This window comes from Vibrio casei, from assembly GCF_002218025.2.
GTDB classification, from domain to species: Bacteria; Pseudomonadota; Gammaproteobacteria; order Enterobacterales; family Vibrionaceae; genus Vibrio; species Vibrio casei.
Genome location: NZ_AP018680.1, coordinates 346,029 through 403,699, shown reverse-complemented (window position 1 = coordinate 403,699; position 57,671 = coordinate 346,029). Strand labels below are relative to the sequence as shown.

At 41.6% G+C, this 57,671-nt stretch carries 52 protein-coding genes, 9 tRNA genes and 1 pseudogene (2 of these 62 cut by a window edge); 21 read left to right on the top strand and 41 right to left on the bottom strand.

The annotated features are described in order from the left end of the window. The 3 genes from VCASEI_RS01925 to zur all read left to right on the top strand — a co-directional run. Positions 1-1,102: the 3' portion of a phage tail tape measure protein gene (locus tag VCASEI_RS01925; RefSeq protein WP_089110318.1), read on the top strand. The gene continues 800 nt to the left of window position 1, outside the view; only the last 1,102 of its 1,902 coding nucleotides appear in the window; the start codon falls outside the window, past its left edge; its stop codon occupies positions 1,100-1,102. Between the two features lie 202 nt (positions 1,103-1,304). After that, complete coding sequence (locus VCASEI_RS01920; RefSeq protein WP_089110319.1) at positions 1,305-2,348, top strand: DNA-methyltransferase; 1,044 nt, start codon at positions 1,305-1,307, stop codon at positions 2,346-2,348. 282 nt (positions 2,349-2,630) lie between these two features. Further along, positions 2,631-3,101, top strand: a complete 471-nt coding sequence (gene zur, locus VCASEI_RS01915; RefSeq protein WP_162621054.1) for a zinc uptake transcriptional repressor Zur — start codon at positions 2,631-2,633, stop codon at positions 3,099-3,101. A gap of 108 nt (positions 3,102-3,209) precedes the next feature. Here zur and pgi read toward each other — a convergent pair whose 3' ends face one another. The 4 genes from pgi to VCASEI_RS01895 all read right to left on the bottom strand — a co-directional run bounded on the left by pgi (position 3,210) and on the right by VCASEI_RS01895 (position 9,020). Then, on the bottom strand, positions 3,210-4,862 hold the full coding sequence (pgi, locus tag VCASEI_RS01910; protein WP_086962905.1) for a glucose-6-phosphate isomerase: 1,653 nt from the start codon (positions 4,860-4,862) through the stop codon (positions 3,210-3,212). 248 nt (positions 4,863-5,110) lie between these two features. Beyond that, positions 5,111-6,421: a BamA/TamA family outer membrane protein gene (locus VCASEI_RS01905; RefSeq protein ID WP_170924606.1), complete on the bottom strand. Its 1,311-nt coding sequence runs from the start codon at positions 6,419-6,421 to the stop codon at positions 5,111-5,113. A 34-nt stretch (positions 6,422-6,455) separates the two neighbouring features. After that, a complete protein-coding gene (gene alr, locus VCASEI_RS01900) occupies positions 6,456-7,541 on the bottom strand; it encodes an alanine racemase (RefSeq protein ID WP_086962907.1) in 1,086 nt (361 codons plus the stop codon). A gap of 84 nt (positions 7,542-7,625) precedes the next feature. Beyond that, entirely contained in the window at positions 7,626-9,020 is a 1,395-nt protein-coding gene (locus VCASEI_RS01895) for a replicative DNA helicase (protein ID WP_086962910.1), read from the bottom strand. A 158-nt stretch (positions 9,021-9,178) separates the two neighbouring features. Between VCASEI_RS01895 and VCASEI_RS01890 the strand changes: the two genes are divergently transcribed. After that, positions 9,179-10,273 carry a DUF481 domain-containing protein gene (locus tag VCASEI_RS01890; protein WP_238321382.1) on the top strand — a complete coding sequence of 365 codons (1,095 nt, stop codon included), beginning with the start codon at positions 9,179-9,181 and terminating at the stop codon, positions 10,271-10,273. Between the two features lie 125 nt (positions 10,274-10,398). Here the strand turns inward: VCASEI_RS01890 and rplI are convergent, their stop codons facing one another. From rplI to nsrR, 7 genes are all read right to left on the bottom strand, one after another. Continuing rightward, entirely contained in the window at positions 10,399-10,851 is a 453-nt protein-coding gene (rplI, locus tag VCASEI_RS01885; RefSeq protein ID WP_086962912.1) for a 50S ribosomal protein L9, read from the bottom strand. Between the two features lie 38 nt (positions 10,852-10,889). Beyond that, positions 10,890-11,117, bottom strand: a complete 228-nt coding sequence (gene rpsR / locus VCASEI_RS01880; RefSeq protein ID WP_000090472.1) for a 30S ribosomal protein S18 — start codon at positions 11,115-11,117, stop codon at positions 10,890-10,892. 16 nt (positions 11,118-11,133) lie between these two features. Continuing rightward, on the bottom strand, positions 11,134-11,436 hold the full coding sequence (gene priB / locus VCASEI_RS01875; RefSeq protein WP_086962913.1) for a primosomal replication protein N: 303 nt from the start codon (positions 11,434-11,436) through the stop codon (positions 11,134-11,136). Between the two features lie 8 nt (positions 11,437-11,444). Beyond that, positions 11,445-11,840 carry a 30S ribosomal protein S6 gene (gene rpsF / locus VCASEI_RS01870; protein WP_086962915.1) on the bottom strand — a complete coding sequence of 132 codons (396 nt, stop codon included), beginning with the start codon at positions 11,838-11,840 and terminating at the stop codon, positions 11,445-11,447. A 248-nt stretch (positions 11,841-12,088) separates the two neighbouring features. Continuing rightward, a complete protein-coding gene (rlmB, locus tag VCASEI_RS01865; protein WP_086962916.1) occupies positions 12,089-12,838 on the bottom strand; it encodes a 23S rRNA (guanosine(2251)-2'-O)-methyltransferase RlmB in 750 nt (249 codons plus the stop codon). A gap of 69 nt (positions 12,839-12,907) precedes the next feature. Next, positions 12,908-15,394: a ribonuclease R gene (gene rnr, locus VCASEI_RS01860; RefSeq protein ID WP_089110320.1), complete on the bottom strand. Its 2,487-nt coding sequence runs from the start codon at positions 15,392-15,394 to the stop codon at positions 12,908-12,910. A 119-nt stretch (positions 15,395-15,513) separates the two neighbouring features. Then, on the bottom strand, positions 15,514-15,939 hold the full coding sequence (gene nsrR, locus VCASEI_RS01855) for a nitric oxide-sensing transcriptional repressor NsrR (protein WP_086962920.1): 426 nt from the start codon (positions 15,937-15,939) through the stop codon (positions 15,514-15,516). Between the two features lie 112 nt (positions 15,940-16,051). On the opposite strand from nsrR, the gene hmpA reads away from it, so the two are divergent. Then, positions 16,052-17,215: an NO-inducible flavohemoprotein gene (gene hmpA, locus VCASEI_RS01850; RefSeq protein ID WP_089110321.1), complete on the top strand. Its 1,164-nt coding sequence runs from the start codon at positions 16,052-16,054 to the stop codon at positions 17,213-17,215. Between the two features lie 71 nt (positions 17,216-17,286). Here hmpA and VCASEI_RS01845 read toward each other — a convergent pair whose 3' ends face one another. The 10 genes from VCASEI_RS01845 to tsaE form a co-directional block, all read right to left on the bottom strand. Beyond that, positions 17,287-18,603 (bottom strand): adenylosuccinate synthase, encoded by a 1,317-nt coding sequence (locus VCASEI_RS01845; RefSeq protein ID WP_086962924.1) that lies wholly within the window; start codon positions 18,601-18,603, stop codon positions 17,287-17,289. A gap of 302 nt (positions 18,604-18,905) precedes the next feature. Continuing rightward, the gene (locus VCASEI_RS01840; RefSeq protein ID WP_238321381.1) at positions 18,906-19,091 is read right to left on the bottom strand and encodes a DUF2065 domain-containing protein; all 186 of its coding nucleotides are present in this window, start codon (positions 19,089-19,091) and stop codon (positions 18,906-18,908) included. Positions 19,092-19,185: 94 nt separating this feature from the next. Next, complete coding sequence (hflC, locus tag VCASEI_RS01835; RefSeq protein WP_086962926.1) at positions 19,186-20,169, bottom strand: protease modulator HflC; 984 nt, start codon at positions 20,167-20,169, stop codon at positions 19,186-19,188. A gap of 2 nt (positions 20,170-20,171) precedes the next feature. Further along, the gene (gene hflK, locus VCASEI_RS01830) at positions 20,172-21,362 is read right to left on the bottom strand and encodes an FtsH protease activity modulator HflK (RefSeq protein WP_086962928.1); all 1,191 of its coding nucleotides are present in this window, start codon (positions 21,360-21,362) and stop codon (positions 20,172-20,174) included. 28 nt (positions 21,363-21,390) lie between these two features. Next, on the bottom strand, positions 21,391-22,698 hold the full coding sequence (gene hflX, locus VCASEI_RS01825; protein ID WP_086962930.1) for a ribosome rescue GTPase HflX: 1,308 nt from the start codon (positions 22,696-22,698) through the stop codon (positions 21,391-21,393). 50 nt (positions 22,699-22,748) lie between these two features. Next, positions 22,749-23,027: an RNA chaperone Hfq gene (gene hfq / locus VCASEI_RS01820; RefSeq protein ID WP_086962932.1), complete on the bottom strand. Its 279-nt coding sequence runs from the start codon at positions 23,025-23,027 to the stop codon at positions 22,749-22,751. 353 nt (positions 23,028-23,380) lie between these two features. After that, positions 23,381-24,313 carry a tRNA (adenosine(37)-N6)-dimethylallyltransferase MiaA gene (miaA, locus tag VCASEI_RS01815; RefSeq protein ID WP_086962934.1) on the bottom strand — a complete coding sequence of 311 codons (933 nt, stop codon included), beginning with the start codon at positions 24,311-24,313 and terminating at the stop codon, positions 23,381-23,383. Continuing rightward, positions 24,310-26,280 carry a DNA mismatch repair endonuclease MutL gene (gene mutL / locus VCASEI_RS01810; RefSeq protein ID WP_086962936.1) on the bottom strand — a complete coding sequence of 657 codons (1,971 nt, stop codon included), beginning with the start codon at positions 26,278-26,280 and terminating at the stop codon, positions 24,310-24,312. The genes miaA and mutL overlap by 4 nt, the downstream gene beginning before the upstream one ends. Positions 26,281-26,306: 26 nt before the next feature. Next, positions 26,307-27,983: an N-acetylmuramoyl-L-alanine amidase gene (locus tag VCASEI_RS01805; protein ID WP_086962948.1), complete on the bottom strand. Its 1,677-nt coding sequence runs from the start codon at positions 27,981-27,983 to the stop codon at positions 26,307-26,309. Between the two features lie 50 nt (positions 27,984-28,033). Beyond that, positions 28,034-28,498: a tRNA (adenosine(37)-N6)-threonylcarbamoyltransferase complex ATPase subunit type 1 TsaE gene (gene tsaE, locus VCASEI_RS01800; protein ID WP_086962946.1), complete on the bottom strand. Its 465-nt coding sequence runs from the start codon at positions 28,496-28,498 to the stop codon at positions 28,034-28,036. A 295-nt stretch (positions 28,499-28,793) separates the two neighbouring features. Here tsaE and queG point away from each other — a divergent pair, with 295 nt between their 5' ends. Then, the gene (queG, locus tag VCASEI_RS01795; protein ID WP_086962938.1) at positions 28,794-29,912 is read left to right on the top strand and encodes a tRNA epoxyqueuosine(34) reductase QueG; all 1,119 of its coding nucleotides are present in this window, start codon (positions 28,794-28,796) and stop codon (positions 29,910-29,912) included. A 707-nt stretch (positions 29,913-30,619) separates the two neighbouring features. Here the strand turns inward: queG and VCASEI_RS01790 are convergent. The 10 genes from VCASEI_RS01790 to orn form a co-directional block, all read right to left on the bottom strand. Next, positions 30,620-30,695 (bottom strand) — tRNA-Gly (locus VCASEI_RS01790). Positions 30,696-30,823: 128 nt separating this feature from the next. Continuing rightward, positions 30,824-30,900 (bottom strand) — tRNA-Met (locus tag VCASEI_RS01785). Between the two features lie 65 nt (positions 30,901-30,965). Beyond that, positions 30,966-31,041: transfer RNA gene (locus VCASEI_RS01780), tRNA-Gly, on the bottom strand. A 130-nt stretch (positions 31,042-31,171) separates the two neighbouring features. Beyond that, positions 31,172-31,248 (bottom strand) — tRNA-Met (locus tag VCASEI_RS01775). 65 nt (positions 31,249-31,313) lie between these two features. Beyond that, positions 31,314-31,389, bottom strand: a tRNA-Gly gene (locus tag VCASEI_RS01770). Between the two features lie 128 nt (positions 31,390-31,517). Next, positions 31,518-31,594 (bottom strand) — tRNA-Met (locus VCASEI_RS01765). Positions 31,595-31,762: 168 nt separating this feature from the next. Beyond that, positions 31,763-31,838 (bottom strand) — tRNA-Gly (locus VCASEI_RS01760). Positions 31,839-31,965: 127 nt separating this feature from the next. After that, positions 31,966-32,042, bottom strand: a tRNA-Met gene (locus VCASEI_RS01755). Between the two features lie 65 nt (positions 32,043-32,107). Further along, positions 32,108-32,183 (bottom strand) — tRNA-Gly (locus tag VCASEI_RS01750). Positions 32,184-32,357: 174 nt separating this feature from the next. Continuing rightward, positions 32,358-32,915, bottom strand: a complete 558-nt coding sequence (gene orn / locus VCASEI_RS01745; protein ID WP_086959273.1) for an oligoribonuclease — start codon at positions 32,913-32,915, stop codon at positions 32,358-32,360. Between the two features lie 105 nt (positions 32,916-33,020). Here orn and rsgA point away from each other — a divergent pair, with 105 nt between their 5' ends. The 4 genes from rsgA to VCASEI_RS01725 all read left to right on the top strand — a co-directional run bounded on the left by rsgA (position 33,021) and on the right by VCASEI_RS01725 (position 36,902). Next, entirely contained in the window at positions 33,021-34,073 is a 1,053-nt protein-coding gene (rsgA, locus tag VCASEI_RS01740; protein WP_086959275.1) for a small ribosomal subunit biogenesis GTPase RsgA, read from the top strand. A gap of 121 nt (positions 34,074-34,194) precedes the next feature. Then, complete coding sequence (gene asd, locus VCASEI_RS01735) at positions 34,195-35,109, top strand: archaetidylserine decarboxylase (RefSeq protein WP_089110339.1); 915 nt, start codon at positions 34,195-34,197, stop codon at positions 35,107-35,109. A 157-nt stretch (positions 35,110-35,266) separates the two neighbouring features. After that, complete coding sequence (locus VCASEI_RS01730; RefSeq protein ID WP_086959277.1) at positions 35,267-35,980, top strand: glycerophosphodiester phosphodiesterase; 714 nt, start codon at positions 35,267-35,269, stop codon at positions 35,978-35,980. 31 nt (positions 35,981-36,011) lie between these two features. Further along, positions 36,012-36,902: a DMT family transporter gene (locus VCASEI_RS01725; RefSeq protein WP_086959279.1), complete on the top strand. Its 891-nt coding sequence runs from the start codon at positions 36,012-36,014 to the stop codon at positions 36,900-36,902. A gap of 22 nt (positions 36,903-36,924) precedes the next feature. On the opposite strand, the gene epmA is transcribed toward VCASEI_RS01725, so the two are convergent. Then, the gene (gene epmA / locus VCASEI_RS01720; RefSeq protein WP_086959281.1) at positions 36,925-37,893 is read right to left on the bottom strand and encodes an elongation factor P--(R)-beta-lysine ligase; all 969 of its coding nucleotides are present in this window, start codon (positions 37,891-37,893) and stop codon (positions 36,925-36,927) included. Positions 37,894-38,057: 164 nt separating this feature from the next. Further along, a complete protein-coding gene (locus tag VCASEI_RS01715) occupies positions 38,058-38,798 on the bottom strand; it encodes a hypothetical protein (protein WP_089110322.1) in 741 nt (246 codons plus the stop codon). A 357-nt stretch (positions 38,799-39,155) separates the two neighbouring features. On the opposite strand from VCASEI_RS01715, the gene frdA reads away from it, so the two are divergent. The 4 genes from frdA to frdD are packed head-to-tail and all read left to right on the top strand — an operon-like array spanning position 39,156 to position 42,494. Beyond that, a complete protein-coding gene (frdA, locus tag VCASEI_RS01710) occupies positions 39,156-40,988 on the top strand; it encodes a fumarate reductase (quinol) flavoprotein subunit (RefSeq protein ID WP_086959285.1) in 1,833 nt (610 codons plus the stop codon). 2 nt (positions 40,989-40,990) lie between these two features. Then, a complete protein-coding gene (locus VCASEI_RS01705; protein ID WP_086959287.1) occupies positions 40,991-41,737 on the top strand; it encodes a succinate dehydrogenase/fumarate reductase iron-sulfur subunit in 747 nt (248 codons plus the stop codon). A 1-nt stretch (position 41,738) separates the two neighbouring features. After that, positions 41,739-42,122, top strand: a complete 384-nt coding sequence (gene frdC / locus VCASEI_RS19555) for a fumarate reductase subunit FrdC (protein WP_086959289.1) — start codon at positions 41,739-41,741, stop codon at positions 42,120-42,122. A gap of 9 nt (positions 42,123-42,131) precedes the next feature. After that, the gene (gene frdD, locus VCASEI_RS19550) at positions 42,132-42,494 is read left to right on the top strand and encodes a fumarate reductase subunit FrdD (RefSeq protein ID WP_086959291.1); all 363 of its coding nucleotides are present in this window, start codon (positions 42,132-42,134) and stop codon (positions 42,492-42,494) included. A gap of 98 nt (positions 42,495-42,592) precedes the next feature. On the opposite strand, the gene VCASEI_RS01695 is transcribed toward frdD, so the two are convergent. The 3 genes and pseudogenes from VCASEI_RS01695 to VCASEI_RS01685 form a co-directional block, all read right to left on the bottom strand. Beyond that, a complete protein-coding gene (locus tag VCASEI_RS01695; protein WP_086959293.1) occupies positions 42,593-43,471 on the bottom strand; it encodes a metal ABC transporter substrate-binding protein in 879 nt (292 codons plus the stop codon). Beyond that, positions 43,471-44,310: pseudogene (locus VCASEI_RS01690) on the bottom strand (metal ABC transporter permease). Before VCASEI_RS01690 ends, VCASEI_RS01695 begins: the two are co-directional and overlap by 1 nt. Positions 44,311-44,354: 44 nt before the next feature. After that, positions 44,355-45,089 (bottom strand): metal ABC transporter ATP-binding protein, encoded by a 735-nt coding sequence (locus tag VCASEI_RS01685; RefSeq protein WP_086959295.1) that lies wholly within the window; start codon positions 45,087-45,089, stop codon positions 44,355-44,357. Between the two features lie 660 nt (positions 45,090-45,749). On the opposite strand from VCASEI_RS01685, the gene VCASEI_RS01675 reads away from it, so the two are divergent. Then, positions 45,750-46,031 carry a hypothetical protein gene (locus VCASEI_RS01675; RefSeq protein WP_086959299.1) on the top strand — a complete coding sequence of 94 codons (282 nt, stop codon included), beginning with the start codon at positions 45,750-45,752 and terminating at the stop codon, positions 46,029-46,031. Between the two features lie 115 nt (positions 46,032-46,146). Here the strand turns inward: VCASEI_RS01675 and efp are convergent, their stop codons facing one another. Continuing rightward, positions 46,147-46,713: an elongation factor P gene (efp, locus tag VCASEI_RS01670; RefSeq protein ID WP_086959301.1), complete on the bottom strand. Its 567-nt coding sequence runs from the start codon at positions 46,711-46,713 to the stop codon at positions 46,147-46,149. 33 nt (positions 46,714-46,746) lie between these two features. Between efp and epmB the strand changes: the two genes are divergently transcribed. Both epmB and VCASEI_RS01660 read left to right on the top strand, forming a co-directional pair. Continuing rightward, a complete protein-coding gene (epmB, locus tag VCASEI_RS01665; RefSeq protein ID WP_086959303.1) occupies positions 46,747-47,835 on the top strand; it encodes an EF-P beta-lysylation protein EpmB in 1,089 nt (362 codons plus the stop codon). Between the two features lie 5 nt (positions 47,836-47,840). Beyond that, entirely contained in the window at positions 47,841-48,782 is a 942-nt protein-coding gene (locus VCASEI_RS01660; RefSeq protein WP_089110323.1) for a LysR family transcriptional regulator, read from the top strand. A gap of 168 nt (positions 48,783-48,950) precedes the next feature. Here VCASEI_RS01660 and acuI read toward each other — a convergent pair whose 3' ends face one another. Beyond that, positions 48,951-49,931, bottom strand: coding sequence for an acrylyl-CoA reductase (NADPH) (gene acuI, locus VCASEI_RS01655; RefSeq protein WP_086959308.1), 981 nt, complete (start codon positions 49,929-49,931; stop codon positions 48,951-48,953). A 408-nt stretch (positions 49,932-50,339) separates the two neighbouring features. Here acuI and VCASEI_RS01650 point away from each other — a divergent pair, with 408 nt between their 5' ends. Next, positions 50,340-50,864: an MgtC/SapB family protein gene (locus VCASEI_RS01650; RefSeq protein WP_086959310.1), complete on the top strand. Its 525-nt coding sequence runs from the start codon at positions 50,340-50,342 to the stop codon at positions 50,862-50,864. A gap of 62 nt (positions 50,865-50,926) precedes the next feature. Here VCASEI_RS01650 and VCASEI_RS01645 read toward each other — a convergent pair whose 3' ends face one another. Further along, positions 50,927-52,405: an ATP-binding cassette domain-containing protein gene (locus VCASEI_RS01645; protein ID WP_086959312.1), complete on the bottom strand. Its 1,479-nt coding sequence runs from the start codon at positions 52,403-52,405 to the stop codon at positions 50,927-50,929. A gap of 298 nt (positions 52,406-52,703) precedes the next feature. Between VCASEI_RS01645 and VCASEI_RS01640 the strand changes: the two genes are divergently transcribed. Both VCASEI_RS01640 and VCASEI_RS01635 read left to right on the top strand, forming a co-directional pair. Further along, a complete protein-coding gene (locus tag VCASEI_RS01640; RefSeq protein WP_089110340.1) occupies positions 52,704-53,681 on the top strand; it encodes a DUF1852 domain-containing protein in 978 nt (325 codons plus the stop codon). A 52-nt stretch (positions 53,682-53,733) separates the two neighbouring features. Next, positions 53,734-54,768 carry a methionine synthase gene (locus tag VCASEI_RS01635; protein WP_089110324.1) on the top strand — a complete coding sequence of 345 codons (1,035 nt, stop codon included), beginning with the start codon at positions 53,734-53,736 and terminating at the stop codon, positions 54,766-54,768. A gap of 90 nt (positions 54,769-54,858) precedes the next feature. On the opposite strand, the gene groL is transcribed toward VCASEI_RS01635, so the two are convergent. Continuing rightward, positions 54,859-56,508 (bottom strand): chaperonin GroEL, encoded by a 1,650-nt coding sequence (gene groL, locus VCASEI_RS01630; RefSeq protein WP_086959316.1) that lies wholly within the window; start codon positions 56,506-56,508, stop codon positions 54,859-54,861. Positions 56,509-56,659: 151 nt separating this feature from the next. After that, on the bottom strand, positions 56,660-56,950 hold the full coding sequence (locus VCASEI_RS01625; RefSeq protein WP_086959318.1) for a co-chaperone GroES: 291 nt from the start codon (positions 56,948-56,950) through the stop codon (positions 56,660-56,662). Between the two features lie 564 nt (positions 56,951-57,514). On the opposite strand from VCASEI_RS01625, the gene VCASEI_RS01620 reads away from it, so the two are divergent. Next, positions 57,515-57,671 carry the 5' end (the start) of an MATE family efflux transporter gene (locus VCASEI_RS01620; protein WP_174208756.1) on the top strand. Its footprint extends 1,187 nt past the window's final position, so 157 of the gene's 1,344 nt are visible here — the first part of the coding sequence; the start codon lies at positions 57,515-57,517; the stop codon falls past the right edge of the window.

Here is a 57,671-nt window from a genome sequence, read left to right as displayed (position 1 = left end):
AGCTTCATTTCTAGAAAAGGCAAAGAGCCCTTTATTAAACGAACTTAAAAATGCTAAAACAACCCAAGAAGCCTATGACAAAGTATTGGATACCTTTACTAAGCTCAAAACCAATCAAGAACAAATGGCCTTTGCCGATGCGATGTTTGGTGGAGAAAGTAAGAAAATGCTCATCATGCTACGCCAGGGAACGGAAGGACTCACCGCTGCGAGAACGGAATTTAACGAAACCGGTGGAGGAGTAAAAACCGAGGACGCCCAAAAAGCCGAAGCGTATAACGATGCCTTGCAAAAGGTGCAAGAGAGTATTCGCTCAATCAAGTTTGCCGCCCTTGCACCGGTTATGCTGAAAATCACTAAGCTTTTTACTGAGTTTTCAAACAAATTTAAGAATGAGAAATTTCGTACCGACCTTATTGAAAAAATCACTAAAACCGTCAGCGACCTGTGTGATGCTTTCAAGCTGATTGCTAAGGTGGCGGTATTCGTTTCTCAGAATATCAAAGGCCTTATTGCAACACTTGCCATTTTTAAAGTCGCAATGATCACTTTAAATGCCGCCATTATGATGAACCCTATAGGATTGACGGTTGCCGCCGTAGCAGCCTTAGTTATTGGCATTACTTATTTAATTGATAAATTTGGAGTACTTGGAGGGTTATTAAAAGTGGTAGGCATTTTATTTGCCGGTCCATTATTGGGTATCAAAACGCTCATGATGGCCGTTAAAGCATTAATTAACGCATTGCCTGATAGTCTGGTACCTGATGGGTGGAAAGATGGAATTAACTCAGCATCGGACGAGTTGGACAAATTACTTGATAAGGTCAATCCCTTAGCTGATGCAAATAAAAAAATCGGTATTACAACGGATGAAACCCTCAATCGCACCACACGAGACAGAGCCACAGCACAAAGGGAGAACTTGGGCAGCGCACCTGCATTATCAGCTTATCAGCCTTTAAATAGTCATACAGTAAAGAGTCAATCCGAAGTGGCGGTAACCATAAAATCTGAAAAACCAATCACGGTTGATAAGGCGAGAAGTGACAAAAGCACCAATCTAAATCTAAATGTAGGCAACATGGCCATCAGTTATTAAACCAATAACCCCATAGTAAATCGCGCATTTAGAACTGTTTAAACATACAGTGTTTGTTTTTGTTGGTAGACTCATTGCTGTTTTATGCCTTGAGTACCTGAGACCCAAATTAACCTTTGGAGAGGAAGCATATTACTAAGCTCAGCCACAACATCGTGGCTGAGTTTTTTCAGCATTCAAGGCTCATTTATTGGAGAAAAGAATGCAAACTAACTCGCTGCGCAATGGTCAATTGAAACTGGTTCACTTTGACTGCCTACCCTACCTAAAAACTTTACCAAGTAATTGTATTGATCTGATACTTACCGACCCACCCTATTTTCAAGTTAAAAAGAATGCCTGGGATAACCAGTGGCCTGATGTTGGAACCTTTCTAGCCTGGCTAGATGAAATTCTCGTCGAACTTTGGCGCGTATTAAAACCTTCTGGAAGTTTATATCTGTTCTGTGGCTCAAAACTGGCCGCCGATACTGAACTGCTTATACGTTCTCGTTTTGAGGTTTTTAATCATATCGTGTGGGCCAAACCATCAGGCGTATGGAAGGGAACTCATAAACCGCATTTGCGATCGTTTTTCCCGTCAACCGAACGCATTATTTTTGCAGGTCACTATGGTTCAGAAGGATTTGCCAAAGGCGGTAATCAATACGCCACTAAATGCACCGAACTCAAGCAGAAGGTATTTAAGCCATTAATTGATTACTTTAAAAATGCAAAAGAAGCGCTGCAGGTATCTGCAAAAGAAATTAATAAAGTCACTGGTACTCAAATGTGTTCGCATTGGTTTTCGTACAGCCAATGGAAGTTACCAACCGAGGAGCAATACCAACAGCTACAGGCGCTATTCTCACAAAAAAGTAATGCCTTATCACGAACCCATTCAGAGCTTACAAACGAGTACCAGGCATTAAATCGTCAATACGCTAATTTGCTTAAAGACTATGATGACCTAAAAGCTGAATATGAAACATTGCGCCGACCATTTAGCGTCACCGATGAGGTGCCCTATACTGATGTCTGGACATTCGCACCAGTACAATATTATTCAGGTAAACACCCATGCGAAAAGCCGGCTGATTTACTGGAGCACATCATCACTACCAGTAGCCGTGAAGGCGCGGTTGTCCTCGATGCCTTTATGGGTTCGGGATCCACTGGAAAAGCGTGTTTGAAGCTCAATAGGAAGTTTGTTGGAATAGAAATGGAAGAAGAAACTTATTCTGAAACGGTGAAGCAATTAAGCTAACTAAAGTATGTGCATTACCCATGTAATGCACCCTTACAAAGATTCACCAGTACACCTATGGTACGCCTTAAAATAAACAATCTCTTTAACTTATTGAAAGTGAGTCCAATCAAGCATTGGCGCAATAGAAAAACGTTGCATTGGGTAATTATTCATAATGGTATATGGGATAAATATCTCTGACTTATTTGGTCAAATATTTTACCATAGGCAGCAAAGGCGTACACCAACGAAAAATAAATAGCGACAACTCGCCCTATCGTTGTTGTATTTAAAAGAAAAATTAAGGCTGAAATTTTGAATAAACGTTTGATCCAACAAGTCACGGACCTTTGCCAACAACGAGGGGTTCGCCTCACCTCGCAGCGTCAACAAGTGCTTGAATTAATTTGGCAACAAAAAGGCTCTTCGACGGCTTATGAGTTACTCGATAAACTCAAACAAACCGAACCTCAAGCAAAGCCACCGACAGTTTATCGCGCATTAGAGTTTTTGCTTGAGCAGGGATTTATTCATAGGGTGGAATCAACCAATAGTTTTGTATCATGCTGTTTTTTTGATGAGCATGATTGTCACGGTAGTAATAAACACTTTTCACACTTACTGATTTGTGACCAATGTGGTGATGTCAGTGAGCTTCAAGATGAAGCCTTGATTGAATTGCTGACCAAAAATATAGCTCAGCATGGATTTAAACTCACTAACCATGTCATCGAAACACATGGAATTTGCCAAAACTGTCAATCTAGCTAGCCCTCATTACCCTTCATGGCAAAATTTACACATAAAAAAAGAGAAGCCCAATTTGGACTTCTCTTTTTTAATATCGATTTGTAAATAGCTTACGTTTTAGTTAATCGCTTAGGCTTTAAAAGCTTTGAATGCGTTAATCAAGCCATTAGTTGAACTATCATGCGAGTCTACCGCATTGCTGTCCGCCAATTCAGGCAAGATTTGGTTAGCAAGTTGCTTACCAAGCTCCACACCCCACTGATCGAAACTAAAGATATTCCAAATCACGCCTTGAACAAAAATCTTATGCTCATACATCGCAATTAAGTTACCTAGTGTTTTAGGGGTAATTTGCTTCACTAGAATAGAGTTAGTTGGGCGATTGCCTTCAAACACTTTAAAGTTCACCAAATCTTTCACTTCTTCATCAGATTTACCTGCAGCTGCGAATTCCGCTTCAACTTGTGCTTTTGATTTACCAAATGCTAGAGCTTCGGTTTGAGCAAAGAAGTTAGACATCAATTTTTGATGATGATCGCTTACTTGGTTATGGCTGATCGCTGGCGCAATGAAATCACATGGGATCAACTTAGTGCCTTGGTGAATCAACTGGTAGAAAGCATGCTGACCGTTAGTACCCGGCTCGCCCCAAATGATTGGGCCAGTTTGGTAATCCACAGCATCACCATTACGGTCAACGTATTTACCGTTTGATTCCATGTTACCTTGCTGGAAGTAAGCAGCAAAACGGTGTAGGTACTGATCGTAAGGCAGAATAGATTCAGATTCTGCCCCATGGAAGTTGTTGTACCAAATACCAATCAACGCCAAGATCACAGGAATGTTGTTTTCAAATTCTGTATTGGCAAAGTGCTTATCCATCTCATGGGCACCGTCCAATAACTCAATAAAGTTATCAAAACCAACCGCAAGACAAATAGAAAGACCGATTGCCGACCATAACGAATAACGACCGCCAACCCAATCCCAGAATTCAAACATGTTGTCCGTATCAATACCGAACTCTTCTACTGATTTTGCGTTTGTAGAAAGCGCCGCGAAGTGTTTAGCAACATGTGCAGAATCTTGCGCAGTCGCGAGGAACCAATCACGCGCACTGTGTGCATTAGTCATGGTTTCTTGCGTGGTAAAGGTTTTTGATGCCACTAGGAACAAGGTCGTTTCTGGGTTCAAGTTCTTTAACGTTTCAGCGATATGAGTACCATCCACGTTAGACACAAAGTGCATGTTCAAACGCGTTTTATAAGCAGCTAATGCTTCAGAAACCATGTAAGGGCCAAGATCAGAACCACCGATACCGATATTCACTACATCCGTGATTTCTTTGCCGGTATAGCCTTTCCACTCACCCGATACGATACGGTTAGTAAAGCTTTCCATTTTCGCAAGCACAGCATTTACGCCAGGCATCACATCTTCGCCATCAACCATAACTGGTGTGTTGCTGCGATTACGTAAAGCGGTATGTAAAACTGCACGACCTTCAGTTTGGTTGATCTTATCGCCAGCAAACATTGCTTGAATAGCCGCTTTAAGTTCAGTTTGCTCAGCAAGGGCAAATAAATGAGTGAAGGTTTCTTTGTCCAACAAGTTTTTAGAGTAGTCGACTAAAATGTCGGAACCAAATGTTGCAGAAAATTGATTAAAACGATCGGCATCTTGAGAGAATAAAGCAGCCAGTTCCATATCTTGTGCTGATTCAAAATGCTCAGTTAGCGCTTTCCACGCTGCCGTTGTGGTTGGATTGATATTTTTCAACATTACTCATTCCTGATAAGTCTATTGGATTTACTCAGAACAAAAAACTGAAATAGGTTAATTGCCTGCCCCGATACAAAACAAGCTTAGCCGAATAAATAGGCTCAACTTAAAATTTCTTACACTGCTATTAAAGTCACTTGGGTATAATTATCGCAGCGATTTATGTGATCTATATTGCGTTATGTCAGTTTAAATAAAAGTGGTGACTAAAGAAATCAACAAATAACAACTTCAATGAAATAACCATTCTAAAACGGCTGGTTAACCATGACACGGAACATACTTTCTTCATCTCCCCATGCCATTTCAGCGCGAACCACCACACCTTCAACCTGAAAACGTACTGCGCCGCCGTAGCTCACTTGCATATTTTCATGGAGCTCTGATACATCATACTCATCGGCCACTCGACCAACATCGGTAAACAGTACCCATTGCCACCACGGCACTTTGTACCAATCAAATACAGGCCAGTTTTGTAATGGCTGCCAATCCGGCATTACTCGATACTCTAAACTATAGTTAATCGCCGCGCGGCCAGTGAATCGACCTGAAGAAAAACCACGTTGACGATATAGACCACCTAAGCGTACTCCGGCATATTCCGGTGGACGATGCTCACCATCAGAGCCTTGTTCCCAACTAGGTGTACCAGCAGTGTAAAAATCAAAAGCAATCACTTGTTTGTTAAATAGGTTACCGAGAGCACCGATATCAAAATACTGACTATTTTGAAATTCCCAAGTGCTCCATGATTCGTCATTACCTAAATCGGGTGCATAGGTGTAATTAAATACAGTACGAGAACCTTGAGTGGTGTTGCGAGTACTGTCTCTGTTATCCCAATCAAGACTAAAAATCGCCCCCCACGTAGAATCAGCTTCATCGTAGTCAATATCATCTAGCTTGCGGGTTTTATAAAAAGGCGAGACACCAAGTGTAGTCACACCACTATCCCAAGGCGTCATTCCGGTGAGTTTGCGATTAGGTAAATAACTGGCTTTTGCTGCGTCTTCTTTTCCCTGCCCCAAAGGCAAGACATAACGAAACTTAGCTTGAATTCGAGATTCCTGACCATCCGTTTCAATATAGTCGTAAAACTCAGAATCGTTATTAGTCGCATCCCCTAGGTAATAGCTATAGTCTTTAAACTGAGCAATATAGGCATCTGAATCCACCAACCAACGATCGCTTAATTGATAGTTATACCCACCTAAGTATGTAACATAACTGCCTTTATCTGAAACGAACGCCACTCCTAGCAATGCAGCTTGAGGCTGGCCGACACCTTTAAGTAACCCGGCAGCCCCAATAGAGTTACCAATTGAGTCGGAAATAAAACCAAATGGCACAACTTTAAAATCGGAATACCAAGAGTCGTCGTTAACTTTACTAGTGTAGGATTTAGTTTGAGATATCTCAGATTGTTCAACGTCGACGTTTTGCTCTGCTGGTTGAGACAATTGAATATTAGGTTCTGCATGACCATTACCGGAATATAGCGTCAATAATCCCCAATAAAACAGACTACTCAATAACTGTCGCACATTTCCCTGCATAAATGACATTCTCTTTTTCATCGTTCGATTATGGTTACTCAGAATAAAGTAGAGCAACACGCCCGGTTAATTTGGTCACTAACTCATAAGCAATCGTACCAATATGATGAGCCACTTCTTCTGCTGGCAGTCCATCCCCCCACAAAGTCGCCTCATCGCCCACGTTATCTTGACTATCAGCGCCCAACTCAACCGTCAACATATCCATAGATACCCGTCCAACTAACGGCACTCGACGTCCATTAACCAATACCGGAGTACCATTTGGCGCAGTGCGTGGATAACCATCACCATACCCCATCGCAATCACACCCACTTTAGTATCTTGTTGAGCCGTCCAAGTTGCGCCATAGCCAACACTATCTCCAGCTTTGACATCTCGCACAGCAATTAATTTAGAGGTTAAGGTCATCGCAGGTTTAAAGCCTAAAGACTCAGCGGTTTGATTTTCAAAAGGTGAAACGCCATACAGAATAATCCCCGGCCTTACCCACTCAAGATGGCTATTTGGCCAGGCTAAAATTCCTGATGAAGCGGCAATAGAACGTTCACATTCAGGTTCAGCCAATTGAGTAAATAGAGTTATTTGCTGCATGGTGACCGGATTATCAAGCTCATCTGCACAACCAAAGTGACTGATAAAGCGCAGCGGTTTCGCGACATTCGGGCAAGCATGGAGACGTTCAATAAATGCATTAAGATCTTCAGGACGAACACCGAGTCGATGCATGCCCGTATCAATTTTCAGCCATACATGAATAGGAGAAGCTAAGCTTGCCTGCTCTAATGCAACCAATTGCTCTTCACAATGTAGCGCAGTATGAAGATTATTGGCTTGCAAGATAGGGAGATCGGAATCGGCATAAAAGCCTTCTAGCAATAAAATCGACTGAGTGATCCCTGCTCGTCTCAACTCTAAAGCTTCTTCAATTCTCGCCACGCCAAAGTTATCAGATAATGACTCTAGCGCTAACGCGACAGGAACTGCACCATGGCCATACCCATTAGCTTTAACAATTGAGGTGATTTGGCTATTCGGTACCTTGAGCTTAATTTGCTCCAAGTTGTGACGCAATGCTGCTAAATCTATCTTGGCAGTCGCGGCCAGAGTTGGCTTCATTTCAGTGTGTCCTTGAGATGCGGGGAGGGGTAATCGGCAATAAAAAATCAAGCTGACTAATAAAAGCCAGCTTGATTCTGTTATTTATTCATCATCAAAAGCAGGGCCAGCGTAATTATCAAAGCGCGAGAACTGACCTTGGAAAGTGAGTCGTACTGAACCGATTGGGCCGTTACGCTGCTTACCAATAATAATTTCTGCAATGCCTTTTAATGCACTATCTGGATGGTAAACCTCATCACGATAGATAAACATAATCAAATCGGCATCCTGCTCAATCGCTCCAGATTCACGTAAGTCCGAGTTAATTGGCCGCTTATCAGCACGTTGCTCCAAAGAACGGTTAAGCTGAGATAGTGCAACGACTGGAACATTTAACTCTTTAGCCAGCGCTTTAAGAGATCGAGAAATCTCTGAAATTTCCAAAGTACGGTTATCTTGCAAACCCGGTACACGCATTAACTGAAGGTAATCGACCATGATCATCGATAATCCACCGGTTTCACGAGCTACTCGACGTGCTCGTGAACGTAAATCGGTTGGCGTTAGACCTGAGCTATCATCGATATACATATTCTTCTTCTGCATTAGAATACCCATGGTCGATGAAATACGTGCCCAATCTTCATCATCCAATTGACCGGTACGGATCTTAGTTTGATCAACTCGTGACAATGAAGCCAGCATACGCATCATTAACTGTTCGGCGGGCATCTCTAGTGAGAAAATCAACACCGGCTTTTCTTGATCCATCGCAGCATTTTCACAAAGGTTCATCGCAAAGGTCGTTTTACCCATCGAAGGACGAGCGGCGACAATGATTAAATCCGATCCTTGCAAACCGGCGGTTTTTTTATTCAGATCAGCAAAACCGGTATTCACCCCAGTGACACCATCTTGTGGTGATTTGTATAATTCTTCAATTCGCTCAAGGGTTTTTTCTAAAATATTATCGACACTTTGAGGGCCTTCACTTTCGGTGGTACGCTCTTCTGCAATCGCAAAGACTTTGCTTTCCGCCATATCAAGCAAATCAGCCGAGCTACGACCTTGAGGATCGTAACCAGCATCCGCGATCTCATTAGCAATACCAATAAGATTACGCACCAGAGCACGCTCGCACACAATATCAGCATAAGCGTTAATATTAGCCGCACTCGGTGTATTTTTAGCAAGATCGGCAAGATAAGCAAAACCACCTACAGATTCTAGCTCTTCTCGCTGTTCGAGATGCTCAGATAGTGTGATAAGATCCAGTGGTTGGTTATTTTCTAAAATAACTTTAATGGCAGCAAAAATAAGGCGATGCGGCCGACTATAAAAATCTTTATCCACCACTTTACCTGAGATTGAATCCCAGCGTTCGTTATCAAGCAATAACCCCCCTAAAACTGATTGCTCAGCTTCAAGTGAATGTGGTGGGACTTTTAGAGCATCGACTTGAGCATCTACGATTTTTCGAGTTTTATTTTCAGCCATGGGACCACTTAATTACAAAATCTAGTTCACTATTATAACGGAGTGTGTAGATTTGTAATCCCACTATCGAATAAAATGAAAAATTAACTCTATAATGACTAGCATCGTCAAAATATACCTATCATGAATACTATCTTTCAACCGAGGTAACGACACTTGTGTTAAAACGTTTATTACCGCTGCTATTATTACTATCTAGCCCAATGCTCTATAGTGCAGAAAACTCGACAATATCAACGGATGATAAGCAAGAGAACACTTCGGAAGATGAAAGTGCAAGCAAACCTACACCATCGTGGGATGAATCCGCTTCAACAGAAATTCAGCAAGAAATACTATCACCAGCAGAACAAGATATCATTGTCGAACCGGCTGCATCTAATGAAGCAACCTCTCTAGAAAACTCCACTAAAGATCAATCGACGGATCCCAACACCGCGCCTGAAGTTGAAATTTTAAATGATAATGAATCAGAAACAACTCAAGACAATGATTCAGGTGTTGATGAAGAAGCGATCGCAAAATTATTAAATGAAAGCGATGATAAAGACAGTAATGAAGAAAAAGAAGAAGCACAGGAAGAATCGCCTTGGAAACCCGAAATTGAATTTGGCTATCAATCACGTAAAGGTAATGATGATAATCAATCGTTAAATGTGCGAATTGCTATTGGATATATCAAAGGAAAAATGCGTAATTATGGCGAAGTAAAAATTTACCGGGAAGATGAAGATGGCGAAGAAGAAGAAAGAGAACAAAGTTACGAGCTACAAAGTGACTACAAACTCGGCCCAAAAACCTATTTATATGGAAGCTTTAAAGGTATTGATTCTAAATACAGCTCTTATTTTCGAGACTATACCGTTTCGACCGGTTTTGGTTTCCAACTTAGTAACACAGAAAAATTCAAGTTAGAGGCGGAAATTGGTCCCGGTTATCGTATTCAAGAACCCAACACCGATGAGATAGACAGTGACGATCCAATTTTTCCTGAAAATGTACAAGAAGCAATTCTACGCGGTAACTTAACCTCGGTCTGGAAACCTTTTAAAACATTATCATTTGAAATGCAAGCAACCGTCGTGAGTGGCTCAAGCAATACTCGCCTTGATACAGAAATCAGCGCAATTAATAATATTACGGAAGATATTGCGTTAAAAATATCCCATCATAGAGAAAACTTAACTCGAGTACCAAATGATCTCGAAAACACGGATAGTACATTTAAAATGAATCTACTTTTCAGGTTTTAATGTCATTGAGTCTGGGAGGATACAAGGTCGAATGGACCTTAAATACCATATTAAGCATTCTCTTAAAGTATCAGACATAAAAAAACCGACACGAAGTCGGTTTTTTTATTGTACTTTGATACTGATTACTCAGCAGCAACCACTTGAAGTTTAACGTCAGCGAACACTTCAGAATGAAGTTGGATGCTGATTTCAAACTCACCAGTGTTACGTAGTGCACCTTCAGGAAGGCGAACTTCGCTCTTAACCACTTCAACGCCAGCTGCAGTAATTGCATCAGCGATGTCACGAGTACCGATAGAACCAAATAGTTTACCTTCGTCACCCGCTTTAGAAGCAAGAACAACTGCTTCTAGTGCGTTAATTTTCTCAGCGCGAGCTTGAGCAGCCGTTAGTTGCTCAGCAACTTTAGCTTCTAACTCAGCACGACGTGCTTCGAAAACTTCAACGTTAGCTTTAGTTGCCATAACTGCTTTACCCTTAGGGATAAGGAAGTTACGAGCATAGCCAGATTTAACGTTAACTTGGTCGCCAAGGTTTCCTAGGTTACCGATTTTATCAAGTAGAATAACTTGCATTATCTTAGTCCTCTTAAACTTAATTAAACTGCTGCCAATTACTGATGTTTGTCAGTATATGGAAGAAGTGCTAGGTAGCGAGAACGCTTGATAGCGCGAGCTAGTTGACGCTGATATTTAGCACTTGTGCCAGTGATACGGCTAGGTACAATTTTACCAGCTTCAGTGATGTAGTTTTTAAGAGTTGCTACGTCTTTGTAATCAATCTCTTGTACGCCTTCTGCAGTGAAACGGCAGAATTTACGACGACGGAAGAAACGAGCCATGGGCTATCTCCTGATCTTAAATTTGAGTAATGTTGTCGGCATGTAACACTAATTTCCCTAAACCATTTCGGCCGGTATGATAAGCAACAAAACCACTTACCTTAATGTGACTACCTAAAACTAAATGTTGAGTTAATTCTTGCGACCTTGAACCACTTACGACAACCTGCATACGACAATAAACTTGTCTCGGTAAATTCGCTTCTTGTACTGTCGAACGATGCTCAATACTAAAATGGCAATGAGCAATGCCCGCAGGACTAAGGCTTCTAATCGGAGCTTTTGCGACAATGCCACTTAACTCCAACCGATTGGTCATACAATCAATTACTCAGCTGCTGCGTCTTCTGACTTAGCTTCAGAACGCTCTTCAGAACGCTCTTCACGACGAGGAGCACGTTCTTCACGTACTTTCAGCATGATAGATTGTTCAGTCACTGCAGATTTAGTGCGCATGATCATGTTACGTAAAACTGCATCGTTAAAACGGAAAGCAGTTTCTAACTCATCAATGACAGATTGCTCAGCTTCAACGTTCATAAGAACGTAGTGTGCTTTATGCAGTTTATTGATTGGGTAAGCCATTTGACGACGACCCCAATCTTCTAAACGGTGCATAGTGCCGCCCGCTTCAGTGATAGTGTTAGTGTAACGCTCGATCATGCCAGCAACTTGCTCGCTTTGATCAGGGTGCACCATGAATACGATTTCGTAATGACGCATAGGTTGCTCCTTACGGATTATTAGCTTCCACATGGGCTCGGCCATCCGGAGGAAGCAAGGAACGAAAATAAATTAAGACCGAGATTTCAGGACGGCGAATTGTATAAGACGTCACCAGAATAGGCAAGAGGTATTTTAACCACCTCCCACTATAAAATGAGCTAGTTACGAATAAAAAAACGAGCATCCTATTCGAATACTCGTTTTTCTCAAAAGATTAAACCCCATTGATTATAACAACAATCGACTTAACCTAAACGTTGACGCACGGCTTCAAATAAACAGACACCGGTTGCAACCGACACATTTAAACTTGAAACGCTCCCCGCCATTGGGATCTTAATTAAATCGTCACAAGTTTCACGCGTTAAGCGGCGCATACCATCACCTTCGGCCCCCATGACTATCGCAAGAGGTCCGGTTAATTTAGCTTGGTAGATATCATGAGTCGCTTCACCCGCGGTACCCACAAACCAGATACCCTGCTCTTGCAGCGCTCTCATAGTGCGGGCAAGGTTAGTAACTCGAACAAAAGGAACCGTTTCAGCAGCGCCACAAGCCACTTTGCTCACGGTGCCAGTTAAAGGCGCTGATTTATCTTTTGGTACAATAACCGCAGCAACACCAGCCGCATCCGCATTACGAAGGCAAGCACCTAAGTTATGAGGATCGGTTACCCCATCTAAAACCAATAACAAAGGCTGCTCACCTTTTGCTTGGCAAGCATTAATAATGTCATCTAAATGATGTTCATTTAATTGTTTAGCCGGCTTTACCTTGGCAATGATACCTTGATGGTTTGCACCTTGTGCTTTGTCATCTAACGCTTTACGTCCCATCTGTTGTACAGATACACCAAACTTTTGTAGTTGGTTAATCACTGGCATTAGGCGGTCATCTTCACGCCCTTTAAGCACAAATGCTTCAACTAAACGCGCCGGGTCTTTATCTAACACAGCGTTAATGGCATGTATGCCAAAAATAAATTCGTTACTCATTATCTACCTTGAGGGTGTGCAGCCACCCATTATTAATGCTGAACCTTATGTAATGAGGTCAACTAAAACTTAAGAACTTTGCTTCATTTTAGCGCGTTTAGAAGCCGATGGCTTGCTACGCTTAGGTTTTGTCCCAGGTTTACCCGCTGAAGCCCCTTTAGGCTTACGCGCTTTTTTCTTTTTCGGTTTTTCTGAGCTACCATCAGGTCGCTTCGTTGGCTCAACCAAAGGCTTCGCTTTCTGACCCGGCTGATTCGCTTTCACCGTTTGTTTTTTCTGAGTAGAAGCCTTTTTATCCGCATTCGTAGCCCGCTTCTTCGCGGTTTTACCTTTACCTCTAGGCTGACGCTCGGTGCCCACAACTTCAAAATCAATTTGACGGTCATCAAGATTAACGGCTAGCACTTTTACTTTTACCGTATCACCTAAGCGATAGATTAAACCTGAGCTTTCACCCACTAAGCGCTGCCCTAAAGGATCAAATTGATAATAGTCATTCGCCAATGACGAAATATGAACCAAACCATCAATATGCAACTCACTTAATCGCACAAAAAAACCAAACCCGGTGACATTGGCTATCACACCGTCTAGCTCTTCGCCGACATGATCTTGCATATATTCGCATTTCAGCCAATCAGAGACATCTCGTGTGGCATCATCCGCACGACGCTCAGTCATCGAACATTGCTCACCGTAAAAATCCATCTCATCAAAGGTGTAATGATAGCCACCCGTTGGAGTAGAGCGGTCCGTATTTATTCCTTCATTTTTAGCAATCAAATACTTAATTGCACGATGAAGTAATAAATCAGGGTAACGACGAATAGGAGAGGTAAAATGCGCATAACGTTGCAATGCCAGACCAAAGTGTCCCGCATTATCCGCATTATAAACCGCTTGCTTCATTGACCGAAGTAGCATGGTTTGGATTAACTCTTTATCTGGGCGCTCACCAATCGCTTTAATCAAATCAGCATAATCAGTAGGCGTTGGCGTAAAACCGCCAGTCAAATTTAACCCCAACTCACCGAGAAAATCTCGAAATCCCGTTAAACGTTCTTCCCCAGGGGTATCATGCACACGATACAAAGCAGGTTCTTTAGCTTTTTCGACAAAAGAAGCTGATGCAATATTGGCAAGAATCATACACTCTTCAATAATTTTATGTGCATCGTTTCGAACAACGGGTTCAATGCGTTCTATTTTACGAAGCTCATTAAAGATAAATTTCGTTTCTGTACTCTCAAATTCAATCGCACCTCGATTTTCTCGTGCCACCTTAAGAACTTGATACATATTATGCAGCTCTTGTAAATCGGGCACTAGAGCATGATAACGTTCACGTAATTCTTCATTACCCTCTAAAATATCACTCACTTTGTTATAGGTCAGTCGAGCGTGAGAGTTCATTACGGCTTCATAATGCTTATAACTTGATAACTTACCCGATGCTGAAATTGTCATCTCACACACCATACACAAGCGATCCACTTGAGGGTTTAAAGAACACAGGCCATTCGATAACACTTCAGGCAACATCGGTACTACTTGCGATGGGAAGTACACCGAGTTACCACGGTTAATCGCTTCTTTATCTAGCGCGGTATTCGGGCGAACATAATAACTCACATCGGCAATGGCTACCCATAAACGCCAACCACCACCTTTTTTCGCTTGGCAGTAAACCGCATCATCAAAATCACGGGCATCTTCACCATCAATAGTGACCAGTGGTAAATCACGTAAATCCACTCGGCCTTCTTTGGCTTCTTCTGGTACTTCTTCACCGAGGTGCTCAACCTGCGTTTCAACGGCAACTGGCCATTGATCTGGAATTTGGTGTGTATGGATCGCGATTTGAATTTCCATCCCCGGCGCCATATTCTCACCAAGAACTTCAACGATTTTTCCCATCATGCCACGAGAACGCGTCGCGCGAGAGGTCAATTCAACGACTACAACATTCCCCATACGAGCACCTTCTCGGAACTCATCAGGAATTAAAATATCTTGGCTAATACGAGAATCATCAGGCACAACAAAAGCATGACCATCTTCTAAAAAGAATCGTCCTACTAGGTTGGTTTTGCGCGCTTCAAGTATTCGAACTAAGCGGCCTTCTTTTCTGCCACGCTTATCTTCGCCATTTGGCTGAACCAACACATAGTCACCGTGAATAACTGTACGCATTTGGTGATGAGGCAGTAAAACATCATTATCTTTACCAACACTACCTTCAGGACGAACCCAACCAAAACCATCACGATGGCCGATAACCGTACCTTTAATTAAATCAATTTTTTCAGGTAAGGCATAGCATTGACGACGGGTAAAGATCAGCTCACCATCTCGCTCCATCGCACGCAAACGGCGGCGTAAACCTTCGTATTCATCTTCGCCTTTTAGATTAAGAGCTTCAAACAAATCATTACGATTCATTGGTACATTAGCCGCCTTTAAAAATTCAAGAATGAACTCACGGCTTGGAATTGGATTTTCGTAATTTTGTGATTCTCGATCTGCGAATGGATCAATATGAGTATTTTCGGACATGACAAACCTGCTTATATGCGCAAAGTGTAATTAAGAGTATATCTGAGTGCGACGCTAACCTACAGAAATCGTTTAGATCACCAAATAAATTAAAGCGTAAAAAGATGACAAAACAACAGTTAAACGGGTGTTAAAAGTAATAAAAGCTCATCATTATTAGCCAATAAATCTTTAATTGTACACTCATCAAGCTGCTGCAAAAATGCCTCTTTGGCTTTAGAGAGTTGAATTTTCAAACGACAAGCAGAGGTAATATGGCAAGCACTTTCCGAACAATTTACGATTTTCAATGGCTCTAAGTCACGAACGACCGCACCAATAACAATGTTTTCAGCAGGCATCCCTAAGCTAATCCCACCATTCTTTCCTCGCACAGCCGTAATATAACCGAGCTGAGCCAGTTTATTGATGATTTTAATGAGATGATTTTTAGGAATTCGAAAACGATCACTCACCGCCTGAATACTGGTTCGCTCCCCAGCAGGTAATGCAGCCAAAAAAATCAGTGAACGTAATCCGTAATCTGTAAATGAAGTGAGCTGCATTATTTCTCCTAAAATGTGCTAGACAAGTATAAATATTACGTTGCTTAAAAGATACATTTTAGATATAACTTAAAACATACATTAAAAATGCAACTTTAAAAAGGTATTCATTATGCTTAGCCAATCTACTATTGATATCGTGAAATCGACCGCTCCACTAATTGCAGAAGCAGGGCCATCTCTGACCGCCCATTTCTATGAGCGTATGTTTAAACATCATCCTGAACTGAAAGATGTTTTTAACATCACTCACCAAGAAACTGGTAGCCAAAGAGAAGCATTATTTAATGCTGTTTATGGCTACGCATCAAATATCGATAATATTGAAGTATTATTGCCTGTTGTAGAAAAAATTGCCCAGAAACACACAAGCTTTAATATCACAGCCGATCAATACCAAATTGTAGGCACCCACTTGCTGGCCACTATTGATGAGTTAATGAATCCAGGGCAAGCGGTATTAGATGCTTGGGCCGAAGCTTATGGATTGCTGGCACATATCTTTATTAATCGCGAAGAAGAAATTTATCAACAAAAAGAACAAGAAATTGGTGGATGGCGTGGTACTCGTGAATTTAAAGTGATCGAGAAAACACAAGAGAGCAATGTGATCACTAGTTTTGTTCTTACACCTGTTGATGGACAACCAGTTATCGGTTATCGACCAGGACAATACATTGGTGTGTACTTAAATTCAGACAAACTTGAATTCCAAGAAATTCGCCAGTACAGCTTATCAGATGCACCAAATGGAAATACTTACCGAATTTCAGTAAAACGTGAAGATAAAGGTATCGCATCGAATTACTTACATACACATGTAAATCTTGGTGATAGTGTTCAGTTAGCTGCTCCAGCTGGCGATTTCTTTATAACCACGGAGTCTAATACTCCAATTGCTTTCATTTCAGCGGGAGTAGGTTTAACGCCTATGCTCTCTATGCTTGAAAGCATTAAAGAAACTCATCAAGCGCCTATCCACTGGTTGCATGCTACTGATAATAGTGAGCGCCATGGTTTTAAAGCTCGTTTGAATGAACTGACCGATTCAATCACTCATCTCAACCAATACTCTTGGTATAAAGATGGGGAAGCTGATTTCAATGGTTTAATGGATTTATCACAAATTCAAAATGAGCTTAATTGGCAAGAAACTGATTTCTACTTATGTGGACCAGTCGTTTTCATGCAATATGTTGCTAAACAACTCGTAACATTAAAAGTGCCTGAAGAGAACATCCATTACGAATGCTTTGGTCCCCATAAAGTTTTATAGAATAAGGCGATAACAAACACAAAAAAGCCGACAATTATGTCGGCTTTTTTAACTATCAATTTAACCGCTGATTAAGCGTTAAATGGGTGAACCTTAATGATAGTTTCATTACGATCTGGACCTGTTGAAATAATATCAACCGGTACACCCGTTAATTCTTCAATACGTTTGATGTAATCAAGAGCGGCTTTTGGAAGCGCATCAACTGACTTAGCACCGAAAGTATTTTCAGACCAACCTGGCATGGTTTCGTAAATTGGTGTCGCTTTCTCGAACTGATCCGCCGCCATTGGAGAAACTTCAGCAACCGTACCATCATCCATTTGATAACCGGTACAGATTTTCAATTCTTCTAAGCCATCAAGTACATCAAGCTTAGTTAAACAAAAACCAGATAGAGAGTTAATTTGAATTGCGCGGCGCATAGCGACAGCATCAAACCAACCAGTACGACGTAAACGACCAGTTGTCGCACCGAATTCATGGCCAACAGTACCTAAGTGCTTACCAATTGGGTCTTGCTTCTCTAAGCCATCGTATAACTCAGTCGGAAATGGACCTGAACCAACACGAGTACAATAAGCTTTTGCGATACCAAGAATATAACCAATATGGCGAGGACCAAAACCAGAACCAGCAGCAACACCACCAGCAGTCGTGTTTGAAGACGTTACATAAGGGTAAGTACCATGGTCTATATCAAGTAAGGTACCTTGCGCACCTTCAAACATGATCTTATCACCACGTTGACGTGCAGCATCAAGCTCATCCGTTACATCAATGACTAATGAAGTCAGTAGATCAGCGTAGCCTTTAGCTTGCTCAAGCACTTCTTCGTAGTTTACTTCTTCTACTTTGTAGTAGTTCACTAGTTGGAAGTTATGGTATTCCATTACTTCTTTCAGCTTTTGTGCAAAAGATTCCATGTCGAATAAATCACCCACACGTAAACCACGGCGAGAGACTTTATCTTCATAAGCTGGGCCGATACCACGACCCGTTGTACCAATTGCTTTTTTACCACGAGCGAGTTCACGGGCTTGGTCTAAAGCAATATGATAAGGAAGAATGAGAGGACAAGCTTCAGAAATGTACAGGCGTTCACGAACTGGAATGCCACGCTCTTCAAGCGGTTTCATTTCTTTTAATAAAGCGTCAGGTGAAAGTACTACGCCATTACCGATAATGCATTTTACATTATCACGTAGAATACCTGATGGAATTAGGTGAAGAACGGTTTTTTCACCATCAATGACTAGAGTGTGACCTGCATTGTGGCCACCTTGATAGCGAACCACATATTTTGCATCTTCAGTTAAAAGGTCAACTATTTTACCTTTACCTTCGTCACCCCATTGGGTGCCCAGAACGACAACGTTATTTCCCATTTTTCTAAGTCTGCTTGCTAGTTAAAAAAGGATTCTAGCATACCCTTTAACCTTGTTGCAGCCATTTTCTGGATGAATTCTTATGCAGATTATATTTATACCAATCGTACTAATTACCTGATTCATTCTTGCTTGTTAAAAACCTCGATGACGTCGTTAAAAATTTTGTTTGTAGAATAACCACTTAACAAAAATTTTCTCCTTGTTCTCAACGTTTTTTTCTACAAAACTTCTGACCAGTTAATTACCGTGATTGATATTACTAGGCAAATTTCATTATCTAACAACAGCGCATTGTTAGATTAATTAAGTGAGATAAAAACCAATATCGCTCCAACAATAATCAACCCCCTGCCCATTTTTTTTAATTGTGAATCCGGTTGTTGCCCTATTTGGACAATCATATTACGCCATGCTTTGGGAAACAGAGCTGGCCCCATTCCTTCAAAAATAAGCAATAAACCTACCGCGATAATTAACGATGTCACAATGATCACTCTCCAAATACATTAATAGGAAAACGCTAGATAAAAAGAAAGGCCCATAATAGGACCTTTCTAAAAGCGTTCATTCACTAATGAATCAATTTGTTGGCTTTTTCCCACGACTATCATTCATATATTTGAAGAAGTCACTATTTGGATCTAGCACTAACAAATCACTCTTATTACTAAAGGATTTCTCATATGCTTTCAAAGAACGTAAGAAGCTATAAAACTCAGGTTCTTGTTTATAAGCTTTAGAGTAAATAGCCGCGGCTTTAGCATCGGCATCACCACGAGTAACTCGTGCTGTTTTGTCTGCTTCTGCGATTACAGTTGCCACTTCAAGTTCTGCCTGTGCACGAATAACTTCAGCTTTTTCACGGCCTTGAGAGCGGTGCTTACGAGCCACAGATTCACGTTCAGCGCGCATACGACGATAGATAGATTCACTAATTTCATCAGGTAAGTTGATTTTCTTCATACGGAAGTCCACCACTTCAACACCTAAGTCTTTCATTGCACTATCACGAGTATTATCAAGAACATTTTCCATGATCTGATCACGCTCACCATCGACTTCTAACGCTTCTTTCGCTGAAACAGGAATAGCATCAGTATCTTGAATTGTATCAACAGCAACAATATCACTACGAGGCCCTGATACTATTTCCTTGATCTCGCGAGAACCAATTTCAGAACGAAGAACATCGGTCACTTTACGTTCTAGTAAGGTTTCTGCCGTCAGGCTATTACCACCGCCAGTTGCAAGGTAGTATTGGCCGAAATCACTGATTTTCCATTTTACATAGGTATCAATGATCACGTCTTTTTTCTCTGAGGTCACAAAACGATCAGAACGACCATCCATAGTTTGAATACGAGCATCTAATGTTTTCACACTATCAAAGAAAGGCATTTTAATATGTAGCCCTGGTGGGTAAATTTTTGATACTTCATTAGTATCTTTCAATACTCGACCAAAACGGATAACAATACCGCGCTCCCCTTCAGGAATAACGAATACCGACATCAAAGTTACAACAATTAAAATGGCCACTAAAGGGATAATTAACTTACGCATGCTTAGAATCTCCCTTTACGTGTTGAGTTGGTGCTATCTGTTTGATTCGCCTCATCACCATTTTTTGATGATTCAAGCTCAATACCATCATACTCTGAAGATGATTTGTCACCTGAACGAGCCTTCGTAGACTGCGCTTGAGACTGAGATATCAACTTATCAATTGGCAAATAAAGCATATTGCCCGATGATTCCGAATCAATTAACACTTTCGAACTATGAGAATAAATCTTTTCCATTGCATCTAAATACAAACGATCACGAGTCACACCCGGGGCTGCTTGATACTCTGGAAGCAATTTCTCGAACTGTGCAACCTGACCAATCGCTTCATTAACCGTACGTTCTGTATAACCTTGAGCTTCTTTTTTCAAACGCTCTGCACGGCCCGTGGCTTTCGGTAAGATTTCATTCTTGTAAGCTTCTGCTTCACGGATAAAACGTTCTTCATCTTCTCGTGCTGCAATCGCATCATCAAAGGCATCTTTTACTTGCTCTGGTGGGCGTGAAGACTGGAAGTTCACATCAATAACGGTCAAACCCATATCGTATTTATCAATAATTTGGTTCAATGTTTTTTCCGTTTCTTGACGAATTTCTTGACGACCACTCGTCAAAATACTGTCCATCAATGAATCACCAATCACCGCACGAAGCGCCGAGTCAGTTGCTTGACGTAAGCTATCATCCGCGTTTGTTACTTGGTATAGGTATTTATAAGGATCGGATACTCGATACTGGACACCCATTTCAACCGTAACGACATTTTCATCTTTTGTCAGCATCAGACCTGATGCACGCAATGAACGAATTGCTTGAACGTTAACAGAGGTCACTTCATCCACAAAACGCGGACGCCAGTTAAGACCAGGATCAACCATGCGCTCATATTTACCCAAACGAAGTACAACACCTCGTTCAGCTTCGCCAATGGTATAGAATCCTGAGAATACCCAAATCAAAATCGCAATGACAACAATAACGCCAAAGCCCATTGCACTGCCACCACCGAAGATAGGGCTGCCATTTCCTTTTTTCCCAAATTTCCCGCCTAACTTTTGGCTAAGTTTATTAAAAACTTCATCCAAATCAGGTGGACCTTGTTCACGACCGCCGCGATTTTTGTTCTTACCCCAAGGGTCATTGTCGCGGCCGTTATTGTCGTTGTTATTTCCTGGCTCATTCCACGCCATTAGAAAGCTCCATCGTATAGATATGACGTTATACTGTAGCAGCCATGTTTGTGACGATAAAGTCACTCAAAACTGCCCCTTCTCTTTTCTCTAATCTTAACCAATCAACTTGTTGCATTCGAATATCGATCAATAAATTACCTTCATCGTCATATTTTTCCGCTTGAATAACATTCATTTGAAAAAAAACACTCCGAATTCGACCTTGATGCATAGGAGGTATACACAACTGATATTGAACTATTTGGCTTGCTAAGCGCTCAGTTAACGCAGTGAAAAGTAGATCAATGCCTAGTCCTTCCATTGCTGAAACCCAGACTAAACGAGGGATACCTTCATCATCTCGTTCTATTCTCGGTTTCTGACCATCCATACTATCAATCTTGTTCATCACCAAAAGTGATGGAACTTCATGGGCATCAATCTCTTCAAGCACTTCATTTACCGCATGGATATTCTCACGAAAACGGTCATCACTTGCATCCACAACATGTAACAAAATGTCAGCTTCTTGCGTTTCTTGCAATGTTGCTTTAAATGCAGCGACCAGATCATGAGGTAAATGACGAATAAATCCTACGGTATCGGCTAGGATTGATGTTCCGACATCATCGAGCTCTATCTTTCTTAAAGTAGGATCAAGCGTTGCGAATAACTGATCGGCAGCATAAACACCAGCATCCGTGATGCAGTTAAATAAGGTTGATTTTCCCGCATTGGTATAACCCACAAGAGAAATGGTCGGAATTTCCGCTCTTTGCCTTGCTTTACGGCCTTGCTCTCGCTGCTTAGCAACTTTTGCTAAGCGACGCAAAATGGCTTTAATTCGTTCACGCAATAAACGTCTATCCGTTTCCAACTGGGTTTCACCCGGTCCACGTAAACCAATACCACCTTTTTGACGCTCTAAGTGAGTCCAACCACGAATCAAGCGGGTTGATAAATGGCGTAACTGCGCCAGTTCAACTTGCAATTTACCTTCGTGCGTTCTCGCTCGTTGAGCAAATATATCTAAAATAAGACCGGTACGGTCAAGAACTCGACACTGACATAAATATTCTAAATTTCGCTCTTGTGCAGGTGACAAAGCGTGATTAAAAATCACAATCTCAGCCCCTAGCGCTTTTACTGTGTCTGCAATTTCTTGAGCTTTACCTGTCCCTACATAGTATTTCGTGTGCGGAGATTGGCGGCTGCCTGTTACAACTTGTAGCGATGTGACGCCAGCAGAAGACACCAGCATTTCGAATTCGCTGAGGTCTTCCCACTCACCTTCTTGTGTGAAGTTGACGTGAACAAGTACAGCCTGCTCACCGGCTTCATAACGGTCAAACAAGCAGTTTGCTCCTTAATGATTGTTGATGATTCTGCATTAACAAATAATTATTAATCTTCAGTATTCTCTTGTTGAGGACGTTCTGTACGCTCGCCTTGAGGGCGTGATTCCGCAGTATGATGACTCACTGCACGAGCAGGTACAACCGTAGAAATGGCATGCTTATACACCATTTGATTTACAGTGTTTTTTAATAAGATCACGAACTGATCAAACGATTCAATCTGACCTTGTAATTTAATACCATTGACAAGATAAATCGAAACGGGAATGCGCTCACGGCGTAACGCATTTAAGAACGGGTCTTGTAAAGATTGCCCCTTAGCCATTTTATATTCCTTATTTTGTTTGTTGTTTTATTTTTAGCTAACTTTGTCTCTCTACTTTGTTGCCAGAAGGTACTTACCGTAGAAAATCAAAAGTACTTACACAAAAACGCAGTGCTAATATTTTTAGAATTATCCCTAAAAATTCCGCATTAACGAATGAAATCATTCGACTGCTGAAGATTATTGTTACATCAGGGTTTCTACCTTGAAAACATGGCTCTGACATAACCTTTTATCACGCATTCATAGTATATACCTAAACCAGTTCAAGATGCTCGTCTCCATCAATATTTACTAAAGATTAAGTGTACAAGTTTTTGAACTGGTTCATAAAAGCTAGGTTTACTCTATTATCAAACATCAATAGCCTCAGATAAAAGTGCTAAAGAAGCATCAATATCTTCACTATCAAGCCATGTCAACTCATCCCAACTGCGTAGCCAAGTAACTTGCCTTTTCGCTAATTGACGAGTAGCACATACTCCTCGGAAAATCGCATCCTCGAGTGTGCCAGTACCATCTAAATATTCCCACATCTGACGATACCCTACACAACGAATGGCAGGTAGATCAAGGTGAAGATCATCTCGTTGATGTAAATCTTTCACTTCTTGCTCAAAACCCGCTTCGAGCATTTTATCAAAACGCAGTTCGATCCGACGGTGTAGCTCAGCTCTTTCTTTTGGCATCACAGCAAATTGCTTTACTCGATAAGGAATAGCTTCTCCTTTTTGTTCAGTCAATTCCGTTAAGCTTTTGCCTGAAATACGAAAAACTTCCAAGGCACGTGACAAACGCTGAGGATCATTGGGGTGAATCCTCTTAGCTGAGACAGGATCGACCTCGGCAAGTTCCTTATGTAAAGCCTCCCAGCCTTTATCTTTTGCTTCTTGTTCAATTTGCTGACGAATATGTGCATCTGCTGCAGGCAACGGTGATAAACCATCAAGTAACGATTTGTAATACAACATGGTGCCTCCCACTAACAATGGGATCTTGCCTTGCGCTACTATATCTGCCATTTCACGTAATGCATCTTTACGAAAATCCGCAGCGGAGTACGACTGATTCGGTTCTAAAATATCAATTAACCGATGTGGGGCAAGCGCCAGCTCCTCCGCACTTGGCTTAGCCGTTCCAATATTCATTCCTTTATAAATCAAAGCGGAGTCTACACTGATGATTTCCACTGGAAACTTTTCTCTTAGGCGGATAGCAAGTTCCGTTTTTCCTGAGGCGGTAGGCCCCATAAGAAAAAGAGCAAGAGGTAATGATGATTGAGTCATGATAGCAATGCCGAAATAGGTGCAGAAAAATCTACAGGTTGAATCCAATTATAGTGGTTGAAAGGCAGCTCCTTGCCCCAAATATGCTCAAGATCTGACACAATTTGAATCGCTTCAGAAAAAGTATATTGCGATTTATTCTCAACAATCTTGCTCGTTATCCACTGGGTAATCAACCCCATATTAATTGTGGATTGAGATTTCAAATAATCGAATAATTGAGGAATTAACTGTTGTAGGTTCTGTTGACGTAGTGGCTGAGGCACCCCCATCACCATGATAGTGTTTTTTCCTTTCGCTTTTAAATCAAGTCCAAGCTGAGAGAATACCTGATGGTTTATCGCAACAATCGCCATGTCATCTAAAGTCATTGGAAGGCTTAATGGAATTAATAATGGCTGTGATTTCAAAGCTTGATTATCGGCTAGCCTTAATTGTCCTTCAACCCTAAGTTTGGCCGCTTTATTTAAGTCCACCAATAAACAACCATGCCCATTTTGCATCAATAAGTATTGCCCTTCTAAAATCGTTAATGCTTTGCCTAATTCAGTGACTTGAAATAACGTGGTTCCGACTTTACTCGCTTCATTTCTGAAGACTTTACTTGTTAATGAATCACTGCCTTGCAATCCCGGCTTGATTAACTCTGTTGTATCCGAGCTATCGACTGCAACACCACTATCATCCATACAAGGTGTTTGGAAAACAGGCTCGAATAATGCTCGATAAGCCTCCGTTTGTTTTCGCTGAATGCTCGAAGAAGCCATGTTAGGGTGATGATTTCTCTTTGGTTTTACGCTGTCACTATTTATCAAAACATCGTCACTAATCCATTGATTTAAATCGGTTGGTTTTTTAGTTAAGAAAGACGATACAGCAGGCTCTTGCACTGAATAATCATCGCCTTGAGCATTAAAATGCGATGGTGTCGCATAAGCCGATTTGGCAATAGATGGCTTCACAAGCTCAATGCTTTGTGTCAGTGCATCACTCAATGCTTGGTAGATAAAGTCGTGGACTAAACGCGACTGATGAAACCGAACTTCATGTTTTGCAGGATGTACATTCACATCAACTTGGTGAGGATCAATATCAATAAAGAGTACATAAGTGGCGAATTGCTCTGGTCTTAATGCAGACTCATAACTTTGGCGAATAGCATGATTGATCAACTTATCACGCATCATACGGCCATTTACATAGCAATACTGTAAGTCACTTTGACTGCGTGCGCCATCAGGTGTGGTTATCCACCCTTTTAATTTAAGCTCATCATGATCAAGTGTGATCGCAACAGCATGATCCATAAAGCGAGATCCGCATACCGCGGACACTCGCTTTTCAATCTGAATATCTGTTTTCGCTGCACGGTACTGCCGAATCACATTACCATTGTGGCGTAGTGTTATTGAAATCGAGAAACAGCTTAAAGCGATACGCTTGAGCAATTCATCAATATGAGTAAATTCGGTTTTTTCCGTTCTAAGAAATTTTCGGCGTGCCGGGGTATTAAAGAAGAGATCGACCACTTCAACCGTCGTTCCGACAGGATGGGCCGCAGGCGTTAATTGAACCGCCATATCACGACCTTCCGCATAAGCTGACCAAGCTTCAGATTGAGTGGCGGTACGAGAAGTTAATGTTAAACGTGATACAGAACTAATACTGGCCAGTGCTTCACCACGAAAGCCTAAACTAAGAATGGCTTCAAGGTCATCTAAACTATGGATTTTAGATGTAGCATGGCGGCTCAAAGCTAAGCTGAGCTCATCCTTTTCAATACCCGATCCATTATCTCTAACCCGGATTAATTTACTGCCACCTTTTTCAATATCAACATCAATACGAGTTGCCCCTGAATCAATGCTATTTTCAACTAACTCTTTAACAACTGATGCAGGGCGTTCCACCACTTCACCAGCGGCAATTTGGTTCGCCAGTCGAGCCGGTAAAATTTTAATTGCCATAACGCTATTACACCATTAAGAGTGAATTATGATTGTGGTATTGTCAGCTTTTGTCCAACCGCCAAACTGTCTGAACGTAAGTTATTCACCTTGCGTAATTCAGAAACACTTACGCCATATTTATCGGCTATTTTACCTAAAAAGTCACCACGCCTTACTTTATAAGTTGTCGCTTTAACAGGGCTTTTAACGGTAATGCTCAATGTTTGCCCTAACTTTAATGTGTTTGAACGTAAGTTATTTTGAGTTTTAATACTGCTTACCGATACTGAATATTGCTCTGCAATTTTACCCAAATAATCGCCCCGTTTAACAACATAAGTGACGACATTGGAATTATACGATAATGCAGTAGGTGTTGACTCTACTGTATTTGATTTAACCACTGCAGGCGAAGCCACTTTCAGCTCTTGTCCAACCGCTAAACTAGTGCTCTTCAAATTATTCCACTTAATTAAATTCGCGGTTGTTGTGCCATAATTTTGTGCAATAACCGATAGCGATTCACCGCTTCTTACTTTATGAGTGGCTCCCGACGGGTGGCTCACCACAATCATGCCTTCCGGAGGGTTCTCTTTAAAATATTGTTTAACCGCATTCGAAATCGCACCGGCTAACTTATCTTGATGGTAATTCTGAACCAGTAGCTTTTCTTCCGCGGGGTTAGAAATAAAGCCCGTTTCAACCAAAATGGATGGTATATCAGGAGATTTTAATACTGCCAAGCTCGCATATACTGGTTTTGAAGTATGCATACGAGTGATCTGCTTTAATTCCTTAATCACATGTAAGGCCAGTTTATTGCCTTCCGTTTGAGAATGACTAAATTGTAAATCCAATACCGTCTGACTCACGTTTCTATCATTACTATTTTTCGATAATAAGATTCCACCACCGCCAAGCAATTCAGATTGCTCTTCTTTTTTTACAACCCAGCGTCCAATTTCAGTGTTGGCACGTCGAGTACTTAATACAAATACCGATGCTCCTCGAGGCCCTGAAGTGGTGTAACTGTCAGCATGAATAGAGACCAATAATAATGCTTTATTTTTACGAGCAATTTCGGAACGTTTATTCAAATTAACATAATAATCGCCGGTACGAGTTAATACCGCATGAATGTTTGATGTCGCATTAAGCTTAGCTACCACTTTTTTGGCAACAGCTAAAGTAATGTGTTTTTCATATTTACGAGTAGGACCAATTGACCCAGGGTCCTCACCACCATGACCTGGATCAATGGCGACAACAATCTTTGTTGGCACTCGAGAATTGACTGTTGAGAGCGGCTTAGTCACAGCAGGGGCAGAAACATTAACCAGACTAGAATGATCAATAGAGCCTGAATCGTCATGTGAAAAATCCACAACCAAACGGTGACCATATTGTCCATCAGCTGTTGGTGGTAATTTAAATACTTCTGGTTTCACTGATTTTTTCAATTCAAAGACCAGGCGATAAGTCCCGGTTTCTGGAGCACTACTTTGGCGAATTTTGGTTAATACTTTACTGTCTGTCACCTTAATTGGTAGCGATGTTTTTAGCGTAGTATTTTTGATATCAACCACAATACGGTCAGGGCTCGATAAGGTAAAATAGCTAAAAGTTGGTTCTGTGCCCATATCCATAACAACACGAGTGTCATGGGGCGAGGGCCATACACGAATACTATTCAATGTATTCGCGGAAACTTGAAATGACATCCCTAACAATAAAGTTATGAACAAATACACTGCTCTCAAATGAAAATATTTCAACACAACTCCAATTTATTTAATAACGCTTGTCCATATTCACTATTTGCAGTGATCAATACTTGTCTTTGTGTTTCTAAATAGCGTAGCTCAATATCAAGATCGGGATCTGGTAGCATCCCAACTCCTTTTTCTGGCCACTCAACCAAACAGATAGCATCAGCCGTAAAATAATCACGAATACCCATGTATTCTAATTCTTCAGGATCAGCCAGACGATATAAATCAAAATGATAAACCTGCCACTTATCCAATTGATAAGGTTCAACTAACGTATAGGTTGGGCTTTTAACATTACCGACATGCCCCAGAGCGCGAACAAAACCACGACTGAATGTTGTCTTCCCTGCCCCTAAATCACCATGAAGATAGATTGTTGTTTGCTGAGAGCATAGATTAGCAAGCTGAGTGCCAAGGTGAATAGTGGCGATTTCATCGATTAAAATTGCTTGCTTTGTACTCATAAGATTGTTGTTACCCATAACAAAAACATTGTTGATTAGCATAAAGTGCCTATCGCGTTCAATATCAAAAGCGATAAATCACGATAGTAAACTGACTTACTTTAAAGAGACAAGATCTCAAACGCCCTATTATTCTACATATTGACGCTAAATTCTAAATAAAGTGTCAAAATAATATATAAATGACGTCAAATCACCTCAAATTTATCTATCATCATTCAATTCTAATCGAAGCATACTCCTAACTCATGCTAGAATTTAGTCTATTCTTTATGCCTAAAATAGCCAATTCAACATGAACTACAATGAACTCGCTGACAATATAAAAATCTGGGGACAAGAGCTAGGGTTTCAGAAAGTTGGAATTACCGATATTGATCTCAGTGATCATGAAGCCCAACTGCAACGTTGGCTTGATGCTGGCTACCATGGTGAAATGGATTGGATGGCGAGACATGGCATGATGCGAGCTCGTCCAGCAGAACTGCACCCAGGTACCATTAGAGTAATCAGTGTTCGCATGGATTACCTTCCTCCAGAAGCACAATTTGCATCCAACCTTTCTGATCCAAATCAAGCCTACATTAGCCGCTACTCCTTAGGTCGTGATTATCATAAATTAATCCGAAATCAATTAAAGAAATTAGGACAGAAGATAGAGCAAGAAGTTGGACAATTAGGCTATCGTCCTTTTGTTGATTCCGCCCCTATCTTAGAAAGACCGTTAGCTCAAAAAGCTGGATTAGGCTGGGCTGGTAAACATTCTTTAATTTTAGATAAAGAAGCAGGATCATGGTTTTTTTTAGGAGAGCTCTTAGTTGATATCCCTCTGCCAATCGATCTGCCTCAAACCAATCAATGTGGGAAATGCACAGCTTGTATGACCTCATGCCCAACCAATGCGATTGTCGAAGAAGGCGTAATTGATGCCCGCTTATGCATCTCATACCTGACTATCGAGTTTAATGGCATTATTCCTGAAAACTTACGCTCGAAGATGGGCAATAGAATATATGGTTGTGATGATTGCCAGTTAGTGTGCCCATGGAATAGAGAAGCAGATGTCACAACGCAAGAAGCATTTCATCGTAAAGATATTTTTCAAGATGCTAGCTTAATATCTTTATTCCAGTGGAATGAACCTGATTTTTTAAAAAATATGGAAGGCTCTGCTATACGCAGAATTGGGCATCAGCAGTGGCTTCGAAATATTGCCGTAGCGCTTGGCAATGCTCCTTTTTCAGAAAGCATTATAAAAGTCCTTGAGTCTCGCTTAGGTATATCCAATGTACTTGATATACATATACACTGGGCTTTATCAGAACAACGCAATAAACACAAAAATTTAGAACGAAATACTAAACTAGAACGTTTAGTTAGAATTATAGGAAAAGGCTTACCAAGGGATGCTTAGTGATATGAATCTCCAAAAATTATTGATATGTGGAAAAAGTGACAAAATTAACGATGTGACAGGGCGTAACAAAAAGTTAAACACATTCAAAATAAATGATAAAGATCAAGTAAAAATCAAATAAAGATCCTTTTATACCCCTGTTTTTTTATACAGGAATAAAATAAAGCAAAGTAAAAACAATACCTTAGATAAAATTAAACCTTTTGTTTAAATAATATAAAAACGAATAGATCCATCCAAAGTACTGCTTTACTACAACTAAAAAACAACTTACACACCAACTTATCCACAAAATATAGTCTGTGGATAAATATGTAGATAAATAGTTTATTTCCTGGAAATATATACAACCATCATGCAGTAGACGGTATATATACAAGGAATGTTATCACTAGCAGAGTATCGATTCGAAGCAACATAATGCTTCAAGATATAAATCTTAGTATTCAAAGAGCAGAAATCCAGTCAAAACTGAATTTATATTTTAAGAATCATCACACCTAGATTTTAAGTTAACCGTAATCATAGGGTTTATCATATATTGCAGAGAATAAAAAACGATCTCCAATGAGATCGTTTTTTATTTTTTATCGCTACACAAGATTCCCGATTCTCTTTTAAGAAAGAGACAAAGTTTAGGCGTAACTTCAACCTTAACTAGGTTGCACTTTGCCATAAGTGCACTCATGTTTCGTATTCTAATTTGGAGCGACACACGAGGCTCGAACTCGTGACCTCAACCTTGGCAAGGTTGCGCTCTACCAGCTGAGCTAGTGTCGCGTAATAAACCGCTAAATTTAGCCATTTATTTTAATGTGGTTCCAGAAGCAGCTTTAAACCTACGTCCTTCGCCGATTTTATGAAGTGCTGAGCCCGACGAGCTAGCGTGTTCATAACATCTTTTAATGTGGTTGCGGGAGCAGGATTTGAACCTACGACCTTCGGGTTATGAGCCCGACGAGCTACCAAACTGCTCCATCCCGCGTCCGGATGTCATTGTTAAGTACAATGAAAACTTTACCTTTCCAACTGCTCGATTAAACAAGAAATTGGAGCGACACACGAGGCTCGAACTCGTGACCTCAACCTTGGCAAGGTTGCGCTCTACCAGCTGAGCTAGTGTCGCGTAATAAACCACTAAATTTAGCCATTTATTTTAATGTTGGTTCCAGAAGTAGGATTTAAACCTACATCCTTCGCCGATTTTATGAAGTGCTGAGCCCGACGAGCTAACCTATTCATAACATCTTTTAATGTGGTTGCGGGAGCAGGATTTGAACCTACGACCTTCGGGTTATGAGCCCGACGAGCTACCAAACTGCTCCATCCCGCGTCCGGATGTCATTGTTAAGTACAATGAAAACTTTACCTTTCCAACTTCTCGATTAAGTAAGAAATTGGAGCGACACACGAGGCTCGAACTCGTGACCTCAACCTTGGCAAGGTTGCGCTCTACCAGCTGAGCTAGTGTCGCGTAATAAACCGCTAAATTTAGCCATTTATTTTAATGTGGTTCCAGAAGCAGGTTTAAACCTACGTCCTTCGCCGATTTTATGAAGTGCTGAGCCCGACGAGCTAACCTATTCATAACATCTTTTAATGTGGTTGCGGGAGCAGGATTTGAACCTACGACCTTCGGGTTATGAGCCCGACGAGCTACCAAACTGCTCCATCCCGCGTCCGGATGTCATTGTTAAGTACAATGATAACTTTACCTTTCCAACCTCTCAATTAAACAAGAAATTGGAGCGACACACGAGGCTCCCGATCTTCAAGGTTTAGGCGTGACCTCAACCTTGACTAGGTTGCACTTTGCCATAAGTGCACTCATGTTTCGTATTCTAAATTGGAGCGACACACGAGGCTCGAACTCGTGACCTCAACCTTGGCAAGGTTGCGCTCTACCAGCTGAGCTAGTGTCGCGTAATAAACCGCTAAATTTAGCCATTCATTTTAATGTGGTTCCAGAAGCAGGTTTAAATCTACGTCCTTCGCCGATTTTATGAAGTGCTGGCCCGATGAGCTAGCGTGTTCATAACATCTTTTAATGTGGTTGCGGGAGCAGGATTTGAACCTACGACCTTCGGGTTATGAGCCCGACGAGCTACCAAACTGCTCCATCCCGCGTCCGGATGTCATTGTTAAGTACAATGATAACTTTACCTTTCCAACCTCTCAATTAAACAAGAAATTGGAGCGACACACGAGGCTCGAACTCGTGACCTCAACCTTGGCAAGGTTGCGCTCTACCAGCTGAGCTAGTGTCGCAGCATATGAACCTAGTTATTTCTAGAACTCATTAACCTGAACGTCTTCCGTTGTTCAGGGCTGCGAATTATAAGAGCATTTTTTTTTGATGCAAGTGTTAGTTTGAAAAAAAATCAAAATAACGCTTCAACTGATTGAAAAAGAAACACGACAACGCTTATAACCGAAAAAGAGCTAAATTTTAAACACCGAAGCTCGATAATATTTTAGTTCAGCAATCGATTCACGAATATCATCCAAAGCTAGGTGACTGCCTGTTTTTGAAAATCCATCCAGTAACTCTGGTTGCCAGCGACGAGTTAGCTCTTTAATCGTGCTCACGTCAACATAACGATAATGAAAATATTCTTCTAATGTTGGCATGTGTTTGTATAAGAAACGACGATCTTGCCCAATACTGTTACCACAAATCGGTGATTGACCTTTAGGCACCCACTTTTCAAGAAAAGCTATCGTTTGAGTCACCGCATCATCTTCAGTAATAGTACTGTCTTGTACTCGTTTCACCAAGCCACTATTGGTATGAGTGTTGGTACACCAATCATCCATCTTAGCAAGTTCTTCTTCTGATTGATGAATGGCCAATACAGGCCCTTCAGCCAGAATGTTCAATTCACTATCAGTAACAATCGACGCTATTTCAATTATTTTATGGGTTTCAGGATCAAGCCCTGTCATTTCCAAATCAACCCAAATAAGGTTTTGGTCATTGAAAGACGCATTTAATGACATAGATCTTTGCCTTTTTTATTCAGAAAAGAGGTATCATACTCCCCTTATATTGAAAAACACACTCTGTGTGAATTTAGAATATCCAATAGGGAATAAATATAACCTGTGGCAAAAAAGCAAAAACTCACGAAAGGCCAAGTTCGCCGAGTTCGAACCAATCAAAAAAAGCGTTTAGCCCAAGAAGATTCAATCCAATGGGATGAAAACATGTTGGGTGGCATGCAAAAAGGCTTAGTCATTTCTCGCTTTGGTCAACATGCTGATATTGAAGACTTAGAAACCGGTGAAATTCAACGATGTAATTTACGCCGAGGCATCGAGAGTTTGGTATCTGGTGATCGTGTAATTTGGCGGCCGGGTCTTGAATCCATGGCCGGTATTTCTGGTGTAGTCGAAGCAGTAGAACCTCGTAGCTCAGTATTGGTGCGTCCAGATTACTACGATGGGGTGAAACCCGTTGCTTCTAATGTCAACCAGATGGTGATCGTTTCTTCTGTCTTGCCAGAGCTATCATTAAACATTATCGACCGTTATCTGATTGCGGCTGAAACCTTGCATATTGCACCATTGATTGTATTAAATAAAACTGACCTTATTCCTACCGGTGAAGAAGCGCAATATCAACAAGCGTTAAGTCATTATAAAACCATTGGTTATGATGTTTTGTTTGTAAGCCGAGAAACTGAAGATGGTTTATCGGAGCTGCAAGATGCTTTAAAAGATCGATTAAGTATTTTCGTTGGCCAATCTGGCGTGGGTAAATCCAGTTTAGTAAATGCCTTAATGCCTGAAGTAAAAGTATTGGAAGGTGATGTCTCTGAAAACTCAGGTTTAGGTCAACATACAACGACGACAGCGCGGTTATATCATTTCCCTAAAGGCGGTGATTTAATTGACTCTCCTGGAGTGCGCGAATTTGGTTTATGGCACCTAGAAGCCGATGAAGTGACCCAAGCTTTTATTGAATTTCGTCCTTACCTTGGAGGATGTAAATTCCGTGATTGTAAACATAATGATGACCCTGGCTGCTTACTCCGTGAGGCCGTCGAAAAAGGTGACATCCCTCGCGTACGCTTTGAAAACTATCATCGCATCATCGACAGTATGGGCGAAAACAAAGCTAACCGACAATTTTCTAAAAATAAGAAAGATTTATAAGCTATCCAAGGGTTTTAGATATACACATTCAAAAGCTGACAATGAATTCACTTTTGAGTAAAATCAGCGACCCTTTTCGTCGCTTTGTGCGAAATGTTCAACAAAAACGGATATTCACGTGATAGATAAAATGAAAGTGACTCTGCAATATTGGATCCCACAACATGGTTTAACTCGTTTGATGGGTAAATTGGCCTCAGCCAAAATGGGCAGCCTCACGACCGCCTTTATTCGCTGGTTCATCAAGCAATATAACGTCAATATGGATGATGCTGTTCATTCCGATCCTGCTTACTTTAATAGCTTTAACGAATTTTTTGTTCGTGAATTAAAAGAAGGCGTACGCCCTATTACTGAAGGGAATAGTGTCATTGTTCATCCTGCTGATGCTCGCACCAGCCAGTTTGGTCCGATTGAAAATGGTCGCTTAATTCAAGCAAAAGGACATGATTTTTCAGCGAAAGAATTATTAGGTGGCGATAAAGCCTTAGCGGATGAGTTCATCGATGGTGAATTTGCAACCTTATATCTTTCACCTCGCGATTATCACCGTGTTCATATGCCATGTGATGGTATCCTTCGCCAAATGATTTATGTGCCAGGCGATCTTTTCTCGGTTAACCCATTAACCGCCGCGAACGTACCAAATCTTTTTGCGCGTAATGAACGTGTGGTGTGTATTTTCGATACTGAATTTGGCCCAATGGCTCAAGTGCTTGTCGGTGCCACTATCGTTGGCAGTATTGAGGTGGTATGGGACGGCACCATTACCCCGCCAACAGGCTCTTCCGTACACCGTTGGAATTATGACACGAAAGGCGAAAAAGCCATTCGACTCAAAAAAGGCGAAGAAATGGGCCGTTTTAAACTTGGCTCAACGGTTATTAATCTATTCGCTAAAAACCAAATTCGCTTTGATTCAAGTATGGAAGAGGGTGAAGTAACCGTACTTAGGACGCCTTATGCGCACCAATTAAAAGCTGATACTTTACACTCTGATAAAACAAAAACTTCCGCGCAATTAAGCGAGCAATAATTTTCACATTGAGTGTATTTAGGAGGATGGCTATCTATGATTGCCATCCTTTTTTATATCCCACAATATTTGTACTCCGCATTAGAAAATCTCACTAGCCAAACCCTCTTCACTTCTACTACTATCGATTATCAAAGACTTAAAAGTGTGGTTTATTATGCTTATCATTGCTCACCGTGGCGCTCGCTCCACCCACCCAGAAAATACGCTCGTTGCCATCCAAGCCGCAATGGACATGGGTGCAAAAGCAATTGAAATAGACGTGCATGAACATGATGGGCAACTCTGGGTATTCCACGATAAGTGGCTAAATCGCACAACGGATCACATAGGCAAACTAAGCTGGCTGAGTGCTGAAAAACTGAAACAAGTGAAAGTCGCTAAAACGGAAGCCATTCCAACGTTAATCGAAGTACTAAGACAAATAGATGGAAAGTGCGCCTTAAACATCGAATTGAAAGGCATTAATAATCATGACCTGCTGTACCAGCATTTACACTTCGCTTTAGAAGTTTGTCATTTTCAACTAGAACAGCTAATTGTTTCTTCGTTTAATCATGACTGGTTAAAGCAATTAAAAGAAGAACAGCCCCAATGGTTAATTGGCGCACTATCGGCCTCCAAAGGCATAGATAAATCTTTATTTGCAAAAACATTGGGGGCCACCAGCATTAATTTAGATTTAGACATCATCGATGAAGACTATGTACGCCACGCTAAACAATTAGAGCTCAGTGTTTATGTTTATACCGTCAATCAACCTGAAGACTGGCAATGGCTCAACGAAATAGGTGTGGATGGTGTCTTTTGCGACTGCCCCGCTCAAGCCATTGAATATTACCCACAACCGCCTCACTTTGTATGGCAATAACCCCTACTTAGTATTCAAAGAGTAAAAATAAATGTCCTATGAATGGTTTGCTTTAGCCGCCGCCGCTTTATGGGCTATTTCCAGCTTAATTTCAGTCGTGCCTGCCCGGCATTTAGGCTCATTTGCTTATAGCCGTTGGCGCATGGGGTGTACGGCAATCATGCTGACTAGCATGGCATGGTTTATTGGTGGTTGGGCAACGATAGAATCTAGCCATATTATCCCAATGGCTCTATCTGGCTTAATTGGTATCTTCATCGGTGATACGGCTTTATTTGCTTGTATGAACCGCATGGGACCTCGCATGGCAGGGTTGCTTTTTTCTTGTCATGCTGTTTTTTCGGCAATACTCGGCTATTGGTTATTTCATGAAACCCTAAGTGCTCTTGAATTATTAGGAGCCATTCTAGTTTTTTCTGGTGTGGTCATCGCGATCTTTTTTGGCCGCAAACAAGCCAATCAACATACCTGGGAAACCGTACAAGGAAAGTTACATATTGCGATTTGCTTAGGTCTACTTGCCGCTTTGTGCCAAGCCATGGGTGGCATCATTGCCAAACCCATCATGCAAACGTCGATTGATCCAGTAGCCGCATCAGCCATTCGGATGATTACCGCATTCATTGCTCACCTTACTCTAAGAGCGTCAGGGGCGAAGATTGCCAAGCCACTACAAGCCATCAATTGGAAGATTCTAGGGGTAACCGCCGTCAATGGTTTTCTTGCGATGGCGGTAGGTATGACATTGATTTTATACGCCTTACAAAAAGGTAATGTCGGCATGGTGGCATTATTATCGGCCACCACACCCATCATGATTTTACCTTTGCTTTGGATCTACACAAAAAAACGCCCTTCTCCTTTTGCTTGGCTCGGCGCACTGTTGGCGGTTACTGGAACAGGCGTATTGGTCGCTATTTAATGCATATCTATGGATATATAAACTATGCTCGAGGAAAGGCAAATGCGGTCACTTGATCAATATGATCACAGTCGATCGCGAGCATAATTAAGCGATCAATACCCAATGCGACCCCCGCACATTGCGGTAAACCGGCTTCAAGCGCAGCAATCAAATGATGATCAATCGGCTGAGGTAATAACCCCATCTCGACACGTTGTTTATTATCGCTTTCAAAACGAACTAATTGCTCTTTAGCATCATCTAATTCATGAAAACCATTGGCTAACTCAATACCTTTAAAATAAACCTCAAATCGGTCTGCAACACGCTCATCATTTTGGTTAATTTTAGCTAAAGCAGCTTGTGAGGCTGGAAAATCATAAACCATTACTGGCACGTTTTTCCCTATGTACGGCTCAATACCAATACTGAATAACAATTGCAGCAACGTATCTCTGTCTTGTTCAGGTTCTGCAATATCCGCTAAACCAAGGGTAGTTGCCACTTGCTTCAACTGCTGCATACTCCCTTCTAGTGGACACACTTGTAACACTTGCAAGAATGCTTGTTGGTAGGTCATCTTTTCGCATGGTTGGCACGATAAAATCTGTTGCAGTAACGCATCCATTTCAGTCATCAGATCATGGTGATCAAAACCGACTCGATACCATTCCAACATCGTAAATTCAGGGTTGTGATAACGGCCATTTTCTTCATTACGAAAGGCTTTATTGATTTGATAAATACAACCACTACCAGCAGCCAACAAGCGTTTCATGTGAAATTCAGGGCTAGTCATCAAAAAGACGGGTTGACCATGTGCGAAATCCGGACCGATGAATTCAGTTTTAAAGGTATACAGATGAACATCGGTCACCGTCGCATGGCTCATGGCTGGCGTATCGACTTCAAGCACATTTCTACTAGCAAAAAATGCACGGATTTGTTGTATCAACTTTGCTCGCTGTTGGAGATGAGGAATTGAAGCTGAAGGTTGCCACTGCTGCATAAGAAACTCGAAGATAAAAAATCAGAAAACTAGTTTAATGAAAGTGATAACGATAACCAAGAACCGGTTCTAAAAAATAACCCCGATGCATACTCAAAATCACCGAGGCTATTCCATTAATATATGTTGTGCTCATATGCTAAAAACGATAGCAGATGAATCCATTAGTTAAACTGGTATTTATAAACGATACCTAATTGCTCATCATGACCGTAACTATTGTCTTGCACGAAACCATAGGCAGCAACAGATTGACGTTTGGTAATACTGTATCCTGTCCCTAAAGCAAATATATAACCATGGTAATCATTCGATCCCAATGACCCCGCAGCAACACCTAATAAGCGCCATTTATCCGTCAATGGTTTTAAAGCAAAAGTACCTAAGTAACCTGAAGAGCTGGAATTAGGAACATACATAATCCCATCAGCTAAATCATTAAAATCAACATTATCCGTTCCACATTCTTCATTGCTATAACAAACAACCTCTCCATCATTGTAGGTATACCCTCCCATGATAAAAACCTGAGTCCCCCATGGTGTAAAACCAAAATAACTCAGTGGCATAAAAGTACCAATACTGTAGTTATTTTGGCTCGAACCATCATCAAACTCTTTTTTACCGAAGTTGACATTAACAATACCAACATCAAATAACCAAGAACCACCGAGGCGCCACTCTTCTCCATCAGCATCTACTGACGCATTGATCTTATTGACCGCGCCTAAACTCAACGAACCTGAAAACTTTAATTTATCCCCACCATAACTTGCTCCAACCTGTGTAACCACTTTCGTAGGGTCTTCCGCTAGTTTATTTTTTTCCTTTTCACGTTCTCCATCTTGCAGAGATTCATTCTTATCCTTGCTTTGAATAAGGGGGGGCGTTATCAGAGGCATCATGGCCTTCTACCGCGTATGTGGGTGACACGATCAAGCAGCTCAATAAACCTAACCATAGTCCTTTAGCATGAAAATTATTCATATTGATCCTTCGTTTATTACCGTACTTAAAATGATAGAACGTTATTTGCTTCTTATTGTAAAAGCCAAACCGGTAAAAGAAACATCTTTTCATTTCACAATAAAAACAAATACCACTAAAGGATAGTAAATCGACGTTTAATATCGGTTAGATCAATTTATTAAGAGAAATTGTTCTTTAAACTGGAGAAGAAAAAAATTTATAACTAAAACCTTTTCCAATCGTGCTTATTAAATCAATACTTTATCGGCACACCTACATACTGGAGGATAACTGTGAAAGTCATAACCACAGATATCGCAGTCATCGGAGCTGGCGGCGCTGGCTTACGTACTGCAATTGCGGCAGCAGAAGCAAACCCTGAACTTGAAGTAGCACTAATTTCAAAAGTGTATCCAATGCGTTCACATACGGTTGCTGCCGAAGGCGGTTCAGCGGCAGTTATCAAGGAAGAAGACAGCTTAGATAATCACTTCAACGATACCGTTGGTGGTGGTGACTGGCTATGTGAACAGGATGTTGTTGAATATTTCGTTGCGAATTCTACTCGCGAAATGATCCAAATGGAGCAATGGGGTTGCCCTTGGAGTCGTAAAGAAAATGGCGATGTGAACGTACGTCGTTTTGGTGGTATGAAAATAGAACGTACTTGGTTTGCCGCCGATAAAACTGGCTTCCACATGCTGCACACCCTTTTCCAAACTTCGATCAAATATCCAAACATCAAACGCTTTGATGAGTACTTCGTGGTTGACCTCTTAGTTAATAATGAAGGGCTCGACGGCGAAGACGACGCAAAAGAAGCACAAGGCATTGTTGCGATCCACATGTCTGAAGGCGAGTTAGTTGCGATTAAAGCAAAATCAGTGGTACTTGCTACGGGTGGCGCGGGCCGTGTTTACCACACCAACACCAATGGCGGTATTGTGACTGGCGATGGCATGGCAATGGCGTACCGTCATGGCGCACCGCTACGTGACATGGAATTTGTGCAATATCATCCAACAGGTTTACCAGGCACAGGCATTTTAATGACCGAAGGTTGTCGTGGTGAAGGCGGTATTATCGTCAATAAAGATGGTTACCGTTACTTGCAAGATTACGGCATGGGCCCTGAGACTCCCGTCGGCGAGCCTAAGAACAAATACATGGAGCTTGGCCCGCGTGACAAAGTATCTCAAGCTTTCTGGCATGAACAGCAAAAAGGCAACACCATCAAACACCCTCTTGGTGATGTAGTAATGCTCGATTTACGTCATTTAGGTGAAGAATATCTAAATGAACGCCTACCGTTTATTTGTGAACTAGCCAAAGCTTACGTCAACGTTGACCCTGCCAAAGAGCCAATCCCAATTCGCCCAACGGTTCACTACACTATGGGCGGTATTGAAACCAACGGCCAATGTGAAACTCGCATTAAAGGCTTATTCGCCGTCGGTGAATGTGCGTCCGTAGGCTTACATGGTGCTAACCGTTTAGGTTCAAATTCATTAGCTGAGTTTGTCGTTTTTGGCCGCGTAGCGGGTGAACATGCCGCCGAACGCGCTAAAGAATTCAAAGGCTGGAATGAAGAGAATATTAATGCTCAAGTTAACGCAGTTAAAGCACGTATTGATGCATTAATGAATCAGGAAGGCGACGAAAGTTGGTCAGACATTCGAACTGAAATGGGCCACTCAATGGAAGCCGGTTGTGGTATTTACCGTCAAGAAGATTTAATGCAAGCCACCATAGATAAACTGACTGAACTGAAAGCTCGCTACAAAAAAATCAGCATTCAAGATAAAGGACAAGTGTTCAACACTGACCTTTTATATGCGATTGAAATTGGCTACGGCCTTGATGTGGCAGAAGCAATGGCACAATCGGCAATCCGCCGCACCGAATCTCGTGGAGCACACCAACGCTTAGACGAAGGTTGCACCACTCGTGATGATGAAAACTTCTTGAAGCATACGCTTTCTTTCTATCAAGAAGATGCGGCTCCCATTATCGATTATAGCCCTGTAAAAATCACAAAATCTCAACCAAAAGCTAGGCTATACGGCGCAGCAGCTGAAGAAGCTGCCGCCAAAGAAGCCGGTGAACAACAAGCGCAGGAGAAATAGCCATGTCTGCGACTCAAACAAGAAATCAAAAAGTTCACATGACGCGTTACAACCCAGAAGTGGATGACGCGCCCTACTTACAAACCTTTGAGGTGCCTTGTGATGACACCACCTCGATCTTAGATGCGATTGGTTATATCAAAGATCACTTGGATAAAAACCTGTCTTACCGCTGGTCTTGCCGTATGGCAATTTGTGGTTCGTGCGGCATCATGGTCGATAATGTGCCAAAGCTGGCGTGTAAAAGTTTCATGCGTGACTACCCAACTGGCGTCACAATTGAACCTTTAGCCAACTTCCCCATTGAAAAAGATTTGATCGTCGATATGACGCCATTCATTGAGCGTCTAGAAGCTATCAAACCTTACATCATCGGTAATAATCGTAAACCTGAAGATGGTACCAACAAGCAAACGCCAGCGCAGATGGAAAAGTACAAGCAATTTGCCAACTGCATCAACTGTGGACTGTGTTACGCAGCTTGTCCTCAGTTTGGTTTAAACCCTGAATTTATCGGCCCAGCGGCTTTAACTCTTGCGCATCGTTATAACCTTGACAACCGTGATCACGGTAAAGCCGAACGCATGAAACTAATCAATAGTGACAACGGCGCTTGGGGTTGTACTTTTGTCGGATTTTGTTCAAAAGTTTGTCCAAAGCACGTCGACCCTGCTGCTGCTGTCAACCAAGGAAAAGTGGAATCTTCAATGGATTTCGTTATCTCTATGTTTAAGTCTGAGGAGATCTAGGATGAGTAAACGTAAGCCTTATGTACGAACTATGGAGCGTGCTTGGTGGAGCAAACATCCGTTCTACCGCTTTTACATGGTTCGCGAAGCCACCGTTATACCCCTTATCTTGTTCACATTGTTTCTACTTTGTGGCCTTGCAAGTTTGGTGAAAGGCCCACATGCATGGATAGAATGGCAACACTTTATGCAGAGTCCTGTCGTAGTTGCGATAAACATCGTTGCACTTGCTGGTAGCCTATTTCACGCTGCTACCTTTTTTAGCATGATGCCGCAAGTAATGCCGATCCGCGTGAAAGGTAAACTACTGAGTCCGAAAGTAATTATTGCCGCACAATGGGGCGCAGTTACTGTGATCTCATTGTTTGTATTGGCTTTGGTTTAGGAGATAGACATGATTAATCCCAACCCAAGACGTTCTGACGAACCAATTTGGTGGTCTTTATTTGGCGCAGGTGGCACATGGTTCGCCATGATAACGCCTGTTACTATTTTAGTACTTGGTATCTTAATGCCGTTCGGTATATTTGATTTAGGTACGTTTAACTTCTTAAGAGCCCATACTTTTGCTAGTAGCTTTATCGGTGCATTATTTTTAATCGCCTCTATTGCACTGCCAATGTGGCATGCCATGCACCGTGTTCACCACGGTATGCACGATCTTAAATTCCACACAGGTCTAATCGGCAAGATTGCTTGTTACGCATTTGCCGCATTAGTCAGTGTGTTAGCGATTGTGTTTATTTTCTTACTGTAGGAAACACAGTTTGAGTAGCGGCCGATTTACTGGCCGCAATAAAAATGGGCCGCTGACTCATCAGCGATCCATTTTTATAGGAACGAAAAACGCTTAACTTACTTCATACTGTCGAGCATGATATTAACGTTATGGGTAAATGCATCAATGTAGGTTGCAGCTTCACCATCCGATTCAGTTAACGATTCTGGATACAGTTCTCCACCTGCTTTAGCGCCGGTCGCTTTTGCTATTTGTTCAACCAATCTTGGGTCAGTTTGATTCTCAATAAAATAAGCTTGGATACCTCGCTGTTTAATCTGCTGAATAAGCTTAGCAACTTGGTTGGCACTGGCTTCCGATTCTGTTGAGAAACCAACTGGAGATAAAAATTCCACCCCATATTCTTGACCAAAGTAACCAAATGCATCATGACTGGTTAATACTTTCCTCTTTTCTTGTGGAATACCAGCAAATGACTTTTTAGCCCAGCGATTTAATTTCTCTAGTTTATTAATGTATGCCTGCCCATGTTGACGGAAATAATCCGCATCTTCCGGAGAAGCGTCAATTAATGCCTCCATCACATTTCGTGCATATTGCTCACCATTCTTAGCGCTATTCCAAGCATGAGGGTCAGTAATGATTTCTCCATCCTCATCCATTTTACGCGTGGAGATGCCCTCTGATGCAACAATGACTTTACCTTGATAACCAGAAGCTTGGACTAATCGTTCCATCCAACCTTCTAAACCTAGCCCACTAACAAAAACCACATCAGAACCTTTGAGTAAGACGCTATCTTGAGGCGTTGGTTCAAATGTATGGGGATCACCACCAGGGCCGACTAATGAAGCGACTTCCACATGTTCACCACCGACTTGCTTAACAATATCGGCTAACACCGAAAAACTTGCCACCGTTTTGACTGTTCCAGCAAAAGCAGCCTGACTTGAAATTAGCAGTAATGTAACAACACCTTTAGTCCAACTTTTCATCATATTTCCTTCTTAATTGCGTTGGGGATAAACATTTTATAAACAGAAAAGATTCCATATTGAGAACCGAAAAAAACTGAAAATAAAAAGAATAAAGTTGCGACGAGAACAATCGCAGGGCCTGCAGAGATAGATTGGTACCAAGACCAACTTAAACCTAAAATTGAGCTAAAAATTCCGACAATAACTGAAATGAACAACATTCTCGGTAAGCTATTTGTCCAACAGCGTGCTGAAATCGCAGGCAGCATCATGAGTCCCACTGTCATTAACGTACCTAACACTTGAAATCCGGCGACAAGACTCATCACAACCAACGCCATAAATAAGACATGAATAAGAATGGGGAATCGACTTGAACTCACTTTTAAAAATGAGGAATTAAAAGACTCAAATACGATCGCTCGCTAAAAAACAGCTAAAATGAGTAGGCTGACAGAACTAATCATACCGATAAAAATCAGTGCACTAGAATTGACGGCGAGGAGTGAACCAAATAATAAATGCAACAAATCCACCCCATTACTATGTAATGAGACAAGCGTTACCCCTAATGCCAATAAACCTAGATATAAACCTGCGAATGCTGAGTCTTCATGTAATTTTGTTGCAGAGCTTATCCAACTGGAAATAAGTGCTATACAAAGGCCCGCAATGAAACCACCTAACCCCATTGCCAGCAAAGACATACCTGCGAATAAATAGCCAATGGCGACACCCTGCAGTACAGCATGTGACAGTGCATCACCAATAAGACTCATTCTACGTAATAATAAAAAAACGCCTAAAGGAGCCAAGCTTAATGATAGTGATAGGCAAGCCACTAATGAACGGCGCATAAAGCCAAATTGAACAAAAGCATCCCATACATGTAATGTCATACTCATGCCTCAACAATGCTTAGTTTTATTTTTTCATTTACCATCAAATGTGGTTCAGCCCACCGGAACGAATCGTGGAAATGAGGCAGTATTTTTTCAGTCTTTCCCCATAAAACGTCTTCTTCTTTCAGTAACAAAAGATCAGAAAAATAACGATGAACAATATCGGTCTGGTGTAACACGGCAATAATTGTTTTCCCGGCTTGATGTAACTCCATGATCAAATTCAGTAAAACATCTCTCGTTTTAGTATCTATCCCAACAAACGGCTCATCCATCAGCATAACGTCACTATTTTCCACCAACATTCGTGCAAACAGCATGCGCTGAAATTGCCCACCAGATAGTTGATCAATCGTCTTATTGGCTAAATCTAAAATTCCAACCTGCTCCATTGCGAGATGAACACGATGATAGTGAGTTGCTTTGAGAGCCCTAAACAGGCTTAGCTTAGGCCAGCAGCCCATTGAAACAACATCCATCACTTGGATCGGAAAAGAGCGATCAACTTCTGCCAATTGCGGGAGCCAAGACATCGTCATTTCTTTAAAGCCCGGAAAATGAATATACCCCTCAAGAGGCTTTTGTACTTGAGCAATTGTCCTCAATAACGTTGATTTCCCGGTTCCATTGAGCCCCATGACCGCAGTTAAACTTCCGGATTGAAAGCAACCATTCATTTCTTTCACTAAAGGTTGTTTTTCATATCCAATGACTAAGTTCTTTAAATGAATCATAAAAGCTGTCCTGCCCAATGCACCGCACTCCACAGAATAACTAAAAGCAAGAGGGTTCTTAGCACTCGGTTCATACTTGAATGGTTGGTAGCTGAAGTGTTAACGCGAGAACTTGCAGAGACTTTCATAATTAAACACACTTTGCTACATGTAATGGATATGTTACAACATAACATTTATATGATAGTAAAGGATAATTGAAGGTGATTATTTCATGCTTAAAAGGCAATCTATCAAACCATATGAAATACCTCTCCTCTTTCATTTATTATTGACAGGTTATTTCACCAGTCGGCGTAAAGAGTTTTCTTCGGTTTTTACTTAGATCTATATCAGCTGGAATGGAGGCTACATAACTCATCAATTGATACACTGGATGAGATTTAATACGTTAAGTCATAGGAGTCGTACATATTCATCTCCCCTTACTCTTTAAGTGCTTTTAATTACAGAGGAAAATAGCTTGAAAGCCAGTAATATATTGGATGTTTTCATGAATACATCCCCTTCCATACATTTAAGCCAAGCGTTATTGCATTTCAAAGAATAAATAGTTGTCATATAAAATATTATTCTTTTACATCTGCCATGTTTAACGAAAAAAAGCTTTTATAGAATCAAATTTCATATTTTCACATTGTTGTTATATAGAGATTTATCATGAAAACAATTTTATTTGCTCTTGCTATCCTTACGATGAGTGGTTGTTCTGGTTTAAACCAAACTGACAAACAATTTTCTAGCCATGCAGAAAGTGTCAATGTCCTTTTTTTACAGATTCCTGGAAATACAATGGAGCGTGCGAATAATTTAGTACCAAAAGATGCCGATGTTAAAACCGTACATTCAACCCCTTCTGATATGACATCTGTTATTGGTATACTTAACCGCCTGATAGGAATCGAAACCGTTTCTATCTCTGGAAACTTAGAAAGTGAATAAGATCAAAATTATATAGCAGATTATTTAACAAATTTACTATCAAAAAATAAAGCGAGTCACTTAAGTGACTCGCTTTATTTTATACAACTTAACTTATAGAGCTAAAATTTATACTCTACTTAACACGACCCACATACTCACCAGTACGAGTATCAACTTTCACTACCTCGCCAATCGCGATAAATAATGGAACGCGAACGACTGCGCCAGTGCTCAATGTAGCAGGCTTGCCGCCCGTTCCTTGAGTATCACCTTTCAGGCCAGGATCCGTTTCGGTTACTTCAATCTCAACAAAGTTTGGCGGAGTGACTGTGATAGGGTTATCATTCCATAACGTTAGAGTACAAACGTCATTTTCAACTAACCATTTAGCCATATCGCCGACAGCTTTTACGTCTGCAGCAATTTGCTCAAAAGTTTCGTTGTTCATGAAATGGTAAAATTCGCCATCGTTGTATAAGTAGCCTAATTCAACATCGACTACGTCAGCCAGTTCAAAGCTTTCACCAGACTTGAACGTTTTCTCTAACGTTTTTCCAGACAAAAGTTTGCGAAGCTTTACTCGGTTAAACGCTTGGCCTTTACCAGGCTTAACGTATTCATTTTCGATGATTGAGCAAGGCTCATTATCCAACATGAATTTTAAACCGCCTTTGAATTCATTGGTGCTAACTGTCGCCATGATTTCCTCTTACAGATCTTTGAGTTGATTTCAATGCCGCCTATGATAACCCGAAAAGTCATTTCTGTTGAGAAAAACAGTCCTAAATCCTTGTCTTCCTCTTCACAAAGTAACGCTAAAGCCGAAAATACTTGGTTAACTGAATTGGCTGGTGCGGTTTCCAATCCCCTTGAATTACTCAAGCAACTTGAAATCGACCCCACGCCTTGGCTGGCAGGATTGCAAGCTCGTCAATTATTTGCTCAACGTGTACCTCAAAGTTTTATTGATCGAATGGAAAAAGGCAATCCATACGATCCTTTATTGCGTCAGGTACTGCCATTAAATGAAGAATTTGAAATTCACGATGGTTATTCAACCGACCCTTTGGATGAGCAAGACAACGTACTGCCTGGCTTATTGCATAAATATCGTAGCCGCGTGTTAATGATCGTGAAAGGTGGCTGCGCGATTAACTGTCGTTATTGTTTCCGTCGCCATTTTCCTTATCAAGACAACAAAGGCAATAAAACCACTTGGCAACAAAGCCTTGACTATATCGCCAGCCATCCAGAATTAGATGAAGTCATTTTGTCCGGTGGTGACCCTTTAATGGCGAAAGATGCAGAATTACAATGGCTGGTTGAAGGCATTAGTGCTATTCCACACATTAAAACCCTTCGAATTCATACCCGTTTACCTGTGGTGATCCCCTCTCGAATCACCAATGGATTATGCGATCTATTAAAACAATCTCGCACCAATGTGGTTGTGGTGACTCACATTAATCATGCCAATGAAATCAACCGTCAATTAATAGAAGCATTAATCGAACTGAAACGCGCTGGGGTACACTTACTGAATCAAAGCGTCTTATTAAAAGGCATTAATAATAGCATTGAAGCACAAGCAAACCTCAGCCATGCTTTATTTTCTGCTGGCGTGCTGCCTTACTATTTGCACGTTTTAGATAAGGTTCAAGGAGCTGCGCATTTTTATGTTTCCGATGAAGAGGCTCGTCAAATTATTCAAGGCCTAATGATTCAAGTATCGGGGTATTTAGTGCCGAAATTGACACGCGAAATTGGCGGTGAGAAAAGCAAAACACCACTAGACTTACACTTACTAAAACCACAAGGCTAAAACGGATGGAACTCGAAGATGTTTATCGTCGTGATTTGAATCTGCTGGTTGCGTTACGAGTATTAATTGAAGAAGGCAGTGTCAGCAAAGCCGCAAACCGATTAAATTTAAGTCAGTCGGCCATGAGCCGTGTGCTTGGACGACTACGAGTGATGCTTGGTGATCCTTTATTTACACGTCAAGGCCAATCGCTTATTCCTACTCAAAAAGCGTTGGAATTAGACAGCGAATTGTCTTCCCCACTTGAACACTTACGAAGCTTGCTGTCTCCTCAGGATTTTAGCCCAGAAAATTGTAAACAGAAGTTCACGATAGCCACCACCGATTATGCGATGCAAACTATCTTGCCGTTTGCGCTACCACGCCTTTACCAAGAAGCACCGAATATTCGCTTAGAACTGGTGCCACTTCAACATGACCATCTGGCGCAGCAATTAACCCGCCAAGGCGCCGATATGGCAATCTGCCGCCCTACGTATTCTGTTGCGCCCTTACACCATGAGAATTTAGGTAAAGTTAGCGTCTTTTGTTTATTATCGACCAATCATCCTTTGGCCAATGTGAACTTAACGTTAAACGACTATTTAAACGCCCCACACGCCATGATTGCCATTAGCGATGGCGTTAAAGCGTTAATTGACGAGGCATTATCCTCTCATCCTTTACCACCATTGATATTACGTGCTTACCACCTTGAAGCGGCACTTGCCATTATGGATACCCTACCGCTAATCATTACGGTTCCGGCCGATTTAGCCTATTTGGTCGCAAAGCGCCATAACCTTGTCATCAAAAAGCTGCCTTTTAAATTAACCCCTTTTGACTATTCATTAATTTGGCACTCACGTTGCGAACATTCTTCCGCGCAAAAATGGTTACGTAACGTTGTAAAACAAGAGTGCGGGAAATTAATAGCACAAAGAGTTGAAGTCATGGGAATAGAATAAAGAGACATCTAAGTTGTCGTTTATTTCGACAAACAACAGCCAAACGAACAAGAGAAAAATCACACAATAAAAAAACCAAGCAGCGACTCATTTCAAAGTACTGCTCAGCCTTTAAGAGTATTAGAGAAAACCTCTAAACTGTCATGATCGAGTTTTAAGTTTTCGGCATTAGATCTTAACGACCACTCGCCCAGTCACTTGTCCATTCGTGATGTCTTCTGCGTATTGAGCCACCTCTTCTAAGCGTATTTCTGTACAGGCTTGATCAAAATAACTCGCAGGAAGAAGTTTAACCAATTTGTTCCATGCTGCGGTACGCTTCTCTACTGGGCAGCTAACTGAATCAACCCCTTGCAGACGAACATTACGTAAAATAAACGGCATCACCGTAGTCGGCAAATCAAAACCTGCTGCCAAACCGCAAGCCGCCACCACGGAGTTGTAATCCATTTGCGCTAATACTTTTGCCAGCACTTTACTGCCCGCAGTGTCTACCGCACCCGCCCAAATTTGTTTTTCTAATGGGCGAGCAGGTTCTTCAAACTCACGGCGTTCAATGACACGAGAAGCCCCGAGTTTTTCTAGCCAAGGACCATTTTGTTCAATACGCCCGGTGACGGCGGCAACCTTGTAACCGAGCTGGCTTAATAACGTAACCGAAACCGACCCTACGCCACCACTTGCGCCTGTCACCAATATTTCACCATCTTCAGGTTTTACACCCGCATCTACAATAGCTTGAACGCATAACATCGCGGTGAACCCTGCGGTACCAACCATCATGGCTTGCTTACTGTTAAAGCCTTGTGGCAAAGGCACTAACCAATCCGCTTTCAAGCGTGCCTTTTCAGCCATTCCACCCCAATGATTTTCACCAACGCCCCAACCCGTTAGAATAACCTTGTCACCTTCACGATAGCGGTCATCTTGAGATTCTAAAACCGTACCCGCAAAGTCAATTCCCGGAACCATTGGGAATTGGCGAATAATTTTGCCTTTCCCTGTGACCGCAAGGCCATCTTTATAGTTAATTGAGGAATAATCGACCGCCACCAACACTTCACCTTCGGGCAACTGGCTTTCATCAACATGTTCAATATTGGCAATTGTACGTTTATCTTCCTGGTTCAACACTAAAGCTTTAAACATAACGTCTCCAAATCGGATGGGGGAATTTATTTTATTCCCATGTGTGCACACTAAGCGATTTAAAACTCAACTCTTCAATAAATAAAAGGTTTTAAAATCAATCTGTCATCCAGTATAGGCAAAAGCCCACAATGAAAATAGTGAAAGCAATTCATTTAATCTATGCATAATATGCATACCAAGTGGCTCCAAGATACTCCCGTAGGGCGAGTTAAAACGGATCGTGATATAAGGCTCGTTTTATTCTCGCTGAACACGCATCTTGGTGTTACTTGAAGATACATCTCAACCATAAAAATTATTTTAATTTAAATTAAAAATTATCATCAAAAATCCGCTGGATAAAAATCATCAATGTGCCATATTGCCTTCTTTAACATCATTTTAATCAAGGATAATTCAGCGACTATGGATCCACAGTGGCTCAACATAGAACCATTCAATTGGTGGTCAATTATTGCCTGCTCCGTCAATGGAACCTTAATTGGTTTAGAGCGCCAATTACGAGGTAAGCCCGTTGGCATTCGTACCGCAATTTTGATCATCTCCGGCACATACCTTTTCATGGCAATGGCAGTTTCGTTGTCACCAAACACGCTTGATCAAGCACGAGTCCTTGGGCAGATCATTACTGGTGTTGGTTTCCTAGGCGCGGGCGTCATGATGACGATGGATGGTAAAATTCATGGCGTAACCTCGGCAGCCGTGATCTGGGTTCTCGCCGCTCTGGGGTTAATGATCGGTTTGGGGCATGAGAAACAATCCGTGATTTTTACCGTACTTACTCTCGCGGTCTTGCTCGGGGTCGATCAAATTGAAAAAAGCTTTCAAAGCTTGCGCAGGGGCGTTCATCAAACCATTCAAAAACGCCGTCGCCCCAAAACCATTAATATGAATCGTACTCTCAAAGAAGAACATAGTACCGAAGATTAAGGTCTATATTGAACGGGGATAGAGGCGTAACTCAACAACTACGCTTCTTATTCCCGCAGTGCTCAGCCCTGAAGCGTTTTCACTTCAACCTCGTAGCCTTTATGCACATCTCCGATAAAATCCACATAATTGTGAATGGCCGGCAACGCATCATCGACATGGTGAGACACATACAAAAGCTGGCTTAAATTTTCTTGTGCAATCATATTTAATGTATTCATCACCAACTTACGGTTGATAAAATCTAACCCTTGATAAGGTTCATCTAAGATCAATAGTACCGGTTGTTTAATCAACGCGCGCCCGATCAATAATAAGCGTTGCTGACCATAATCAAGCTGCTTAAAGCTGATTTTTTCAAACTCGCTCATATGTAAAATGGCGAGCCAATCTTTGGCTAAATCGACCTGTTTTTTACTCGGTTTTTGATACAAACCTATCGAATCAAAAAAGCCTGACAACAAAACATCAACCGCACTACAACTGACTCTGTATTGTAAATGCAACGCGGAAGACACCACACCGATTTGCTCTTTAACTTGCCAAATCGTTTCGCCACTGCCACGAGGTTTGCCAAACAAGGTAATGTCATTGCTATAGCATTGCGGGTGGTCACCTAATATCAACCCCAATAAGGTGCTTTTTCCACAGCCGTTTGGTCCACGTACTTGCCAATGCTCACCATTATTAATGCGCCAGTTAACGTCTTTAAATATCAAGCCATCGGTGTATTCTACTTTGCCCGATTTCAGTTCAACTAAGGGATCAGGGTATTTCGGCTGATAACGCCGAGACTTAATGAGATCCAATACTTCTTGGCTACGCTCTACTGACAGCGCCATAAGTTGCGCCATTACAGGGTGAGCATGCCATTTCTCAATCGTCATGGTGTCACTCAACTTATTCACCACTTCACCTGATTTTTTAATCTCAGAATGAAACATGGCAACATGAGTAATACATTGTGGAATTTCATCTTCACGAGAAGTCATGATGAGTAATTGCATGCGATGTGAAAGTTGCATTAATAACGCTGAAAGGCTTTGCTGATGGGCAAGATCTAAACCTGCATAGGGTTCATCTAAGATTAACAATTCTGGTTCCTTAGCCAGCGCTCTTGCTAACATGACTCGACGTGTCTCCCCCGTAGAAAGTTGTCGAAAACCACGCTGACGCAAATGCAATAAATCCGTTAATACTAATAGTGCTTCAAGTTGAGTATCATGAACACACTCTTCTTGAACTAACGCTTCAACACTCGATCCATAATCAAAGCGATCCATGAAGTCGGTATCATCTTCTGCTAATTCTTTTTCGAGTAAGTCCTGCTGCAAAGATAAAGACACCCATCCAATAGAATCTGGTAAGCCTTCAATATTCTGACAGGCCACTTTATCGTAGCCACTTAACACCTTCCCTAAAACAGAGCCACAATGACTATAGCTAGAAAAAATCACCCAATGCTGAGAAGGCTTAATTTGCCAATTTTCAATCAATAAAGACGAGGAAGGATCGCTAAGATGGTGAATATGAATCGTCATTAAATGTCACATCCTTATGAACAATGCATGCTGAAATGTATGGAAAGCATAACAAATATTCCCAAGTAACCTCAAAATACTTTTACCTCATGAAAACAATAACCTAAACCACACAACATAAGAACATGAATTTTATTCATAATATCATTAGGTAAAATCAATATTACTCACCCAGTTAACAAAGTATAAACATCTTAAGCGTTTCACTTTATCCATATTGCTGTTGATTTTTAATGAAGCTTTTTAGAAAAAATCAACGGACAAGGAAGATCAAAAAGGGAATTAAAACGAGATGAGTATTAATAAAGAATTTACATTTACCCTTAAGAGCATTTGCCTCGATGAAAACTATCACCCATCAGTCAATACTCGCATCACAACGAACTTTGCTAACTTAGCCAGAGGCGATTATCGTCAATCCAACCTACGTAATGCGTTAGCAATGATTAACAACCGTTTTAATGCCTTAGCACGCTGGGATAACCCAACGGGAAACCGCTATTCTGTTGAGTTGGAGATCGTTTCAATTGATATTGATGTTGAAGGTAACGGCGAATACTTCCCATCAATTGAAGTATTAAAAACCAATATTGTCGATAAAAAAACCAACCAGCGCCTCGAAGGCATCGTGGGAAATAATTTCTCCTCTTACGTTCGAGATTATGATTTTAGCGTATTACTCCAAGAGCATAATAGAAACCAAACTAAATTTAGCATTCCAGATAACTTTGGTGAATTGCACGGCAACATTTTCAAAGCATTTATTAATTCAGACATTTACAAGAGCAATTTTGATAAACCGCCCGTAATATGTCTGAGCGTTTCTGATAATAAAACCTACCATCGTACGGCAAACCAACACCCGGTATTAGGTGTTGAATATCAGCCCAATGAATCTTCATTAACTGAGCAATACTTCAAAAAAATGGGGTTACAGGTTCGCTACTTTATGCCACCTAACAGCGCCGCGCCATTTGCTTTTTATCATGTTGGAGATTTACTCAATGATTACACCAATCTCGAGCTTATAAGCACCATTAGCACGATGGAAACCTTCCAAAAGATATACCGACCGGAGATTTATAATGCGAATACTACCGCTGGTGAATCTTATAAACCTGATCTGAAAAATATGGATCACTCTTTAACGCAAATTGTTTATGACCGGGAAGAACGCAGTGCGTTAGCAAGTGACCAAGGTAAATTTGCTGAAGAGCACTTTATTAAACCTTATCAAAGAACCCTTGAGCAATGGTCTGTTCAATACGCAAAATAATGACATTGCATCGCGACGTTAGATATCTCTTCAAATAGGCGAATTATTTATTATGAAAACTTTATTACCTACATCAACGGCTGGCAGTTTACCGAAACCGTTATGGCTTGCAGAGCCTGAAACACTTTGGTCACCTTGGAAATTACAAAATGAAGAACTCGTGGCAGGCAAACACGATGCACTGCGCCTTTCCCTACAAGCTCAGCAACAAGCGGGTATTGATATTGTTAGCGATGGCGAACAAACACGCCAACATTTTGTGACGACCTTTATAGAACACCTCAACGGTGTGGATTTTGAGAACCGTAAAACCGTCAAAATTCGTGACCGCTATGATGCGAGCGTTCCTACTGTTGTTGGCCCGGTTAGTCGTCAAAAATCGGTGTTTGTAGAAGATGCTAAGTTTTTACGTCAACAAACAAAACAACCCATCAAGTGGGCATTGCCTGGCCCGATGACCATGATTGATACCCTTTATGATGCTCATTATAAGAGCCGCGAAAAGTTAGCTTGGGAGTTTGCAAAAATACTCAATCAAGAAGCCAAAGAGTTAGAAGCGGCAGGTGTGGATATCATCCAATTTGATGAACCTGCCTTTAATGTCTTTTTTGATGAGGTCAATGACTGGGGAATTGCCACACTAGAAAGAGCGATTGAAGGGCTGAAATGTGAAACTGCTGTACATATTTGCTACGGCTATGGCATCAAAGCCAATACTGACTGGAAAAAAACGCTCGGTACCGAATGGCTACAATATGAAGAAGCCTTTCCTAAACTGCAACAATCCAATATCGATATTATCTCATTAGAATGCCATAACTCTCATGTTCCCATGGAGCTGCTAGAGCTAATTCGAGGTAAGAAAGTCATGGTGGGCGCGATTGATGTCGCAACCAATACCATTGAAACACCGGAAGAAGTAGCAAATACTTTGCGTAAAGCTCTACAGTTTGTCGATGCAGATAAATTATACCCATGCACTAACTGCGGTATGGCGCCGTTATCACATCAAGTCGCGACCGGTAAACTCAATGCTTTAAGTGCCGGAGCGGAAATAATCCGTCGAGAGCTTGCCATTGGTCACTAAACACTCGCTTCAAACCATAAAAAACCCGAATATCGCTATTCGGGTTTTTGCTTAAGTAAAAGCTAAAGGGGGAATAGAGTGAAGACTCTACTACATCATTCCACCCATACCGCCCATTCCACCCATACCGCCCATATCAGGCATAGCAGCAGAATCTTGAGGCTTGTCTGTTACCATTGCTTCGGTCGTGATCATAAGACCGGCAACCGATGCTGCGAACTGAAGCGCTGAACGAGTTACCTTAGTTGGATCCAAGATACCCATTGCAATCATGTCGCCGTATTCGCCCGTTGCAGCGTTGTAACCGTAGTTACCTTCACCTGCACGTACGTTGTTAGCCACAACCGATTCTTCATCGCCTGCGTTCTTCGTAATTTGGCGAATTGGCGATTCCATAGCGCGAAGTGCTACGCGGATACCCACGTTTTGCTCTTCGTTGTCACCAACAAGGCCACTTGCTGCAACCGTTGTTGCTGCGCGGATAAGAGCAACACCACCACCGGCAACGATACCTTCTTCAACCGCAGCGCGAGTGGCGTGAAGTGCATCTTCAACACGGTCTTTTTTCTCTTTCATTTCAACTTCAGTTGCTGCGCCAACTTTAATGACTGCAACACCGCCAGCCAATTTCGCTACGCGTTCTTGAAGTTTTTCTTTGTCGTAGTCAGACGTTGCGTCTTCAATTTGTTGACGAATCTGAGCAACACGACCTTGAATCACGTCTTCTTCACCTGCACCATCAATAATAGTGGTGTTTTCTTTGGTGATGGTAACGCGTTTCGCTTGACCAAGATCTTCTAGCGTCACTTTCTCAAGCTCTAGGCCGATTTCTTCTGAAATAACCGTACCCGCTGTTAGAACCGCGATATCTTGTAGCATTGCTTTACGACGATCGCCGAAACCAGGTGCTTTCACCGCAGCCACTTTCACGATGCCACGCATGTTGTTCACAACCAGTGTCGCCAGAGCTTCACCTTCAACGTCTTCTGCAATAAGAAGCAGCGGACGAGAAGCTTTTGCTACCGCTTCAAGCGTTGGCAACAATTCACGGATATTCGATACTTTCTTATCAACAAGCAAAATGAATGGGTTGTCTAAATCAACACTGCCCGCTTCTTGGTTGTTGATGAAGTATGGAGATAGGTAGCCACGATCAAATTGCATGCCTTCAACCACGTCTAGCTCATCTTGTAGAGCCTGACCTTCTTCAACCGTGATTACGCCATCACGACCGACTTTATCCATCGCTTCCGCAATAATTTTACCAATGGTGCTGTCAGCATTTGCTGAAATAGCACCAACTTGTTCGATTTCAATGCTGGTTGCACAAGGCTTAGAAAGCTTCTTAAGCTCTTCAACCGCCGCCGCCACCGCTTTGTCGATGCCACGTTTAAGATCCATTGGATTCATACCCGCCGCAACCGCTTTTAGACCTTCAGTGATGATCGATTGTGCAAGTACTGTTGCCGTTGTTGTACCGTCGCCCGCGACATCGTTCGCTTGAGAAGCCACTTGCTTCACCATTTGCGCACCCATGTTTTGGAACTTGTCTTCTAGTTCGATTTCACGAGCAACCGACACACCATCTTTAGTGATGGTTGGCGCGCCGTAAGATTTGTCTAAAACAACGTTACGGCCTTTAGGACCCAATGTTACTTTTACCGCATCAGCCAGAACGTTAACACCTTCTAGCATTTTGATTCGTGCGTCATTACCAAATTTAACGTCTTTTGCAGCCATGTTTGTATTCCTTATAAAATCTATTGAATGCTTGGTTTTTGAATTTAATTCTGATCCAAATTCTCAAAATAATTGATGTTGCAGTAAGGTAACAAGTGATTGAATTAACCAACCTTGTCAACGACACTGCGGCTTCAAAAATAAAGAGGATTTATTCTACAATTGCCATGATGTCATTTTCAGACATGATCAAAACTTCTTTACCATCGATTTTTTCAGATTTAGTGCCGTAACCTTCAGCAAAAATCACAGTATCACCCACTTTTACGTCTAGTGGTTGCACTGTACCGTTTTCTAAAATACGACCTTTGCCAACGGCTAAAATTTTGCCACGCGTTGATTTCTCGGCAGCGGAACCGGTTAATACGATACCACCAGCAGACTTTGACTCTACTTCTTGGCGTTCAACGATAACTCGGTCGTGTAAAGGACGAATGTTCATCTGTGCATTTCTCCTGATAGATGTTCATAGAAAATTTTAAGGACGCCGATTCATTCGGCTTGATAGAGATGTTGGGGGGCAAAGGCAATAACCCAAGGGGGGGAGTGAAAAAAAATGTGATCAGGATAAAAAATTAAGATTATAAATATCTATGTATCTCGAAGATGAAAGTGGAATCTCATACAGCGCGGTGAGTAGATACCGGATAGCTCGTTCCTCGCTTCCGGCATGACGGTGGTTGAGTATTTCCGGTATGACAAAAACCCGTCATTCCTGAGGAGCCGGAGGCGACATCAGGAATCTTATACAGCGCGCGGTAAGTAGATACCGGATAGCTCGTTCCTCGCTTCCGGTATGACGGTGGTTGAGTATTTCCGGTATGACGGAAGTCCGTCATTCCAGCCGAGCCTAAGCGAGAGCGGGAATCCAAAAGTCCGTCATTCCTGAGGAGCCCTAGGCGATATCAGGAATCTCATGCATTTCCAGCATGACGTAATGACCATTCTTTTCTCTCTTAGGGTTTTTCCTGTATCCTAGTTGCTTCTCCACCAGCGAATCATTTCCATGCACGATAAACATGGCTTACTAACTGGCCCAATTCCTAACGTATTGCAAACCATGACTCTGCCTATGGTCGTGGGGTTATTGGCGATCTTAACGTTCAACCTTGTCGATACTTTTTTTATTTCACTGCTTGGTACGCAAGCGCTGGCGGCGATCA

Excerpts from the sequence above, each read along its gene's own strand:
- VCASEI_RS01635 (WP_089110324.1), top strand. The coding sequence starts at position 53,734 with ATGAAAACTTTATTACCTACATCAACGGCTGGCAGTTTACCGAAACCG.
- hmpA (WP_089110321.1), top strand. The coding sequence starts at position 16,052 with ATGCTTAGCCAATCTACTATTGATATCGTGAAATCGACCGCTCCACTA.
- acuI (WP_086959308.1), bottom strand. The coding sequence starts at position 49,931 with ATGTTTAAAGCTTTAGTGTTGAACCAGGAAGATAAACGTACAATTGCC.
- VCASEI_RS01685 (WP_086959295.1), bottom strand. The coding sequence starts at position 45,089 with ATGATTCATTTAAAGAACTTAGTCATTGGATATGAAAAACAACCTTTA.
- rpsF (WP_086962915.1), bottom strand. The coding sequence starts at position 11,840 with ATGCGTCATTACGAAATCGTATTCATGGTGCACCCTGATCAAAGCGAG.
- VCASEI_RS01805 (WP_086962948.1), bottom strand. The coding sequence starts at position 27,983 with ATGTCATTTCAAGTTTCCGCGAATACATTGAATAGTATTCGTGTATGG.
- VCASEI_RS01905 (WP_170924606.1), bottom strand. The coding sequence starts at position 6,421 with ATGCAGGGAAATGTGCGACAGTTATTGAGTAGTCTGTTTTATTGGGGA.
- hflC (WP_086962926.1), bottom strand. The coding sequence starts at position 20,169 with ATGCGTAAGTTAATTATCCCTTTAGTGGCCATTTTAATTGTTGTAACT.
- rpsR (WP_000090472.1), bottom strand. The coding sequence starts at position 11,117 with ATGGCTCGTTTCTTCCGTCGTCGTAAATTCTGCCGTTTCACTGCAGAA.
- mutL (WP_086962936.1), bottom strand. The coding sequence starts at position 26,280 with ATGGCAATTAAAATTTTACCGGCTCGACTGGCGAACCAAATTGCCGCT.
- VCASEI_RS01650 (WP_086959310.1), top strand. The coding sequence starts at position 50,340 with ATGGATCCACAGTGGCTCAACATAGAACCATTCAATTGGTGGTCAATT.
- VCASEI_RS01920 (WP_089110319.1), top strand. The coding sequence starts at position 1,305 with ATGCAAACTAACTCGCTGCGCAATGGTCAATTGAAACTGGTTCACTTT.
- efp (WP_086959301.1), bottom strand. The coding sequence starts at position 46,713 with ATGGCGACAGTTAGCACCAATGAATTCAAAGGCGGTTTAAAATTCATG.
- frdC (WP_086959289.1), top strand. The coding sequence starts at position 41,739 with ATGAGTAAACGTAAGCCTTATGTACGAACTATGGAGCGTGCTTGGTGG.
- VCASEI_RS01625 (WP_086959318.1), bottom strand. The coding sequence starts at position 56,950 with ATGAACATTCGTCCTTTACACGACCGAGTTATCGTTGAACGCCAAGAA.
- pgi (WP_086962905.1), bottom strand. The coding sequence starts at position 4,862 with ATGTTGAAAAATATCAATCCAACCACAACGGCAGCGTGGAAAGCGCTA.
- epmB (WP_086959303.1), top strand. The coding sequence starts at position 46,747 with ATGCCGCCTATGATAACCCGAAAAGTCATTTCTGTTGAGAAAAACAGT.
- orn (WP_086959273.1), bottom strand. The coding sequence starts at position 32,915 with ATGTCATTAAATGCGTCTTTCAATGACCAAAACCTTATTTGGGTTGAT.
- frdD (WP_086959291.1), top strand. The coding sequence starts at position 42,132 with ATGATTAATCCCAACCCAAGACGTTCTGACGAACCAATTTGGTGGTCT.
- hfq (WP_086962932.1), bottom strand. The coding sequence starts at position 23,027 with ATGGCTAAGGGGCAATCTTTACAAGACCCGTTCTTAAATGCGTTACGC.
- VCASEI_RS01725 (WP_086959279.1), top strand. The coding sequence starts at position 36,012 with ATGTCCTATGAATGGTTTGCTTTAGCCGCCGCCGCTTTATGGGCTATT.
- miaA (WP_086962934.1), bottom strand. The coding sequence starts at position 24,313 with ATGACTCAATCATCATTACCTCTTGCTCTTTTTCTTATGGGGCCTACC.
- VCASEI_RS01730 (WP_086959277.1), top strand. The coding sequence starts at position 35,267 with ATGCTTATCATTGCTCACCGTGGCGCTCGCTCCACCCACCCAGAAAAT.
- VCASEI_RS01715 (WP_089110322.1), bottom strand. The coding sequence starts at position 38,798 with ATGATGCCTCTGATAACGCCCCCCCTTATTCAAAGCAAGGATAAGAAT.
- rplI (WP_086962912.1), bottom strand. The coding sequence starts at position 10,851 with ATGCAAGTTATTCTACTTGATAAAATCGGTAACCTAGGAAACCTTGGC.
- tsaE (WP_086962946.1), bottom strand. The coding sequence starts at position 28,498 with ATGAGTACAAAGCAAGCAATTTTAATCGATGAAATCGCCACTATTCAC.
- VCASEI_RS01695 (WP_086959293.1), bottom strand. The coding sequence starts at position 43,471 with ATGAAAAGTTGGACTAAAGGTGTTGTTACATTACTGCTAATTTCAAGT.
- nsrR (WP_086962920.1), bottom strand. The coding sequence starts at position 15,939 with ATGCAGCTCACTTCATTTACAGATTACGGATTACGTTCACTGATTTTT.
- VCASEI_RS01645 (WP_086959312.1), bottom strand. The coding sequence starts at position 52,405 with ATGACGATTCATATTCACCATCTTAGCGATCCTTCCTCGTCTTTATTG.
- VCASEI_RS01660 (WP_089110323.1), top strand. The coding sequence starts at position 47,841 with ATGGAACTCGAAGATGTTTATCGTCGTGATTTGAATCTGCTGGTTGCG.
- VCASEI_RS01705 (WP_086959287.1), top strand. The coding sequence starts at position 40,991 with ATGTCTGCGACTCAAACAAGAAATCAAAAAGTTCACATGACGCGTTAC.
- groL (WP_086959316.1), bottom strand. The coding sequence starts at position 56,508 with ATGGCTGCAAAAGACGTTAAATTTGGTAATGACGCACGAATCAAAATG.
- VCASEI_RS01675 (WP_086959299.1), top strand. The coding sequence starts at position 45,750 with ATGAAAACAATTTTATTTGCTCTTGCTATCCTTACGATGAGTGGTTGT.
- alr (WP_086962907.1), bottom strand. The coding sequence starts at position 7,541 with ATGAAGCCAACTCTGGCCGCGACTGCCAAGATAGATTTAGCAGCATTG.
- rlmB (WP_086962916.1), bottom strand. The coding sequence starts at position 12,838 with ATGAGTAACGAATTTATTTTTGGCATACATGCCATTAACGCTGTGTTA.
- VCASEI_RS01845 (WP_086962924.1), bottom strand. The coding sequence starts at position 18,603 with ATGGGAAATAACGTTGTCGTTCTGGGCACCCAATGGGGTGACGAAGGT.
- epmA (WP_086959281.1), bottom strand. The coding sequence starts at position 37,893 with ATGCAGCAGTGGCAACCTTCAGCTTCAATTCCTCATCTCCAACAGCGA.
- hflK (WP_086962928.1), bottom strand. The coding sequence starts at position 21,362 with ATGGCGTGGAATGAGCCAGGAAATAACAACGACAATAACGGCCGCGAC.
- VCASEI_RS01895 (WP_086962910.1), bottom strand. The coding sequence starts at position 9,020 with ATGGCTGAAAATAAAACTCGAAAAATCGTAGATGCTCAAGTCGATGCT.
- priB (WP_086962913.1), bottom strand. The coding sequence starts at position 11,436 with ATGACCAATCGGTTGGAGTTAAGTGGCATTGTCGCAAAAGCTCCGATT.
- queG (WP_086962938.1), top strand. The coding sequence starts at position 28,794 with ATGAACTACAATGAACTCGCTGACAATATAAAAATCTGGGGACAAGAG.
- rnr (WP_089110320.1), bottom strand. The coding sequence starts at position 15,394 with ATGTCCGAAAATACTCATATTGATCCATTCGCAGATCGAGAATCACAA.